The organism is Aureimonas glaciei (genome assembly GCF_014643375.1).
In the GTDB taxonomy this organism is placed as follows: domain Bacteria; phylum Pseudomonadota; class Alphaproteobacteria; order Rhizobiales; family Rhizobiaceae; genus Plantimonas; species Plantimonas glaciei.
In genome coordinates this window covers 111,824-167,513 of record NZ_BMJJ01000008.1, presented here as the reverse complement: position 1 = coordinate 167,513, position 55,690 = coordinate 111,824, and the positions used below count along the sequence as shown (strand labels likewise).

Below are 55,690 nucleotides of genomic sequence, written 5' to 3'. Positions count from 1 at the left end.
TAAAATAGTCGGGATCGCGCAGCGAGATCGAATAGGCCGAGACGAAGAAACCGAGCGAGGCGAGGCACAGCGACAGGGTCAGGACGCGCTCGAAGTTGAAGATGCCGGCGATGCGGCGCAGGCGCCCGGACAAGGCGGCTTCGGACGGGGAGCGGGACAGGACGGGCGACATGACGGATCCAGCGCGTGTGAGACGCCTTCACTCTGGAAGCCCCGACTTAAGAGTTCCTTCCCCTCTGCCCCGCCGCCCGCCTGTTTTGCCCGGCAGGGTAAGGAAGCGGTTAAGCCCTTCGCCTCGAATTAACGATCTGAACGGATTGTGGTCGCCGGCCGCGCCGCCGGAGCGCATGATGGCGCGCACGAGACCGACGTCGCCCGCGGCGATCGGCCAGCAGAGGAGCGTTCCATGACGACGCAGGAGAGACGGGAGGACAGCCGCCGCCGCACCCGCCTGCGTCCGGGCAAGCTTCTCACCGAAACAGGACGCTACCTCACCGACTGCGCGATTCTCGATCGCAGCAGCGCCGGGGCGCGCGTACGCCTGTTCGAAGCGGCGGCGCTTTCCTCCGAGATGACGCTGTTCGACGAGAGCGAGACGCTGCGGTGGTCTGTCCGAATGGTGTGGTCCGGGGATGGCCAGGCGGGGCTCTGCTACACCTCCCCCGCCGACCCGGTCGGTGCCGAGGAGGCCGAGAGGATCGCCGGACGCTACTACGCGGTGTGACGCCCCGGCGGGGCGCGCCAAAAACTGCGCTCTGGCGGCGCTCCGGCGCCGGTTGGTTCCGCGTCAGAGGATGGCGAGGAGCCCGCTCGCCTCGCCGAAGAGGCCGAGATAGGGGGAACTGACCGTCAGATCCGCATTGTTCATGTCGTAGAGCGCGGCGAACCGGGCGATGAACTTGTCGAGCTTCGCCGGGTCCTGCAGATCCTTGACGTCGAGCTTCTTCTCGATGATCGACACCTGCTTGTCGACGTCGAGCGAGGACAGTTCGCTCGGCAGGCCGAGCGTGGTCTTGACCACCTCGAGAATGGCCTTGTCGGCCAGGAGCCGTAGCGGCGTGGTCAACGTCGGTGCCTGGCGCAAGAAGTAGAGCGCGAGGCGCGCACCCTCGCTCGTCTCGCCGGCCTTCTCCTCCATGACCGAGAGAAGATACTTGTTCTCGGTCGACAGGCGCAGCGCCGGCCGCTGGACGCTGTCGGCAGCCGTCGTCACCACGCCCGAAGGGCTGAAGTTGAAGGCCTCGGCGAAATCGACGTAGCGGCTGTCCTGGAAGGAATTGGCGTAGCTCTTGGGATCGCCGAGATCGCTGGTCAAGATCTTGCGCAGCTGGTCGGCGGTCAGGCCTTCCTCGTCGAGGCCGAAGGCCGTCAGGGCGTAATCGGTGATGGTCTTGTTCGCCACGACGTCGTCGAGCTTGCGCGCTTCGCTGACGGCCTCGATGTATTTCTTGGTGTCGGCGGTGATCAGCGATTTCTTCGCGTCGGTGAGGTCCGAGCCGAAGGACGCGAGATAAGCGCTGCCGGTCTTGGTGATGCTGGCGTTGGACTGCACCTGGCGCTGCGCCGCGATCTTGCCGTCGGCGCCGAAATTGAAGGCCGCCGCCAGTTTTTCGTAGCGCGCATCGCCGAGCTTGTTGACGTAGCTCTCCGGGTCGGACGTGTCGCTTTGCAGGACGCGGCGGATCTTGGTCAGGCTCGCCGTGTCCGGATCGATGTCGAAGGCGGTCAGCACGTAGTCGAGGGCATCCCGCCCGAAGACCGCGCTCTTGGCCATGAGGTCGCCGACCGACATGATGTTGGCCGCCAGGAATTCGAAGGTCTCCGTCTTCGAGGCATCCTTGGCGAAGGCCGCGGTCTGGTAGTTGTCGTGATAGGCCACCGAGACCGTGTCCCCGCTCGGCTGCGCCAGGGCGCTCTTGCCATCGGGCACGGTGCCCTGCGGGGTGAAGGTGAAGGCGGCGTTCAGCGCGACGAGCTTCTGCTTGTAGGCGGCCTGCGCGGCCGTCGCCGTCGAGGCCTGGCCGAGTGCGCTGCTGGGATCGGACGGGTCGCTGCTCAGAATGCTGGCGACATAGGCGGCGGACGTCGTCGAATCCAGCTGGAAGGCGGTGACGAGGTAGCTGGCGACGCGCGCATCGCCCGTCAGGTCGCTGACCGAGCGCGCCGTGGCGGCCTTGGCGAGGAAGTACGCGGTTTCCTGGGCGGCCGACTGCGAACTCGCCAGATTGTCGTGGGCGACGTTGAAGTCGTAGACGAGGCGCTCGGCCTTTTCCGCGCTCATCGCGGCACTGCCGGCCGGCACGCTGCCGTCGCTGGCGAAATTCATCTTGTCGGCGAGGACGAAGAACTTGTCGTCGCTGGTGCTGGCAGCGTCGTCGCTGGCCTCGCCGGTCAGGACGCTGCGAACATAGGACTTCGAGATCAGCGCCGGGTCCGCCCCGATCGACTGCATCGCCACTTCGAACAGGGTGGCATTGGCAAGGAATTCGTCGACCGACGTGATGGTCGCCATCTTTTGCTGGAACAGGCTGGTCTTGGCGGACAGCGCCGTACCCTGGCGGACCCGATGCTCCGAATAGGCCTCGACCATCGCCTCCTTCTGCCCCGTGCTCTGGGCGGTGGCGGCGACGGTGGTGGCGTTGTTGAAGCTGAAGGCCTCGGCAAAGCTGCGGTAGCGGGAGTCTGACAGGGCGTTGGCGAAGGAGGCGGAATCGCTGAGGTCGCTCTCGATGACCTTGCGCACGAAGGCCTTCGAACCGGCCTGGTCCTCCAGCCCGTAGGCCTTCAGGGCATAGGTGTAGAGCCGGGTGTCGCTGAGGAACTCGTCGACGGTTTTGATCTTGCCGATGTGCTCGTCATAGTACTGGGTGTCGCTGGCCACCCGGGCGTCGGACTGGATGCGCTGCAGCGATGCGGTGAGATCGCTGGCATAGAGCCGGTAGTTGAGAAGCGTCGAGAGCATCGCTCGGACCTGTTCTTTCTGGCGGGGATGGACCCTGCGCGGCCGTCCCCGCAATGGCTCTCATTTTAGTGAAACAGCGTTACCCGAATCTGAACGGCGGACCCGCGCCCTCAGGCTATTTCGCGGCCATGGGGGCCAGTTTCTGCAGGCCTTCGCCGCCCACATCCTCCTTCGGGAGGAAGTCGAACTGCTGAATCAGCACCTCGTGGATGACCTCCTGCTTGTAGCGGGCGTTGACGGCGTCGCGGATCGAGCCGGTCAAGGCCACCAGATCGAACTGCTCGGCCTTCTGGAAGTCGAAGCCCGAGGCCGAATAGACGGCGCGGAATGCCTCGTCGAGGATGAAGGGATCGGGCGGGACCGCGAGCTTGCCGGCCGTCTCGCCGTCGATCGTGTAGACGAAGGCGGCCAGGACATAGCCGCGGATCGCATTCTCGGCGATGATCGGAACGGTGATCACCTCGGTCGTGCGGTAGTCGAGCCCGGCGAAATAGGTCGGGTCGGGCGGCACTTCCGGCGCGGTGGGCGCGCTCATGGACGCCGCGACATAGCCCGATCCGAGCGTGGCGACGACGATCCAGATTCCGATGGCGATGATCTTGATCATCTGTCGCGCTTGACGCCCGTGACGGCCGAGCCGTAGGTCCCGTCGCTTTCAGCGTCGGACATGGCCTTGGCGATCAGCCGGGTGATCTCGCCGGTGGCTTCCATATGGAGCCAGAGAACGTGCCGGTTGTCTTCCAGCCGCTCGCGCAGACCGTTGAGGCGCACCTTGAGATTGGGCGTGACGGCGGCGGGATCGAGACCCCGCGAAATGCGCGAGAGCTCGAGCAGGCACTGGTTCTTGCGATTGCTGCTCTCGGTGACGCTGACATTGCGGCCCTCGCGCAAGGCGAGCGTCTCGCCGACGAGGACGGATTCGAGACGGTTGATGGCCTGGGTGAGAACCGTTTCCATGATCAATTCCTATGTTGTCCCGGTTGCCCGGATAATGCCTTGCGTTACTTCGGGCCGAGGCCTTTGAGGGCCGCGGCGCCGGTGGCCACGGTATCGGCCCGCGCCAGTTCTTCCCGTCCCGCGTCGATCGCCTTGGCCCCGGAACCGCCCTTGTCGATCATGGCGGCGATGCCGATGCCGCCGCCCTTGGCCATCTCCTCGCCGATCCGTTCGGCCAGCATCGACTTCCAGATCTTGCCGGCCGTACCGGTGCCGAAATAGCTGGTGTCTTCCTGCGGCAGCATGCTCTCCACGAAGGTCCTGAGGACGAAGCTCTCGAACTGCTGCGAGGGCGGCAGCGTCCCGCTGCGCGAGCCGCGATAGACCCGCGAATAGGATTCTCCCGCGGAGGCCACCGGCACGTCCGCCTTGGCGGCCTTTGCAGCCGAGACGACATTGGCGGCGAAGAGGTCGCCCGTGGCGGACGCCGCGGGCGAGGTCGCCGCCGCGCCCGCCGTCGCCGGGCTGGCCGCAGCGGGACTGGCAGGCCTCGTCGTCGGAAGCGGTGTCAGACTCGTCATTCGTCACAATGTCCCTGGGCGCCCTCGCCCCTTGGCGCGCGATGGCTCACCCCTGCTTCTATCGCGCGCGACTTATTCGAAGCTTGCGTTGGCGGCGGTGAGATAGTCCTGCAAAGCCAGATCCAGCTCCGTCCGCTCGTCGATCTGGTCGGCGACGCCGCGCGCCTCCTCGCAGGCCCGCTCCAGCCGCTTTTCGATCCCCTGCGCCTCGCGCAGCCGGAGTTCGGCCTGCACCTGAATGCTTCGGTTGGCGACGATCTTCACCTCGTTGCGGCGCAGCGTCGTCGCTTTCGCCTCAAGAAACAGGCCCTGCAGCAGCGACTGGTCGCCGAGGCTCTGGAGGATTTCGACGCTGAGGGCGGCCAAAGCGATCCCCTCGCGCTTCAGCTCGGCCAGGCGCCACTCCTCCACCTGGCGCTTGCGCAGCTGCACCGACTGCAGCCGCTCCAGCCGCGCAGCGCGTGTCCCCTCGCCGCTCATCCGTTGATCACCCACTGCTGGAAGCCGGCGAGGAAGATGGTGAGATAGTCGCCGATCGAATAGGCGAGGAGGACGAGCCCGCCCGCGATCACGAAGGGCATGGAGATGAAGTAGATCGGGATCTGCGGCGTCATCTTGTTGGCCAGGCCAATGGCGAAGTTGACGATGACGCCGTAGATGACGAACGGGCTGGCGATCCTGAGGCCCAGATGGAAGGTCTGGTCGAGATTGTCGGTCAGCGCGACGAGGCCGGTGCGGGGGGCGAAGCCGAGCGCCACCGGCATCGCCGAATAGGAGGCCACCAGCGCCCTGAGGATCTCGACATGCAGGTTCAGCGAGAAGACCAGCACCGTCGCCGTCATGGTGATCAGCGAGACGACTGCCGGAGCCGGTTCCGACTCGTCGATCGGCGAGCCGATGGCCTGGCCCATGCCGATCGCGTTGGCGAGGAAGTTCGCCGAGAACTGCAGGGCGATCATGAAGACGCGGCCGAGCAGACCGATCAGCATACCGTTCAGGATCTCCGTGACGATCATCTGCAGCCGCACGTCGTCGCCCGCTTCCCGCATCAGCGGCAGCATGTCCGGCAGGATGCCCGGCGAGACGGCGAGCGAGATCGAAAAGGCGACGAAAAGTCGGATCTGCGTCGGGATCCGGACACTCGAATAGCCCGGCAGCAGCATCAGGCAGCTGCCGATGCGGCAAAAGATGAGGAACAGCGAAAGGATCGTCGCCGTCATCTCCTCGGTCATGCGATCGATCCGAGCGCCTTGATGTCGATGCCACGCGCGATCTCCAGATGCGACAGCACCGGCAGATTGACGAAGATGCGCTCGATCATCATGCGCACATAAGGCCGTGCATCCGGGGCCGCGACGAGGACGAAGTTCTCGCCCTGGTCGGTCTTCTCGCGGATGATCTTCGTCGCCTCGGTGGCGAACTGCTCGACGAGGCGCGGATCGATGTCGAACTCGATCACATCGCCCTTGGCATCCCGCTTCAGCGCTTGATGGAAGACGAGATCCCAGCGGTTGCCGAGGCGCAGCACCGCGAGCTGACCCTTGTGCAGGAGATCGCCGCAGATCTGCTGCGCCATGCGGGTGCGCACATGCTCGACGATCTTTTCCGAGCGTCGGACATGCGGGGCGATCTCGGCCACGGCCTCGAGGATGAGGGTGAGGTTGCGGATCGAGACGCGCTCGGCGAGGAGCAGCTTGAGCACCGCCTGTAGGCCGCTGAACGACATATGGGCGGGGACGATCTCGTCGATCAGTCGCTTGTATTCCGGCTCCAGCCGGTCGAGCAGCGTGCGCGTGTCCTTGTAGGAGAGAAGGTGCGCCAGATTGTTGCGGATGACCTCGGAGAGATGCGTGAGGACGATCGACAGCGTGTCCACCGGCTCGAAGCCGGCCCGGCGCGCGGCCGAGGCGAAGGTGTCGGAGATCCAGGCGGCCTTCAGGCCGAAGGCCGGCTCGCGGGTCAGGTCGTGCGGGATGTCGGGCACGGGCGAGTCCCCGAGGACGATCAGGAGGTCGCCGAGACGCAGCGCCTGGGTGGCGACCGTGGTGCCGTGCACCTTGATCTCGTAGGACTTGGCGTCGACCGAGAGATCGTCGCTGAGCTTGATCTCCGGGACCACGAAGCCGAAGCGCGAGGCGAAGCGGCGGCGCATCTTTTGCACGCGGTTGGCCAGTTCGTCGCGCGAGAAGGCCAGATGTGCGGCCATCTGCTTGCCGAGCACCAGCTCGACCTCGACGATGCGCAGCGATTCCTTCACCGACTGGCGCTCGGTCTCGATCGCCTGCTCCTCGGCCTGCTTCTTCTCGACCTCGACGAGGCGCTCGGCGACGGCGCGGTTGCGCGGAACGGTGTAGGCGACGGCTCCGAGGCCGAGGGAAACGACGAAGAAGGGAAGGAACGGCAGACCGGGAAGGAGCGCGAGGACGCCCATCATCGCCGAGGCCACCATCATCGCGCGCGGGTAGAAGCCGAGCTGGGTGATGATCCCCATCTCGACGGCGCCGCGGGTCCCGCCCTTGGAGACCAGAAGACCGGCGGCCAGAGAGACGATCAGCGCCGGGATCTGGGTGACGAGGCCGTCGCCGACCGAGAGCTTGGTGTAGACGTCGGCCGCCTCGCCGGCATCCATGCCGTGGCGGGTGATGCCGATGATGATGCCGCCGAAGATGTTGACCGCGGTGATGATCAGGCCGGCGATCGCGTCGCCGCGCACGAATTTCGAGGCACCGTCCATCGAACCGAAGAAGGAGCTTTCTTCTTCCAGCTCGCGGCGGCGCTGCTGCGCCTGGCGTTCGTCGATCAGGCCGGCGGAGAGATCGGCGTCGATCGCCATCTGCTTGCCGGGGATGGCGTCGAGGGTGAAGCGCGCGCCGACTTCGGCGATACGCGTCGCGCCCTTGGTGATGACGAGGAAGTTGACGGTGAGGAGGATGGCGAAGACGACGAGGCCGATGACGAAGTCGCCGCCCATGACGAACTGCGAGAAGCCGCCGATGACGTAGCCGGCGGCGTTGTGGCCCTGGTCGCCATTCGAAAGGATGACGCGCGTCGTCGCGACGTTCAGCGACAGGCGCAGCATGGTCACGAGCAGGAGAAGCGTCGGGAAGGAGGAGAAATCGAGCGGCTTCTCGATCCACAGCGCGACCATCAGGATCAGGATCGACAGCGCGATCGAGATGACGAGGCCCATGTCGATCAGGAAGGCCGGAATCGGGACGAAGAGCACCGCCATGATGAAGACGATGGCCAACGCGAAACCGATATCGCGACGGCTCTTGGCCTTGATGGGCGGACTGAGCCTCAGGGGTTCGGCGAGCGACATCTAAGCGTTCCTTCGGGGCGTCATGCCCTTGACCTGCCGGTGGCGCGGTCGCGGGCGACCGTTCCGGCTCTCTTTATGTCCGGGCCGGGCGCCGGCCGGAAGCGCGATGGACGCAGAGGCGCCACCGTCACCGACCGTTCTGCGGCCTCGAGCTTGAGCCGGGCTGGAAAGGTTTCGTCAACCTTTGGCCCCGGGGCCGTACGGCGGTGTCAGAGACCGGACCCGTCGCCATAGGTGATGGTCACGGCGACCGTGTCGGAATAGGTTCCGGGCCGGACCGGCTGCGGCGGCACACGGCCGTAGACCGGCACCGTCTGCTGCGTGCCGGTGCCGGTACCCGGCAGCCGGGTTTCCAGCGAACTGCCGAAGGGTTGGCTGCGCGCCGGGTCGAGATACAGGCCGTAAATGGCCAGGTCGCTCCCCGCTCTCAGGATGCGCTGCTCGGGATCCGTTCCACCACCCAGGCCAGGCCCGAGGGTGACGGAATAGCCGGTCTCGGGCGTACAGGTGACGGCGATGCGGGCTTCCGCGTCGACGGCCCTGTCGATGACGCCGTGTTCACCGAAATCGATGTCTCCCGCCTCCACCAGACAATTGGCCGGGATGTCGGCCTGGACGGAGAAGGCGGCCTGGCCGGTGCCGGCACCGCCCGATGCGTTGCAGTCGAGATCGCCTTCGGCAAACTCGAAAACCGTATCGGCGCCGACGAAGGAACTGTCGTACCGGCCCGCCGCGGCTGTCGATTGGCCGCCCGGCACCCGGCCGAAGAGATCGATCGTTGCCGAAGCGACCTCGCCGGAGACCACGGCCACCACCCGGCGCGGGGCGCCGAGAGAAGGCGCGTCGCGGCTCCCCCAGGGACTGCCGTAGCCCCCATCCTGATAGAGCTGGAAGGCGAGCGTCCGCCCGCCCGAGGTCAACTGCCGCACGCCGCCGACGGCGCCGCCGCTGCCCGCCCCCAAATGCAGGCAGACGACCACCTGCGCCGCGCCGGGCGTGACCTGGACGCAGTCGATCCGCACGCTCGCGACGCTGTCGGTCGGGGCGGCAAACAGGCTGTCGACGGAGCCGAAAGCCAGATCACCGATCTCGACGGTACAGGCGGCCGCCTTCGCCCCCGACGCAGCCAGAAGCGTGAAGACGATCAACAGCGCGAACCTCAGCATCGCCCCCCCTGTCCCAAACATACCCCGTGATAGGAGCAGGTGCTGGTGCGGCGCTGTTCCCGTCAGAGCGGGGTGCAGGCGGCGTCGGGAATGGCGACTTGCGCGCCGCCGTCGCTCTGGTAGGAAAACCGGGCGAGACACTGTCCCCCCTCGGGAAGATCGACCAGGACCTCGTTGGCCGCAGAAAGGCCGTCGACATAGGCCTGCCCGTCATAGCCGATGACGAACGCCTCGCCATCGGCGCCGAGGCGCCCGATCGCCCCTAACGGCAGGGCCTCGCCCGCGGCGTCGGTGAAGCTGACGAGCGCCGCGCCGCCCTTGGCCGCGGCGGCGAAGGCCACGACCACGCCCGATCGGTCGACCGGTACGACCACCTGGCGGGTGGCGTTGAGCGCGGTGTCGAGCGGCAGGTCGCCTGGATCGATCGAGATCTGGTTCTTCTCGAAGGCCCGCAGCCGCGGCAGCAGCAGCTTGCCTCTGGCATTGGTGCGGCCGACGGCGCGGTTTTCCTGGCTGACCTCGACATCCGCGGCGCCGACGTCGACGATCGCGAAGGAATCCTCGATCGGCCGGGAGAAGAACAGGTCGCCGCCGGCGGCGACGACGGCGCCGTCCATCTGCGCCGTCGCCCGGAACAGGTCGCCGGACTGCCCCACCGCGGCGACGAAATCGGCGGCCTCGGCGTGATACTGCGCCGTGGCGGAGCGCTGCGACACCTTCCCCTCGGAATCGCGCAGCTGCCAGCTGTAGTCGCCGGTCTCCTGACCGCCGCGCCGGGACAGGGAGGCGCTCGCCACCGGGCCATCGCCGCCATCGTAGAGGGAGGCGGTCGTGGAATAGTCCTCGCCGAGCGGCAGGGTGAGCCCGGCGCTGACCCCGAAAGCCTCGGACGCCAGATCCTTGAAGCCTGAAAGGTAGACCGCGCCCGTCTTGTTGATCTTCCGGCTGTAGGACAGGCCGACGACGCTTTTTTTCTGGTCATCGACGGCCGTAACTTCGGTGAAGCTCAGGCTGACGGAAGAGGGATCGAACACCAGCGGCAGCGAGACCGCGATCTGGTTGATCGCGGCGGCGGGCCTGCCGCCGGCTTGGAGAAGGCTCGGGTCGCGTGCCGCCGCATCGATGATCGAGGCGATGTCGTGGTAGTCGCCATGGGTCCGCTGCACGCGGCCGCTGACGTTGACCTGAGCGACCCGGAATTCTGCGGTGGCGCCGAACTGCACGCCGGACCCGAAGGTCGACGAGCGGCTGGTCGCCGCCGAGGCCGAGACGGTGCCGAGGGTGCCGACCGCCACGACGGCGCCGAGGCCGCCATTGGCGATTTCGGCGCCGCCCTCGATATGCGCCTCCCCCGTCAGCCAGTCGCTGAAGCCGTAGCGCAGGGATCCCGATCCCATCGGCCGGGGATCATAGGCATTGGATCTTGCGCCGAAGAACTGGCGGCCGAAGCCGAGTTCGGCCGAATAGTCGGTCAGGCCCTGCGCCAGAAGCTTCGGGGAAGAAAAGAAGGCGGTCTCGCTGACGCTCTCCTGACCGGCCGCATCGCGCACGACGACGCGCGTGGTTCCCGCGCCGTTGACCACCGGCAGATTGGTCAGCGCGAAGGGCCCGGCCGCGACCTCCTTGGAGAAGCGCTTGGTGCCGTTGAGATAGACGTCGATGGTGGAAGGGACGGCGGCACTGCCCGAAATCTCGGGAATGGGCACGGTCACGAGATCGGAGCGCAGGGAAAAATTGCGCTGGATCTGAACGCCGGCCAGCCGGGTCGGCCGATTCCAGTCCAGGCCGCCGGTGATGAGGTCGCCGGCCCGATAGGTCCGCAATGTCTCGGGGTCGGAATAGGCCCAGCTGGTGTCCAGCCGCTTGGTATCGTAGTCCCCTCCGGCATCCGTGCTGGCCACGAAGGTCTGCGCGACGACGCCATAGGGCGAGAACATCCGGCCTTCGAAGGCTCCGGAAAGCCCGTCGAACCGGACGACGTCGCGCAAGGCGGCACTGGGCGTGGCGGCAAACAGGCTGTAGTTGAGGAGGGCGCCAAAGCCCGACTGCGCCGTCGGCCCCGGATTGCTGGGGGCGTCGAGAATGCTGCGCGCGCCGCTTGCGTCGATCACCGCCGCGACACGCGCCGCGTCGCCCGCGCTGAAATCGATCTGTTGGCTGGCCTCGTCATAGCCGTACCGGACCCCGGGCAGGCGATCGACGAGGATGCGACCATCGGCCAGCCGTGCCTCTTCGGCCGGGAACAGGCCGATGCTGCGCAACTCTTCCGCCTCGGCGACGAGCGTGCCGCCGGTCTCGACGAAGGCGGCGATCAGCCCCGTCGGGGCGCCGTTCACCGAGACGTCGAGAAACAGCGCCCGGCTATCGGCAGCGTCGGGCGCCGCCGCGACGGGCGCGGCCGCCGGAACCTGCGCCGGCGAGGGATTCGGTTGGAAGGGGCACAGGACGACGAGAGCGAAGAGAGCTCGGTGACGTTTACTGCGCGCTCTCGAAGCGAACCGGAATGGAGTGCCGGACCAGGACATTGATCGTTCCAGCCTTGCGGCGCTTGGGATCGGGGAGTTCGTCGACCAGCAAGCGGTAGCGCTCGCCTTCCTCGACCGGCGTCTTGGCGATGCGCACGATGCGCACCAGGTTTTCGCCGCCGGGCGCCAGCTTGGTAATCGGGGGGCTGGCCACCACGTTCGTCGTCGGCTCCAACCACTCCTCGCCGTCGACGATCCTCGAGCGGAACACCCGCACCTGGACGCCGAGCGGCGACTTGTCGTTGTTCCATACCCGGATCGACGAGGTTGCTGCGCCGGGATTGACGGTGAGGCCGACGGGGGAGACGCGCAGGGAAGAGGCATGGGCACCGGAGGCGACCAGCATCAGGCCCAGGGCAGCGACGAGAGAGGATCGCATCAGGGTTCTTTCCGCAGGAGCCATCACGCTCCCGACGATGACTTAATAGGACAGGGTGACGGTGATCGTGTCGGTGTAGTCGCCGACGGGGGCCGCCTGCGCCGGCGCCATGCCGTAGATGTTGATCGCTTGCGCGGAGCCGTCGGCGGTGCCGGTCAGTTCGTCACCCGTGCCGCCGATCAGATCGGTGTGGCTGGCGTCCGAATAGACGCTGTAGTCCAGCGTGTTCGTGCCGCTGGTCATCTTGCGCGTTGCCGCGGTGGCACCGTCTCCGGAGCCGGCATCCATGGTGATCGAATAGGTCGTGCCGTCGGTGCACTGGATGTTCAGCGTAGATGCCGCGTTGGACGCCGTCGTCGAGAGCGTGGTCGCCCCGACGGCATCGAAGACAAGCGGGTTGGCGGTCAGAGTGCATTCGGACGTGACGGTCATCGAGACGGCCATGTTGCTCGTCTTGTCGGTAACGGCGGAGGCGATCGTGCTGGCACCGCAGAGGACGCCAAGCGCTCCGCCGACGACGATCGCATTTCTGAACATTTTCATTATTCACCTTCTTGGTCGGAACCATCAGCAAGGTGCAGCGTCTCACTTACTAAAAAAGCGTGAGTTCAAGGCCACTGCACCCGCCATAGAGGGCGGCAGACCTTATAATTATGTGCAAAATTATACAACTAATCGTGAGTTAAGACGTAAGGCAGACTTTTGGTCTGTTCAGCTTGGTTAACGCGGCGGCCGAGACGAACGCAAGCTGCACGACTGGCCGTACAGTCCGGTCTTTCCGGCCGAGAGCGAGGTGGCTGTCGGGTAAAACAGCCGATTTCCGGTCAAAACAGGGGATATTGACGGTTTTGACCGAGGAGACGGCAGGCGGGCGCATCCGTCTTCCGACGCCACGCGGCGACGGGCCGTCCCCGTTTGCGGACGGCATCGCGCTACCACCTTCGGTAAGTCTTAAGCGCCGCTGTCTGGAGGCTCGCAAATATCAGGGGACGTCCCGCAGGACTTCATTCACCCTGAAAAGAAGAGGCACCCCGCCCGGCCCGATCGTCGAAGATCGCGGCGGGACGGGGTGCCTTTGGAATCGGCCGGGCCGATGCCCAGGCGGCCGCAGAGCGTCAGAAACCCTGCTCGATGCGGGCGTAACTTTCCTGCGTGAAGGAATAGACCTGGGCCCCGGTGAACGAGGCGGTGAAGGCGATGATGACGAAGATGGCGAGGATCTTCGGCACGAAGGTGAGCGTCACCTCCTGGATCTGCGTCAGCGCCTGGAACAAAGCGATGAGGATGCCGACCACCATGGCCCCGCCGACGGCGGGGCCGGAGGCGATGACGACGGTCCAGATCGCCGACTGCACGATATCGATGGCATCCGCTTCGTTCATGGCCGCTACTCGATGGTGATGCCGGCGCCGAGCGCCAGCTTGGTGCCGCTGGCCAGCGTCGCGACGGCGCCGGTGTCGGTGACGTTGACCGACTTGACCACGCCGCTGATCTTGCCGTCGGCGGAGGTGACGGTATGGCCGATCGCCGCGTTCGCCTGGGTCAGGGCCGACAGGGTGATCATCGACTCCAGCTTCTGATTGGTCTTGATGCCCTGCTCGACATTGGAGAAGGAGGCGAGCTGCGCCAGCTGCTCCGTCGCGTCGGTCGGGTTCAACGGGTCCTGGTTCTGCATCTGCGCCACGAGCAGCTGCAGGAAGCTGTCATAGTCGAGGCTGGCCTGGTCGGCATCGGTCTTGGTCGTCGAGGCGGTGGTGGTGGTCGCGGTGGTGCTGCTCACACTGCTGACGTTGCTCATGAGGATGCTCCTGCTGCGACGGGGATACGGGCCTCCCGGAAGGTCGGCTGCGGCCGTCCGGAAATGATGGCGTCCTCAAGCGGGATGATGGAACGCAGGGATTTCAGCGCGTCGAACGGGCGCTCGCGCTCGACCAGTTCCACCGCGTCCATGATCCCGGCCCGGATGTCGGCGTTGGAGAAGGCGGCGAGAAGCAGGGGATAGGTCTTCTGGAAGGCGTCGCGGGCAGCGGCGGCATCGGCGGGCTCGATCAGCATCATCTGGACGAGGAAATACAGCTGGCGCAACGGCGTCGTCGCATCCGCCGCCTGGATCACGTGGCTTTCCAGGAGGAAGGTCACGTCGTTCAGGAGTTCCAGCGAGGTCTTCCGGTCGACGCGCATCACCGCACCGTTGATGAAGATGCGCTCGCCCGCCCTCAGGGATAGTTTCAGCGTCGCCATCGCCTATTCCAATCCGTCGCGGATCATCGTCGTGACGTCGATGATCCCCTGGAAACTCTGCGTCTTGCCGACGCGCACCGAGTCGGTCTCGCGCATGACCCAGAGACCGATGGAGATCAGACCGGCCCGCAGGCTTTCCGGCAGGGCGTTCTCGGGGTTGGCGAGATCTTCCACCAGGATCGACCAGAGCGTGCGCGTCACATAGATCGCCTCGATCGCCTCGGGCGAACGGGGGCCGTGCTTCTCGGCACGGGCGAGGATCTCGAGCGTGTGGTCGAGAGCCTCCTTCTCGCGTTCGCGCGCCGAGGCACCGCTGTCCTGGCTGATCTCCGCGTAGGAAAATTGGTACATTCGCCGTTCCTTTGTATCGAGCGGTTCTCAGGCGAACCGTCCGCCATGCTGCCCGAAAGAGATCAGATGTAGTCGAGAATGCTGAGGCCCTGGATCTTGCCGGTGACGCTGTAGGCGGCCTGAAGCTGCGTCGACAGCGCGTTGACGCGTAGGCTCACTTCGGTGATGTCGACCTCCTCGAGGCCGGACACCGTCGCCGCCATGATGTCCTGCTGGCGTTGCAGTTCGGCATTGGCGCCATCGATGCGCTTCAGCTTGGTGCCGACGTCGGCGCGCAGCGTCGTCGCCTGGTCGCCGCCCCCCTTCAGCAGCAGCGTCGCTTTGTCCGTCACCGCCTTGCGGGCGTCGGCGTTCAGCGTGTCGATGCCGAGTGAGGCGATCATCGTGTAGGCCTCGGCGATATTGCTGAAGGCACTGTTGTTGGCGCTCAGAGACGACGTGACCGTCTCCGTCTTGCTGATCCGCGAGTCGATCGTGCCACTCGAAGCTGCCGTCCAGCTTGCGGCCTGGAATTCGTCGCTGAATTTATAGGTGACACCGCCCTTCACGGAGCCACCGCCGAGATAGTCGGCCATGTCCGTGCCGCTCACCTGGCTGGCATCTGTGCCACCGGTCGCAGCTAGAACGAATGCGTTGAACTCGCTGGCGAGGCGGGTAGCGCGCGCCGCCGATGCGGTCGTTGTGATCGGGGCCGCGTCTGTATTGTCGCCGCCGAAGAGGTACTGTCCGTCACCCGTGGCGTTGAGCGCGCCCGTCATCGTCTGCAGGCCGGATTTCGCCTCGTTGATGAGCGTGTCGAAATTGGTGGCGACACTGACGCCGATCAGGTTGTTGGCGAGCGACTCGGCGCCTTCCGAAATCGTCGCCAGCGAGGCGTCGATGTTCTTCAGCCGCGTGATGACCAGGCCGTTCGAGGCCTGCTGCTCCTTGAAGCTGTTTTCCTGCGCGCGGGCGCTGACGGCACTGCCGGTCAGGCGGCCGAGCGTCTTGCCGATGTCGAGATGGCGGCCGGAGTTCAACTCCTGCGTGGCGTCGTTGACCTGGCTCTGCAGGCGCTGCAGCGAAACCCGCGTGCTGGTGTTGAAGGAAAGCGTGGAGATGCTCATGGCGCCGTGTCCCGTCAGATGCTGTTGAGAAGCGTGTTCAACATTTCGTCGATGGTGGAGATCAGCTTGGAGGCTGCCTGAAAGGAGCGCTCGAGCTCGAGCATCCGCGTCAGCTGCTCGTCCATGTTGATGCCGGTCTCGTTCGACAGGGTCGCCTGGGTCTGGTCGAGCACGGTCTGCTTGTAGTCGGTATCCGACAGCGCCGTCTGACGCGTCGCCTGCAGCCAGCTGATCGACGAGGCGGCATAGTCGGCCAGGCTGGCGGTCGGATCGGCGCCGCTGGTCGCCGAGAAGCTCCGGGCGGCGTTGAGGGCGTCGCTGAGCTGGTTCAGCCGCGTGGTGAAGCCGCCGGCGTTCTGCGTGTTGTAGTCGGCATGGACGCCGTCCCGGATCAGGGTGGGATTGGCGGTGACCCCCGTGGCAAGCTTCAGCTGTGCGGCAAGACCGGTGATCGTGGTCGAGCTGGCGCCCGCGGTAAGGCCGCCGGTGTGCGTCGCCAGGTTGGCGGGGACCGTCTTGACGTCGGACAGGCCGATGACGGTGGCGGGGTTTGTCGCGGTCAGCGTCAGGGCCGGCAGGCCGGCAGTACCGGCCGTGACCTTGCCGGCGCCGAGTGCGGCACCGCCGGTGACCGGAACTGCGGCTGCGATCGCGCTGCTCAGCGCGTTCGCATAGTCGGTATCGGTCGGCACGGCGGTAAAGGTGTGGCTCGCCGAATAGTCGACCCCGCCATAGCTGAAGGTGAAGGCGATCTTGTCGCCGGCAGCGATGGTGCCGGCGGTAAACGAGCCGACGGCGATCGAGCCAGCCGCCGTCGTCGCGGCCGTCAGGCCGCCCGTCTTGCTCGCGACATAGGTCTGGATGTTGGAAACGCTGACGCCGAGCGCGCCGCTTGTCTGGCTCGACAGGCTGAGGGCGCCGTTGGCATTGCCGACGGTGACCACGGCGCCGGCCGGCAGGGCCGCATTGCCGTCGACGGTGGTTGCCGCGTTGACGGCTGCCTGCAGGGTCGCCTGGAAATTGGCTGCGCTCGTGGGCGCGGCGGTGAAGGCCGCCGTGGCGCGATAGCTCTTGTCGCCATAGACGAAATCGAAGGTCAGGCTGTCGCCGGCAGCGATGGTGCCGGGATTGTAGGTCCCGATGTCGGCGCTCGCCGGCGCCGAAATCCCGGTGGCGTCGAACAGGCCGGTGGCGATGTCGCCGCCCGGCACCTCCTTGAACGCGTCGATCAGGCCCCGCGCCATTTCATCGAGCTGCGTCTGGTAGGTCACCATCAGGTCGTCGCGCAGGGAGACGAGGCCGGCGACGATGCCGCTCTTGATCGGCATGAAGGCGTTGGAGCCGGTGACGGCGGTGCCGTCGATGCGGAAGGCATTGCCCTCTGTCACCGTGGCGTTCAGACCGCCCGTCGCCGCGTATTCGACCTTGCGGGCCGTCGACTCGAACATCGTCACGCCGGAGTCGGTGAAAATGACGAGGTCGTTGTTGCCCCGCGTCAGCGTCGTCACGCCGACATAGGCGGAGAGCTGCACCACGGCCTGGTCGCGGGCGTCGTTCAGGTCGGTCGTGTCGGCGCCGCTGCGGGTGCCGGCCACGATGCGGTTGTTCAGATCCTCGATCGTCGCCAGGATCTTCGTCATGTCGGCGGCAGCCTGGACGAGCTCGGCATCGGCATCGCGCCGGACCGACTGGACCGTCGCCGAGGACTCGGTGATCCGCGTGACGAGATCGCTGGCCGCGGTCGCGGCGTTGCGGGCAAGCTCGTAATTGTTCGGGGAGGCCGCCAGCGTGCTGAGCGCATCGTTCATCGCCGACACCATGGCGGCGGGCGAGCGGCTCAGCGCCGTGTCGCCGATGGTCTCGCTGATGCGCGTCAGTCCGTTGCTGATGACATTGCCCTTGCCCACGGCCGAATTGGCTTCCAGCATATTGCTGTAGAGCACGGCGTTCGAGGACTGGGTGATCGAGGTGACCTGCACCTGACCGAGCGCGCCGGTGACAACATTGGCGTATTTCTTGGTGGCGCCGACGGTGTTCACATTGGCGATGTTGCGCGCGATGATCGCGGTCTGCGTCTGGGTCGCGGTCAGCGACGACTTTGCCGTATCGAGCGCGGTGGAAAGCGACATGACGGAATTCTCGCGAAAACGGAGGGAGAGGCATCATCCCGAGCGGCCATCGCCCGGCTCGCCGGAAGGGGCCCGACAGGGCATCGGCGCAGCGACGCCGCCCAGGGGCGGCGCCGGCTATCGACGGCGCGTCAGCGCTTCAGGTTGACCAGAACGTCCATGATTTCGGACCCGGTCTGGAACACCTTGGAATTGGCGGTGTAGCTGCGCTGGGCCGCGATCATGGTGGTCAGTTCGTTCGCCAGATCGACGGTCGACTCCTCGAGCGCGCCCGCCGTCAGGTCGCCGAAGCCGCCCGACCCGCCGAAGCCCATCAGCACCGTGCCGGATTCGATCCCGGCGCTGTAGACGTTGCCGGCCAGAGCCGTCATCGAATCCGGGCTGTTGACCATGGCCAGCGGCACCTTGAACAGGTCGCGCGTCGTGCCGGAGGCGAAGGTTGCCGTGATCGTGCCGTCGGCGCCGATCTTGATCTGGCTGATGACCTCTGCCGGATTGCCGTCGACGGCCGCCGCCAGCGGCTGGGTGTTGCCGGTGAACTGGGTGGTATTGGCCAGATCGAGCGCGAAATTGCTCGAACCACCGATGGCGGTGAGATCGATGTTGAGCACGCCGTCGACGCCGCCGGTCGAGTTGATCCCGCCCGCGGTCGACGACAGGGTGAAGGTGGCGGGGTCGAAATTCAGGGTCGCCGTCGCCAGCGGAGCAGAGCCGGCCGCGCCATAGGGGAACGGGGAGTCCGCCGTGCCGGTCGTCGCCTTGCGGCTGTCGAAGACCGACATTTCCCAGGTCTCGTCGTTCTTCTTGGTATAGTAGACGTCGAGTTTCACCGCCTCGCCCGAGTTGTTGTAGACGGTCAGGGAGATGGCGGTCGAACTGGCGTCGCTGGGGAGCTTGGTGTTTTCCGAAGGAAGGGCGTGGCCGGTGACGACGGCAACGTCGACCAGTCCCGTAGCGGCGGCGGCGGTCACGTCCATCGCGATCTTGCTGCCGGTGCCGGCAGTGGTCGTGTTCGAGGTCAGGACGAGCTTGCCGTCAACGAGCGTCGCGACATCGGGCAAGGGAGGCGTCAGGGCCTGGTCCGCATGGACCGCGGCATTGATTCCATCGACGATTTCTTGTGGCGTCTTCGGACCGTTGATTGTAATCGCCAGCGGAGTGGTATCGCCGTCGATCGCGAGGTCGAGGGTCAGGGTCTGTCCCCCCGCCAGAGAGCCGAGATTGGCCAGCTGGGTGCTGGATGCCACCGACTGCGACTTGCTCTTGTCGAGCGGCACCGTGAGGACGCCCTTGGTCGTCGGATTGGCGCTGAGAAGCGAGGTCTTGAGATTGACCTCCTCGAGCCCGGCAAATCCGTTCAGCACCGCGTCGGTGCCGGTGGCCGTCACCGGATAGCCCATCAGCGTGTAGCCGGCGGCGTTCACCAGGCTGCCGTCGGCCTGCTGGGTGAAGGAGCCGGCGCGCGTCAGGAACGTGCCGCCATTGCCGTCGCCGACGGCCAGGAATCCCTGACCGTCAACCGCCAGATCGATCTTCTTGGCGTTGTTGTCGTTGCCGGTGAAGGTCAGGCCACCCTGCTCGCTGATCAGCTGGCGAACCTGGGCCTCGACGGCGCCGGAATTGTAGCCAGAACCGTTCGACGGCAGGATCAGCGAGGAAAACTCGGTCTGCGACTGCTTGTAGCCGGTGGTGTCGGAATTGGCGATGTTTTCGGCCACCGCGCTCAGGCGTGCCGACTGGGCGTTCATACCTGACACGCTCGTGCGCATAATGCCGCCGATGCTCATCAATTCACCTTCCGCAATTTGTTTCGCTCCCCTTTCTCTAGTCCGTCTGGCTTGCGTGAAACTGCCAGATTCCCGACATCGGCAAGTCAACGAAGTCAAGTGCAAGCACCCAAACGACAAAATCCCGATCTGCAGAGCAGACCGGGATTTTGAGACTTCGCTTTGAGAATTTATACTTCGTTAAGATGTTCGGACGGGCGTCAGACGCCGATGCCGTAGCCGAGGTAGCGCATCGACGAGACCGGGTCGTAGCCGAGGCGCATCTTCAGCTTCTTGCGCAGCTTGGAGATGTGGCTCTCGATGACGTTCTCCTCGACGTTTTCGTCGAAGATGCCGTAGATCGCGCTGAACAGCTGCTGCTTGGAGACGCGCCGGCCGCGGTTGGCCGCCAGGTATTCCAGGATGCGGCGCTCGCGCCGCGGCAGGATCATCGTCGCGCCGGCGACTTCCGGGTCGCGTCCATCGGAGAAGACGCAGATCTCGTCGACCACCGTGCGGGCTTTGTCGGAGCCGACGTCGCGTCGCCGGATGGCGCCGACGCGGGCCAGGATTTCCTTCACATGCACCGGCTTGGCGACGACGTCGTCGATGCCCGCGGCGAACAGGTCCAGCGTCGAGTTCAGCGCCTTGGTTTCGGCCAGCGCGATCAGGGGAGCGTTGGAGCGGCTGCGAACGAGGCGGGTGAAGGCGCCTCTTTCCGGAAAGTCGCCGAGCAGGAAGGCTTCGACCGCGGAGATGTCGGTGTCGGGCGCCGTCTCGACCCACTCGCGAAATTCCGAGACCTGGAAGCCGGCTGCCGAGACGCCTTCCGTGCCGAAGAGCGACTGGTATCCGCTCGTCACCAGCTCTCGGCTGTCCACAACTACGATCATCACATCCACCTGTCTGGCCGGTTTCTCTGGATGTATTGATAGCGAGTTAAGCCTCGCACGAGCTATCCTGAAATCTCATGACAAGGTTAACAAAGCCTTGCTGACGGCAACGCAATTCGCGTGATTAACAGGAGGTTACGGCGGATTGCGAAAGTTTCAGAAAAGTTTCGCGCAGCCCTTGGACCTGGAAATTTGCGGTGTGGAACCGTTTCAAAGGGCCAAAACGAAGCAGTCGGCCGACGCGCATCCCTACGGGGAACACGCGTCGGCCGACTGAGGATGGCGGTGATGGGGATCGGCGCGGGACGCTTTCCGCCGCTTGGCGGAAAGGTCGACGGAGCCGGGATCAGAGATAGGTAGAAGCCGCCTTCAGCGAAGCGCGGGCCCGCTCATCGGCGCTCTGGCGGCGGTTGTCCTGATGGCGCTCGCCGCCACCGCTCTCCCTGCCCTGTCGTCCATCTTGCGCCGCGCCGTCACCCGCGGGCGAATCGCCGCCCGAGGAGGTCCGGGCGCCGGCCTGTCCCGCGGCGTCCGCGGCCGAGGTTCGTGCCGGGGCGCCGGCCTCCCGCGTGACGATGGTGATCGAGGTATCGTCGAGCGAGAAGCCGGCATGCTGCAGCAGCTTGCGCAGCCCCTCGCGGTCTTCTGCCAGGACCTTCGCGGTGCCGGCTTCCGTGGCCGCGATTTCGAGGGTCAACTGTCCCTCGACGAGCCGCATGGAAACGTCGAGGCGTCCCAACTCTTCCGGCTGCAGCTGGATCGTCAGCGTCTTCAGGGCAGCGCCGCCGGCGGTCAGCCTGACATAGGCGTCGCCCGGCGCGGCATCCGGCGCGCGCTGGGCGGTCAGGGTGGAGCCCAGCGCATCGATGACGCGGTTGGCGACCTGGCCAGTCATCGAGGGGAAGGACAGCGTCGGCTGGGTTCCTTCGTCGGATGCGGCGACAGCCACCGGGCCGGCGGCACGCGCCGCGGCACTGGCCTGGCGATCGGCGCGCGCCTCGGCAAAGAGGGCGCTGCGTCCGCGCTTCTCGCCGGCGCCGGCGGAATCCCCGCTAGCGGCCCGCGACGTGTCGATCCGGGCCAGCGCCTCCTCGAAGCTCAGCCGAGGCTGATCGGCTTCGTCCGGCGTTGCGCCATTGTCGGTCGCGGCGGCGGCACGGGCTGTGCCGACATCGGCGAGCCTGCCCTTGATGGCGACAAGCTCCGGCGCGCCGGTCGGCGACACGCCTGCCTTCGTCGAACCGGCCAAAGCCACCGGCGCCAGAATCTCATCTGCCGAAAGGGGCGTGGCGGCCTCGGGGGATCCGGCGTTGCGGGCGGCCATGACGAGGCCCGCGTCCGGTGCGGCGGCCTTGGCACTGGCGGTTCCATCCGCTTCGACGAGAACGAAGGCGTCGGAGCGGGGTTCGAAATGCGTCTCCATGTGGACGACCTCGAGCGACACCTTGCCCCGGGCCATGCCGACTGCCGGCTCGGCCATCTCATCCAGCTCACCGGCGGTGCCGACAGCGAGCGCTGCGACGGCCGCCTTGGGATCGGCGACGGGGGCCGGGGCGTCCGGCTCTGCCGCAACCGCCGCAGCCGATGCGGCCGACTTGGCGCTCGCGAGAGAAACGGCGGAAAATTCGCCATTGAGGAGGCGGTCCAGCGATTCGATCGCCGCCGATCTTTCGCCCTTCGAGTCGGCCACGTCCGCCTCGAGGCTCGCCTCGGCCGTCGCCTCGTCGGCCTCCGTCGCCTTCTCGGTCGCCGCCGTCACCGCGTGCCGCGACGCGCGCGAGCGTGTGGCCTCGCGGCCCGAGGCGCCGTCGGCTTCCTGGCGGTCGGCCGCCTGCCGTGCCAAACGATCGTCGTTCGGCAGGGAACTCTTGCCCGAAGGCTCCTTTGCCACATCGCGAATGGCGTCTTCGAACATGCGGTTGTATTCGCCGTCACCAGAGCCGCCCGCGGCGGGCTTCGGCTCGATAAATGACAGGGAATTGGCAGTAATCTTCACGGCTGCGCCTTTCCGAGGTCCTTGTTGACCGCGTCGAGTAGTTGCTGCGCACGGTCAAAGACCGGCGACGTCTCGGCATACTGACTGGCGCCTTCTCCAGGCTGTTGCGTCGTCGCCAGCAGGGGCCGGGTGTCGATACCGCCGAGTACGGAGGTCGCCGCGTCGAGCAGCTTGACGTCCTCGGGATGCAGCTGCGTGCGATCGATGGCGGCCAGGCCGGCGGCGATCTCGTTCGAGGGAGCGCTGCCGATGGTGGCGGCAACGGAATAGAGGTTGGCGCGCTGCCGCTCGGGCTCGGGAATGTCGGCCGTCTCCAGCACGGCGGCGACAGTGCCCTTGGCAAAATCCAGATTGCCCTCGACCAGGGCCCTTCGGCCGACGGTCAGGAAGATGGCCCGCTTGTTGGCATCGGGCAGTCGGGCGGTCACGTCCTGCATGGCGGCGATCACGGCCGGCGCATCCGTCTTGCCGCGCTGGGCGAACACGGCGGCAAAGCGCGCCTCGAAATTCTGCGAGTAGGAGGACGCCGAATAGCGGTCGAAATACTGCCGCGCCAGCCGGTCGGCGGCGTCATGCTCGCCGAGATCGTCGACGAGCAGCACCTCCATCCGCAAGGCGGACTCCTCGATCAGACCGCCGGGCGCCAGAAGCCGTGCCCGGTCCAGATGCCGGATCGCCTCCTTGGGCTTCTCCAGCTGCTTCAGCTGGCCGAGCACCAGGTTGAGATGGGCCTCGAGTCCCGGTTCCATGCCGGCGAAGTCGAGCGCCGCCAGGATCTTCTCGGCGCCGGCCAGATCGTTTTCGACATAGGCGAGCGCGCCTCTGAACAGGTTTTCCTGCGCCGGGTCGATGACGCCGCGGGCCATCAGCCGCCGCAGGATGTCGGGCGGCCCGCCGCTGAGGACGAAGAGAACGGCCGCACGGACGTTGCGGCCGTCCTTCCAGACCTCGGGGTCGGCTTCGGCCAGGGTCGGCCCGAAGCGTCTCAGCAGCATCGCCTGCACCTGGATCGCCCGGCCGTTGCCGCGGGCGATCTGATCCTGCAGGAACTGGACGGTGCGGATGATGTCGAAGGGCATGGGCGAGCGGGACGTCGCCCATGCCGGCGTGCCCTCGGCCGGCGACGCTTGCTCGCCCGGGACGGCGGCCTCGCCGTGCCCGGCCGCCGTTTCGGCGGCGTCCGGCGACGGGGGCGACGCCGCGTGAAGGTTGATGGGCTCGCCCGGCACGGGCTGCAGCAAAGAGGGTTGCTCGGCAGCGCCGGTTTCGGGGGCGATCTGTCCGGTGACGATCGGATCGATCCCCGCGTTTCCCGCGTCGGCGATCGGCCCGGTCCCCAGGCGATAGGCCGGCGAGATGTCGTAGGGCAGGTCGGATCCGGCGAGGACCTCCGTCAAAAAGCGTTGCTCCGCCGGATTCTCTGCGCGGGCCCCGCCGCCGCCCTGGACCAGAGCCAGCGCGGACACGGTAAGCAGCAGCATTCGGCTCATGGATTGGGCTCTTTGAGGAGGATCTCGATCCGGCGGTTGGCCGCCCCTTCCGGATTGGCCGCATCCTTGGGATCGCGGTCGGCGACGCCCTCGATGCTGGTCACCCGCTGCTCGGACAGGCCACCGCGCACCAGCATGTAGTAGGCGAACTGCGCCCGGGCCGCGGACAGGCGCCAGTTGTCGTATTCGACGCCGGCATAGGGACGCGAATCGGTATGGCCGCGGATCGACACCACGCCCTGACGCTCGGACAGGAGCTTGGCGACCTTTTCGACCAGGCGCACGGCGTCCGGCGTCGGCTTGGCCGAGCCGACCTCGAACATGCCCGAGGTCAGGTTGTCGGCGAGCGAGATGGTGACGCCGTCCTTGCCGACCGTGACCTCGACGCCCGGGCCCTTGGCCGAGCCGAGCGACTTCTCGATCTCCGCCTTCATCTTCTCCGCCTCCGAAGCGGGCTTGGCCGCCTCTTTTGCATCGGGCGCCTCGGGTGCCGGCGCGCTGGGCTTGGCGGCTTCGACCACAGTCTTGGTGGCCGGCTCGACCACCGTGGTGGACGGCGGTAAGGCTGCCGGCGGGGTGAACTCCGTCGGTGCCATGGCGGCGCCCTTGGCGGCCTTCTCGTCGATGTTGGGCGCCAGCTGCCAAGAGGTCGGATCGAAGGGATCGCGATAGGCCTCGCCGCCGTTCAGGCCGGGCAGGCCGGAGCCGTCGGGAACGCCGGCGACGCCGTCCTGGATGCCGGGGCCCCCTTCCGCCGCGATCTCCGCCAGCACCGCGAACGGATCGCGGAAGAGCGCCTGCTCCTGGCCGCCCGTCGCACTGCCGCTCATCGGCTTTTCGTCCGGGCTCCCGCCCTCGTCCACCTCGCCCTTGGGATCGACCGGGGCGGGCTTGGTCGGCGTGTTCTCGCCATTGCTGAGGCCGAGGGTCTCGGGAACGGAACTGTTCAGCTTGATCGGGTTGAAATACTGCGCGATCTGCTTCTTGGTCGCGTCGTCCGAGGCGTTGGTCAGCCACAGCACGAGAAACAGCGCCATCAGCGCCGTCATGAAGTCGGCGAAGGCGATCTTCCACGCGCCGCCATGGTGGGCCTCCTCGTGGTCCCCTCCCCGCTTGACGATGATGATCTGGTTGACGGTCGGCGTCGCCGGGCTGGTCTGGCTCACGAAAGTGCCTCTTCGAGGGCCAGACGCCACGACGAGAGACGCGTCTCGATCACGGTATTGTCGGCGGCGATGCGAATGTCGGCCTGGCTGTCGTCCTCTTCGAAGGACAGGAGCTTGGCGTGGTCGCCGAGCTTGTCTTCCAGCATCGAGAGGAGGTCGGCCGGGCCGCTGGCGGCGATCTTGTAGGCCATGCCGTCGAGGGCGATGGTCCTCACTGCGCCGACGAGGTCGTCGAGCGTCTGCCGCCGGCGCACGTCGAGCGCCAGGGGGCGCAGAACGCTGTTGAGGCTCAGCTTGATCGTCTCTTCGAGGATGGCGACCTGGAGGATCAACAGATCGGCCAGGCGATCGGCCTGTTCCTGCGTCCATTCTGCCCGCGTCTTGATCAGGGCCTGGCCGTGATCGTTGGCGATCTCCTGGCGGATCGCCTCGATTCGCTCCTCCGATTGCGCCGCCATGGCCTTGCGCTCCATTTCCCGGCCGGCTTCGGCGCCGGCCTCGCGGGCCGCGGCGACGGCTTGGCTGTGGGCGAGTTCCTGGGCCTTGCGTTCGGCCTGCCAGCGCGCCCTTTCGGCCTCGAGCTCCCGCAGCGGGATCCGGGGCTCGGTGGGCAGCTGCGGCTGCACGGAGCGCTGCGGCACGGCGCCGCCGGCCGGCTGGGCCACGGTCTTCAGCGGACGCACCGCAGCCTTGGGCGGCAGGACGGTCAGGCCTTCGGGACGGCGCTTGACGGGCGCGGCCGGCGGGGCCGGCTTGCGGGCCGCAACCTTCTGGAACGGGGTGAAGTCTTCGTTGCCGGTTTCGGCGAAGTATTGGGCGAGAGGAATCATGTCTTATGCCGCCTCTTTCTGGTGGATCCAGTGTTTCAGGATCGACGCTGCCTGCGCTTCGTCGAAGTCGATGAGTTTTTCGAGACGCGACTGCGGCGAGTTGGCCTGGCTGCGGGTCAGGTCCTCCAGCAGGCCGGCATCCATGCCGTCACTGCCGTAGAGGTTGTTGGCCATGCCATTGGCGAGCATGCCGTTCATCTCGCCGCCGAACTCGCCGCCCATGCCGGCGTTTTCGAGCTCGATGGAGTCGCCGTTCGCGGCATTGGCGGGCGCGGCCAGGGCCCGGATGGCCGGCTTCAGGCCGAACCAGATGAGCAGCACCGCGACGACGAGGACGGTCAGCGCGTTGATCAGCGTTCCGGACTGACGCATGAACATTTCGCCGAGGCCGGCCGATTCCACCGGCGCCAGCTCTTCCCCGTTGGAGACGAACTCGACGGCGGTGACTTCCAGCTGGTCGCCGCGGGTCTCGCTGTAGCCGGCGGCGGAGGCGACGAGCAGGCGGATCTCGGCCAGGGATGCGGCCACCTGCTCCGGCGTCGCGTCGGCGCCGAGGGTTTCCAGCAGCCGCTTGCGGTTGATGACGACGGCCACGCTCAGCCGCTTGACGTCGTAGCCGTCGCTCACCGTCTGCGTCGTGGTCTCGTTGATCTCGTAGTTGGTGAGTTCCTCGCGGCGCTCCTTGGCCTCGGAGGATTCGTTGCCGGTCGTATCGGCGTTGGCCTCCTCCGGCACGTTCTGCTCGGCCGTGACCGTGGCGTTGGCAGCCTTGTCCGAGCTCTGGCCGGTCTCCTTGACGGTGCGCACCGAGCGCTCGACGCGGCCGTCGGGATCGAAGGTACGGGCGCTGGTGTTCTTGCGGTCGGTGTCGAGCCGCGCGGTGACGCTGGACTGGAAATTGCCGATGCCGAGATAGGGGGCGAGGGTCTGGCGGATCGAGGCCTCGACGCTGCGTGACACGGTGCTTTCGATGCCGATCAGCTTGGAGGGCGCGGCCGATACCGAATCATCTCCCGAGGCGAGCAGGGTGCCGTCGGTATCGAGCACGGTGACCTCGTCGACATTCATGCCGGGAATGGACGAGGCGACGAGGTGACGGATCGCCTGAGCCGAGCTGAAACCTTCCGGGTTTTCGGTGCGGATGACGACGCTGGCCGACGGCTTCTGCGTCTCGCGGCGGAACGTGCCGGGCTCGGGCATGACGATGTGGACGCGCGCCGCGCGCACGTTCTTCAGGGTCTGGATGGTGCGGGCGAGCTCTCCCTCCATGGCGCGCACGCGCGTCACTTCCTGCATGAACGAGGTCAGGCCCATCGAGCCTAGCGCGTCGAAGAGCTCGTAGCCGGCGTTCTCCGAGCGCGGCAGGCCCTTTTCGGCGAGCAGCATGCGCGCCCCGGCGGTTTGCGAGAATGGCGTCAGCACGGTGTCGCCGGCGGCGTTGACGTCGAAGGGAATGCCCGCTTCGGTCAGCGCCGAGCCGATTCGCGTCACGTCCTGCCGGTCGAGATTGGTGTACAGCGTCTCCATGTCGGGACGGCTGAGATAGAAGGCGCCCAGTCCGACCACGGCGACGACCAGAAGGCCGATGATCGCCATCATGCCGAGCTTGCGCGCTCCGAGCGAACTCAGATTGTCGAGGACCTGTTGGGCTTGGACGCCGCCGATCATAGCCATGGAGTCGCCTGTCTTCCTGCACGGTTTTGCACTGCGGCCAAAATGGCGGTTGAAGCTTGTGCGGACGTGATGGGATTTAATGCCGGGTTAACCTTGTCGGGCCCGCGCCCAGGCGGGTCGGCCGACAACGGCCCGGCCAGGCCGCGGCGCCCGAACGGAAACACCCCCGGGCCCGATGAAGGGTCCGGAGGTGCGAAGGGCTCAGCCGTGCGGTGGGTTGATTAGAAAGACGCCACCGTTGCGTTGTTAGGTTCCGTACGGCCTACTGGAAAAGGCGCAGGATGTTCTGCTGCGAGGAGTTCGCGATCGACAGAGCCTGGATGCCGAGCTGCTGCTTGGTCTGCAGGGCCTGCAGCTTCGTCGACTCTTCCGACAGGTCGGCATCGACGAGATTGCTGACGCCCTTGTCGATGGTGTCGATGAGGGTGTCGACGAAGGAGTTCTGCAGATCGATGCGGCTCGACACCGCGCCGAGATTGGCCGCCGCCGTGGTGACGCTGGTGATGGTGTCGTTGACGACCGAGAGGTAGGCGGTCAGGGCCAGCTTCTTCTGGTCCGAGGTCAGGCCCGTGAAGGCCGTGCTGGTCAGGTCGATGTCGTCCACCGAGATGGTGCTGGCACCGGTGGAAGCAGCCACGTTGGAGACCGAGATGTCGCCGAGGCCGACCGTGCTGCTCGTCAGGAGGATTTTCCCGGCGTTGGGCGCGGCGGCGACCGAGAAGGTCGCATCCCCGTCGATGCCGGCATCTTCCAGCGCCTGGTTCAGGACGCTGACGAAGTCCGCGGAGGTGGCGACGACGCCGTCAGTCGTTCCGAGGGCCGCATCGACCGTTTCCTTGTTCACCGTCAGCGACGTCGTGACGCCGTCGATGGTGACGTCGAAGGTCAGGCTGTCCTGATCGTCGTAGGTGGTCGTGCCGGCATAGGCGACGTTGGTCAGGGTCGAGGCCGCCGTGGCGGTGGTCGCGGCCGAGCCGGTGTCGGAGCCGGCGGTCAGACCGGCCACCGAGGCCGTCGCCCCGTCACCGTCTTCGCCGAGGACGTTGTTGATCGCCAGCGCCACCGAGGCACCGGTGGCGACCGTCGTGAACGTGGTCGTGCCGGCATTGTTGGTGACCTGGATCTTACCGGCGCCGAAGGCCGTGTCGATCGCCTGCTGCAGGGAGGTGGCGAAGGTCGCGGCGGTCCAGGCGGCGTTCGTCTGGATCGAGATCGACTGCGTCTCCTGGTCCGCGACGAGCGGGCCGGTCGAGAGCGTGGCATCGAAGGTGATGCGATCGCCCGCGGCCACCGTGCCGAGCGCGAAGGTCGACGTCACCACCGCCGCCGTGTCGGTGCCCGACGCGAAGAAGGCGGCAATGCCGAGATCGGCGGCATAGTCGGTGTTGTTGGCCGTGCCGCGAATGCCGGTCGCCGTCGTCACGTCGTAGCTGTTCAGGTTGGAAATGCCGATTTTCGCGGCGGTTCCCGTACCCAGGCTCTCGATGATGATGTCGGTGCCGGTCGGATTGTCAGGGTCGATGCCGATGGCGTAGCCGACGCCGGTGCCGACGTTGTTGGCATAGGTGGCGCTGAACACGGCGCCGTCGCCGACGCGCGTCGAGGCCTGGATGGCCGTGTTCAACTGGGTGACGAGGGTGGCTTCGTCCGTGATCGCGGCGATGGCGGTCTCGTCCAGCTCGGCTTCGAAGACTTCGTTGCCGTACTGGAAGTTGAACGTGATCAGGCGCTCCAGGCTGGCATCGGCAACCGCCGTGGCCGCCGCAGCGAAGCTGATCGTGCCGGTGCCGGAATTGGCCTTCGTCGAGCTACCGCTGCCGAGCGGCGTGACGCCGGAGAGGCCGCCGGTGCCCGTGGCCTGGACGATGGCGACACCGTCGCCGTCGAGGGCCGCGACGCCGGTGACGACGATCGACGCGCCGGTACCGGTGGCGGCCGAGGTCAGCGTGAAGACGCCGCCGCTGTTCGAGGCGGTGACGCCGGTGAGGCCGGCCGAGGTGAGGCCGGTGTTGATCGCCGCGATCAGGTTGGCGTCCGACGAGGCGGCCGTGGCATCGACCTGGACGGTGACCGGCGTCGTAACGGCGCCGTTCAGGGCCACGTTGAAGACGATGCGGTCGTTGACGTGCAGGTTGGTGCGGTCGATCGTGCCCAGCGAAGCGACGGCGGCGCCGGCGGCGACGGTGGCGATGCCCGTGCTCGCCGTGGTGGCGCCGAGGCTCTGGGTATCGGGCGACGCGCCCGCAGCGGCCGCGCCGCCGTAGGACAGCTCGACGCCGTCGGCGACGAGGGCCTTGGCGCCATCGAGGATGCCGGTGGCCGTGGCGCTCGTGTCGTAGAGCTTCACCGTGGCGATATCGACGTCGACGGTGCCGATGGTCACGGCGTTGCTGCTGTCACGCGAGAAGGACGCGACGATCGACTTGTTGGAGTTGAAGCCCTGGACGGAGGAGTCCACCGAGAGCCAGTTCTCGCCGGAGAAGGTAGAGGACGCGGCGATCGACTTCAGCTGCTCCTGCAGAGCCTCGATCTCGGACTGGATGATGGTGCGGTCGACGCCGTCCTGCGTGGCGGCGGTCAGCTTGGTCTTGATCTCGTCGAGAACGTCCTTGGCCTTGGTGAGGCCCTGATAGGCGGTGTCGACCGTGGCGGCGCCGAGGTTCAGCGCGTCCTTCACGGTCGCCAGCGACTTGTTGTCGGACTTCAGCGTCGTCGAGATCGCCCAGTAGGCGGCGTTGTCCTTGGCTTCGCCGATCTTCAGGCCGGTGGCGACGCGGTTCTGCGTGGTCTCGAGCGCCGAGTTCGTCGACTGCAGCGTGCGCAGCGCGGTCGTGGCCGAGGCATTGAAATTGATGGAGGTCATGGTCTGTGTCCCGAAACTTACAAAGGGGGACAGGCTGGATCTCTGCCAGCATAGCGGCGCGGCGTCATGCCTATGGTCGGTGCTCTCAGGCTGTCGACCAATCCGCTATGATGCCAATCTAGGCGCGAGGCTTTAATGCAGAGTAAAGGTTAAATGAAGGGAATTGCTAATATTCGCGCGATTAACCTGATAAGACACTGTTATGATCAGTACAGTTTGTGTATCGGGATCGCCGATCCAGCATAGAGAATCCGCGACATCGCAACCGCGGGACGCCGAATGTCGAGCGGGGGAGAGGCCATGGCAGGCGTCCGGACCGTCCGGGCACGTCGCTGACACCGATCAGCGCGGCTCAGAACGACCAGCGCGGCACGCCGCTGCAAACGACCAGCGCGGCGCGCGGCTTTTGCGGGCATGAGCTTGATGATTTGGCAGGGCGGGGGATTTCAGCCGGAAACCGCTCTCGGCGCGGCACCGCTGGGCGGCACCGCCTTCCGCCCCGCGGGCGACGGCCTCGGTGGAAAGGCGGCCGGGCGGGTGCAGGCGTCTCGATCGTTGGTCTCGAGGATAGGGGCGGCGCGCCGGGACGCGCCGCCGCTCAGAAGAAGGATCGCACCAGGGATCCCGTCAGCATGTTCCAGCCGTCGATCAGGACGAAGAACAGGATCTTGAACGGCAGCGATATGATCGTCGGCGGCAGCATCATCATGCCCATCGACATGGTCAGCGTCGCCACGATGAGATCGATGACGAGAAACGGCAGGACGATGAGGAAGCCGATCTCGAACCCCCGCCGTAGCTCGGAAATCATGAAGGCCGGCACGAGGATGCGCAGATCGACGATCTCGCCCTCCCCTGTCCCCGGCGCGGCTTCCGGCGGCGCCCCGGGCGTCGCGCCCAGCTCGACGCGGTCGCGGCTCGTCGCGTCGCTGATGCTGTTGAACAACTGCAGGTCCTTCGGCCGCACCTGCGTCAGCATGAAGTCGCGGAACGGGTCGGAAATCCTGACGAAGGCCTCCTGCTCGGTGATCTCGTTGTCGAGCAGCGGCTTCAGCCCCTCGCGCCAGGCCTGGTCGAAGGTCGGCGACATGATGAAGAAGGTCATGAACAGGGACAGCGAGATCAGGATGAGGTTGGCCGGCGTCGACTGCAGGCCGAGGCCGGTCCGCAGGATCGACAGCGCCACGACGATGCGGGTGAAAGAGGTCACCATCACGAGCAGCCCCGGCGCAATCGACAGCACCGTGACGATGCCGAAGAGTTGGACGATGCGCCCGGAAATGGCGGCGTCGCCCGCCGGGATCAGCGAGGAGAGGCCGCTGGCCAGGTCGCCGCCGGCATCCTGGGCCAGTGCCGGGGTGGCCACGGCGACAAAGGCGGCGGCCAGCGCCAGAAGCGTCGCCTTCTTCACTGCGCGACCAGCGTCTGGATGAGATAGTCGGTGACGGCCGGCGAGCGCAGCATCGCCCGCTCGCGCAGATCCTCGCGCAGGTGCAGGAGACCGCGGGCGCCTTCGATCTGGGCGAGGTCCAGCGTCCTGAGAAAGGTCAGCGTGTCGCTCTGCACTTCGGCGGCCAGGAGATCGGGCGTCGTCGTCTTCGAGGGATCGATCAGAATGCTGGCTTCCACGCGCACCAGGACCTTGGCCGGCGAGGACACGTTGGTGACGATCGGCTCCAGCTTGATGACCTGCGTCACGGGGGCCCCCGCGGCCGCGACAGCGACCTCGGCGCCCGTCGCCGCCGGATCCGTGGCCGCCGGCACCTCGGCGACGGCGGGCGGCGCCTCGCTGCTGCCGAGCATGATGCCGAGGCCGGCGCCGCCGGCGATCGCGACCAGGGTCAGCACGCCGACCACGGCGATCAGCGGCAGGAGCTTTTCCTTCTTCGGTGCTGCCTCGCCCTCGCCCTCGGCGAGCATCGAGGCGACGAGCGCGTCTCCGCTGAGATCGGACATGCTGTGTTCCCTCATAGGAAAACTGATGCGGCGGACCGCTTCAGAGGAAGACCGTCATGGCCTTCCCGCAGCCCGACGATTAGCCCGCCAAGCTATCGCCGGCCTTGCGTTCGGGACGCGTCGACGGAACCCTTTCATCGAAAATTAAGGACTGCTTACAGGCACTTCCCGCCCCCGCGCTGGCCGGGGAGGCAAACCAAAAAGGGGCGCGGACCCTGGCCGGCGCCCCTTCTGGTCGATTGAAATGATGGCTGGCCGTCAGTAGGGCAGGACCTGGTCGACGATCTGCTGGCCCCAGGCCGGCTGCTGCACCTCGGTCAGGCGGCCGCGGCCGCCATAGGAGATCCGGGCCTCGGCGATGCGGTCGTAGGGGATGGTGTTGCCGGGCAGGATGTCGCCGGGCCGGATGATGCCGGCGATGGTGAGGACGCGCACCTCGAAATTGACGCGGATCTCCTGCTGGCCGGTGATGTAGAGATTGCCGTTGGGCAGGACCTGGGTCACCACCGCCGCCACCGACAGATCGATCTTCTCCGAGCGCTTGACGTTGCCCTTGCCGGTGGTCTCGGTCTTGTTGTTGAGGCCGAGCGTGGCGCCGAGCGTGCCAAACGACACGCCATCCAGAGCGCCTTCGAAGTCGACGCCGGCATCGGTGCTGGCGTCGCGCGAGCGCTTGGAGTTGTTGTCGATCTCGGCGCCGTCCTTGATCACAATCTTGACCGTGACGATGTCGCCGTTGTTCAGCGCGCGGGCGTCACGGAACAGGTTGGAGTCCTTGTCGACCCAGAGCGAGTTGCGCTGGCCGCGCAGATGCTCGGCCGGAAACTGGGCCGGATTGATCATCGTCGGATAGGCGTTGACGCCGGTGCCCGGGGCCGAGAGATGCGGCTCGACGAGAAAGTCCTGGCGGGCCGTCGAGCAGCCACCGACAACCAGAAGGGCCAGAACGCATGTGATTTTCACGTTGGTCATCCCTGGCCTGCGGCCGTGGCGGCCTGGCCTGCGGCGGTGCTGGCCTCGTCCATCGCCTTGTTGGTTTTCTGGACGATCACGCTGCCGATCTCGGCGGCCACGGGCGCCGCCATCTCGGAGAGGATCGCGCTGGCCGTCCGCGGTTTCATCTTGGCGATCAGCGAGGCGGCGGTCTCGCGGTCGAGACCGGCCAGCTGCGATGCGGCCGCGTCCGGTTTCATGCCGGAATAGATGTCGAGCATCACCGAGGACGTCGATTCGATGAAGTCTTGGCGCTGCTTCAGCCAGTCCTGATATTCCCGGCGCTTGCCTTCGAGCGCGTCGATCTTGGCCGTCACCTGCGCCTCGAGTTCCTGCAGCCGCTGGGTCTGCAAGGCGGCGCGCGCGTCCTTGGCGGGATCGCTGATGTTGGTGCAGTAGCGCTCGACATCGCTCAACGGCTCGGCCGTCGCGGCCGTGCCGGCAGCGGCGCCGTCGGCACCGATGACGCGCACCTTCGGCGGCCCGGCGGGAACGGGGCTTTCGGCCTTGGCGGGCGCCGTGCTTTCGGCGCGGGCCACGCCCGGAGTCGCGATCGCCACGATCAGAGCGGCGACACAGACGCCGGCCATGGAACGGGAACCGGTGAGGAGGTTCGGGATCTGGATCATGTCACTGCACCACCAGGTCGGCCTGGAGAGCTCCAGCCGTTTTGATTGCTCCGAGGATCGCGATGATGCCGGTCGGCTTCAGCCCGAGGCGATTGAGGCCGCGCACCACGGTGGCGAGGTCGGTGCCGCCGACATAGGCGAAGTTTCCGCCTTCCTGCTGCGCCACGACCTGGGTCTGCGAGGTCACGACCGTCTGGCCGTCGCTGAACTCGGCGGGCTGCGAGACCGAAGGCAGTTCGGTGATGCGCACCGTCAGATTGCCCTGCGTCACCGCGACGGTCGAGATCTGCACATCGTTGCCGATGACCACCGTCCCGGTGCGCTCGTCGACGACCACCCGCGCGTTCATCTCGGGCTTGATCGGCAGGTCGCCGATGTCGGCGATGAAGCGGGTCGAGGACAGGCGCGCCGGCCGGGTCAGGAGAATGGTGCGCAGATCGTTCTCGCGCGCCACCGGCCGGCCGTAGCGCTGGATGGCGAAGGCGTTGATCGCGTCGACGACGCGGATCGCGGTGCGGTAGTCCGGATTGCGCAGTTCCATGGTGATCTGGTCGGTCTCGACCGTCGCCCGCACCACTTCGCGCTCGATGATGGCGCCGCCGGCAATGCGGCCGGAGGTCGGCACACCCTGGGTCAGGCTCTCGCTGGCGCCCTGGCTGGTGAAGCCGGTGACCGCGAGCGAGCCCTGCGCCACCGCGTAGATCTCGCCGTCCGCGCCGTAGAGCGGCGTCATGATCAGCGTGCCGCCCATCAGCGAGGACGCGTCGCCGAGCGAGGAGACCGAGACGTCGATGCGCGAGCCGGTGCCGATGAAGGGCGGCAGGTCGGCGGTGACCACGACGGCGGCGACATTCTTGGTGCGCGGGTTGCCGGTGCGCACGTTGACGCCCATGCGGTCGAGCATCGATTGCAGCGACTGCTCGGTGAAGGGCGAGTTGCGCAAGCTATCGCCCGTCGCCTGCAGGCCGATGACGAGGCCGTAGCCGACCAGCTGGTTGTCGCGCACGCCCTTGATCGTCGTCACGTCCTTGATGCGCACACCGGACGTGCTGAGCGCGTCGCGGCCGGGACGAACCGTGTCGAAGGTCTCGCGCGCGCCGATCCCGGCCTCGCCCTGGTAGGAGGCGCCGACCGGGGCGCCGGCGTAGTCGGCGGCCAAGGCGATCTGCGGCCCGAAGGCGAAGCTTGCCGCGACCAGCCAGGTCAAAATGCGTCTCATGGGGCCTGGACCTCGATCGAACCGTCGGCAGCGACGATTCCGGAAATGGTGATCCCGCTGTCGGCATTGCGCACGCGCACCATGTCGCCTTCGGCGGCCGAGGCGAGCGGGGTGCCGAGCGCGGCGATGTAGACGCCCGCCTCGCGATAGATGATCGTGGTCGGAACGCCCGCCCGGACGATGTCCGGCGTCTTCAAATCGGCCAGCATGATCGGCTTGTTGGGCAACAGCGTCCGGCGGGCGACCTTGTCGGTCAGCATCCCGTTTTCGACGACGTAGGCGGCAAGGTTCGCCCCGGGGATCTTGAACCGTGCCGACGACACGCCCCGATCGAGGATGACCTGGCCGGGATAGATCACCACCGACGGGACCGGCAGCTCGATGTCGGCGGCCAGGGCGCGGACGGGAATGGACAGAAGGACGAGGGCGACGACGAGGACACCGATACCATAGATCCAGACGGCGAGCCGTTCGCGCTTCGATACCCATTCCATGGCCGGGATCCTCTTGTCGGGGAGTTGTGACGGGGGCGCAGGTCCCCGGAAGACGGAGAGGCCGCGGGACGTGCCCGCCTGCGGCCGAAGCCGCAGGCGGGCCAGGCAGGCTAGCGCAGGCCGGTCGAGACGACCTTCGACATGTCGTCGGCAGCCTGAATGACCTTGGAATTCATTTCATAGGCGCGCTGCGCCGAGATCAGTTCCGAGATCTCCTTGACGGGATCGACGTTCGATCCCTCGAGATAGCCCTGGTGGATGACACCGAAGCCCGGATCGCCCGGCACGCCGGCGGTCGGTGGGCCGGACGCCAGGGTCTCCTTGAACAGGTTGCCACCCTTGGCCTCCAGGCCCGGCTCGTTGACGAAGGTCGCCAGCGTCAACTGTCCGAGCAGGATCGGATCAGCATTGCCCGCCTTGGAGTAGATTTCGCCGGTGCTCGAGACGGTCAGCGTCACATTGTCGACGGGGACGGTGATCTGCGGATCGATCAGGAAGCCGTCGAGGGTGACGATCTGGCCCTGGTCGTTGGTGTTCAGGGCGCCGTCGCGGGTGTAGAGCGTCTCGCCGCCGGCGCCGGTGATCTGGAAGTAGCCGTTGCCGTTGATCGCCAGATCCAGCGTGTTGCCGGTCTGCGCCAGCGAGCCCTGGATATGGGTCGAGCGGATCGCCGCGGTGCGCACGCCGAGGCCGATCTGGGCGCCTTCGGGAACCACGCCCTCGCCGCCGCGCGCCGGCACGCCCTGCATGCGCTCGACCTGGTAGAGAAGGTCGGTGAATTCAGCACGGGAACGCTTGAAACCGGTAGTGTTGATGTTCGCGATGTTGTTCGCGATCACTTCGACATTGGTCTGCTGTGCGTTCATGCCGGTGGCGGCAATGGCCAAAGCTCTCATAGGTTCATTCCTCTTCCGACAAAGGCGTCAGATGGCCATCCGTGACAGTTCTTGATAGGCGGAGACGACCTTGTCGCGGAGCGCGACCGCCGTCGTCAGCGTGCGCTCGGCATCCATGACCGCGCTGACCACCGCCTGCGTCGAGGCCTCGCCGTTGATGCCCTTGACCGAGACGACTTCGGCATTCCTCATCGTATCGATGGCGTTCGTCGTCACCTGGGCCATGACCGAGGCGAAGTCCGGCTTGCCGACCCCGCTCGCGCCGATGCCGGAGCTGAGGCCGGTGGCCATGCCGCTGTCGATGCGGGACGTCTCGACGCGCGACAGCGCGGAACTAATGGCGGGGATCATGGGGTCAGCTCCTGAGAAGATCGATGGTCACGTTGATCAGTTCGCGCGCCTGCTTGATCACTTGCAGATTGGCCTCGTAGGACCGGTTGGCCTCGCGCATGTCGGCCATCTCGACCAGCATGTTGACGTTGGGCATCTTGACGTAGCCGCCGGCGTCCGCCGCCGGATTGCCGGGATCGTGCTCGACGGTGAAGTCCGAGCTGTCGGTGCCGTAGTCGGCGACCTTGACGAGCTGGGCGCCGCTCACGCGGTCGATCTCGCTCTGGAAGGTCACGGTCTTGCGGCGATAGGGGTCGCTGCCGGGGGTGAGACCCGTCGATTGCGCGTTGGCGACGTTCTCCGAGACGATGCGCAGCCGGTTCGACTGTGCCTCGAGGCCGCTCGCGGCGATCCGCAGGCTGGAAATGATCGGATCTGACATTGGGTTCAGCCCTTGACGCTGGTCATGAAGAAGCGGTGGAAGGCTTTGGCGATCGAGGCGTTCAGCGTGTACTGGGCCGAGACTTCGCCCGACTTCAGCATTTCCTGCTCGAGCGTGACGGAGTTGCCGGAATGGGTGACGTCCCAGGCGTTTTCCGGCCGTTCCTCGATCTCGACGGCGCGCCCGCTGCTCGCGGCCAGGTGCATCGAGCTGCTCCCCGCCATGGCGAGCTGCGTCGATTGCATGGTGTCGGAGAAACCGCCGATATCCTTGGCCTTGTAGCCGGGCGTGTTCACGTTGGAGATGTTCTCAGCGACGATCGTCTGTCGGTTCGCGAGCCATTCCGCCCGCCGCGACGAAAGCCCAAAGAGATAGATGTCGGTCAATGAAATCCCCCATCACCACCAAGATGACGGGCCCAGTTCTACGGCGGTGCACTTGTCCGAAACTTGCCCGCGGACGCGTTCGGCGCCCTGCGCCGCAGCACCCGTCATGGCGGGGACGCCACCCGGCGATCCGGCGACCATGTCCCGGCCCCAGCCGGGCGTTACGCATTCTTAGCAGATGCTGCCGCACAGTGACCGTCGGCTGACCTCACGGGCGCTGCGGTCAGGCGACCCAGCGGTGGGCGAACAGCGCCTTGCGGAGACTCACATGGCACAGCGTCTGGACGGCCCGATCGCGGCAAAGGCCCTCGGCTCGGAACTGCTCTCCGTACGGGTGGGCGTCCAGGAATTCGCGCTCGACATCATGAGTGTCCGCGAAATCCGCGGCTGGATGTCGTCGACGCCGATGCCCCATTCGCCTCCCTCGGTGAAGGGCATGATCAACCTGCGCGGTGTGGTCCTGTCGGTCATCGATCTCGGCGAACATCTGGGTCTGGCACCGGTCGAACCGGGGCCGTCCGCCGTCGTCGTCGTGGTTCAGGTCGAGGAGCGCCTGCTCGGCCTCTTGGTCGACGCGGTCTGCGACATCATCACCATCAACGCCGCGATGATCCAGCCAACCCCCGACGTCGGCCACAGCGAGTCCCAGAACTCGGTGTCGGGTCTTGTCATGATCGACGGCCGCATCGTCAGCATCCTGTCGGTTCCCCACTGCTTCCCCGAGCGCTCGGCCGCGATCGCCGCCTGACCCGGCCGGCGCGAGCCGCCGTCCGCGCGTCCGCCGCGAGGCCATCGCCTGCGGCGGGGCGCGGGCTGCAAACGACAAAGGCCCGCTTGGCTCAAACGAGCCGAACGGGCCTTGGATGACGCCATGCCGGGCGCCGGTTTCGCAAGGGCCGCGCCCCTCCCCGACGCGCACCTGCCGGATCTCAGAGCGGTCCGCGGATGGTCAGGCCTCCTGGCTGCGGCCGATGCGGGAAGCCTGAACGGCGGCGCGCAGCATCTCAGTATGCTCTTCCGGACTGGCGTCCGGCGTCGCGAAGGCGATGAAGGTGATGGTCACCGAGGCGCTGGCGGCCGCCAGGCCCAGGCGGAAATGGGCGCTGACACCCTGGTGGTGGAACTCCATGGCGAGGTCGATCGTCGGCACGCTGCCCCAGGTCAGGTGCAAGTCGCCCTCCGAGCCGAAGCGGAGTGTCCCCGTCTTGAGAAACAGCTGGCTGGACGAATTGACGATGTCGGCGACGTTGCCGAGCCGCTCCATCCGCAGGAAGGCGATATAATCGATCACCTCGACCAGTCGAAGCTCCGCGACCACCTGCTCGATACCCTCGGCCAGGATCTTTTCGCGTTCGATGGTATGCTTGCTGCGAAGATTCAACATGAAGTGAGAACCCATACCACCACCCAGATCCAGCGATGTCGGCGCCTTCGGCGCGCGAGCATTCATTATTCGGGTGCCGCAGGTCTTGCCGCGGCACGTATGGAAGTTCCGCCGGCCTGCCGGGGAACCAAGAGAATGCAACCCCTGACATCATGTCGCGGTCGACCGCGCCGCCCTTGTCGGCGACGTCGTCCTGTCGGCATCAGCCGCCGCCGGCGCCGATCTTCCCAGAGGATCGAGACTGGAGGAAGTAGATCAATTCCGCGACCGCCTTGAAGAACTGCTGCGGAATCATCTGGTCGATTTCAACATGATCGTACATGGACCTTGCCAAGAGCTTGTCTTCGATCACCGGCACGTCATTGGCTTCGGCGATTTCACGAATCTTCAGGGCGATCAGGTCCACGCCCTTGGCGACGACGATCGGGGCGCCGCCCTCCTCGCGCGAATAGCGCAGGGCGATGGCGTAATGGGTCGGATTGGCGATGACGACGGTTGCCTTGGGAACCGCCGCCATCATCCGCTTGCGATTGCGGTCGCGGGCGATCTGGCGCTGGCGCGCCTTGACCATGGGATCGCCTTCGGCCTGCTTCATCTCGTCCTTGATCTCCTGCTTCGACATCTTCAGGTCGCGATGCCAGAGCACGCGGGAGAAGAAGAGATCGGCGGCAACGAGCACGATCGTGGCGATCGACACCGCCGACAAGAGCTGCATGGCCAGCGTCAGCAGCGTTTCCGGAAGCAGGTTCGGGTCTGAAAACATCGTCTTCAGCGTCGACTGCAGGTCGTTGGCAAGCATGGTGCCGACGATGATCGAAATGGCGGCGAACTTGAACAGCGACTTGCCGAACTCAGTGAAGCCGCGCAGGCCGAAAAGTTTGTTCCAGCCGGAGACGATGGAGATGTTCTGCATCTTCGGGCGGATGCGCTCGAGATTGATCTGCGGCGGGTTCTGCAGGAGCGACGCCAGGACGCCGCCGACGACGAAGAAGCCGGCGGCGGGGAGGATGAACTGACCGGCCTGCAGCCCGATGACGTGCATGAATTGAAGGGCATCCGTACCATTCTCGATGTTCCACTGGCTCGGATTTTCGAACGTGCTCTTCAGGCTGGTGAGAAGAACGTTGCTGGCATCCCGGGCCGTGAAGGCAATGAACGCCATGGCGGCCAGCAGCGAAGCCAAGATCGGCGCCTCGCGCGAAGACGGCAGATTGCCCTTCTCCACCGTGTCGCGGATCTTCTTCTCTGTGGCTTCTTCTGTTTTGGAATCCTTGTCCTCGTCAGCCACGATGAACCTGCCCTATCACTGTTAAGAGTTCGCATCATGCGAACGCGGGAACGGAGCTTCGTCCGTCCGCAGGCAGTTTCGGCGTGCCGCCTGTCCGTCCGGGACGGCGGCACGGCGTGGATCAGGCTTCGGGCGCCGCCGTCAGGACGATCTTGCCTTCGGAGGCCAGGCGCAGGGCGGCCGCGGCGATGGAGCGCCGCGCCGCGGTGATGTCCTTGGCGGCGATGTCGGCCGGCTGCTGCAGCTCCGCTTCCACCATGCGGCGGGCACGGGCGGCGAGCGAGGACACGACCACCTCGACCAGTTCGGGCGGGGCGCCGCGCAGGGCCATGGTGACGAGCTCGGTCGGAATCTCGTCGAAGAGGATGAGCCGCGACTTCTTGACGACGTTCGGCAGGTCTTCGAAGGCGAAGAGCAGGTTGCGGATCGCGGTCGCTTCTTCCGGTTGGGTTTCGGCGATCGACATCAGGAAGGCGTCGGTCTGCACCTTTTCCATCCGGTTGGCGATCTCCGCCAGCGTCGTGCGGCGTGCCAGGCGTTCCGGACCGTCGTCGCCGGCGATGAGCGTGGCGCGCAGCGTCGTCTCGATCATCTCCTCCGCTTCGAGCGTCAGGGGTCGGGCGCTGAGCACCCGGCGCATGACGTCGTTGCGGAACGCGTCCTCGAAACCGGCGACCAGCGCGGCGGCGATCTCGGGCTCGAGGCGGGCGACGACGATGGCCACGACCTGTGGGTGTTCGCCGACGAGCAGGCCATGCAGCGTCTTGACGCCGAGATTCTCGATCTCCTCCCACACCGACAGCGAAGGGCCGGTGAACAGCGAGGAGTCGATGAAGTCCTCGGCCCCGAAGACCTGCGACATCTCGTCGGACGACAGAGCGGACTTCAGGAGCTTGTTCATCTCGGAGTCGAGGCCGCTGAGGCCCGAACCCGTCTTGAAAGCCTCCTGGAAATCGCTGACGAGCTGATCGAGCTGGTGGGCCGAGACTTCCTTCTGATCGGCGACGCTGTCGCGCAGCGCGCGGATCTCGTCGTGGCTGAGATGCTTCAGCAGCCGCGAGGCGCCGTTCGAGCCCATCGCCAGGAGAAGAATGGCTGCCCGTGCCGGTCCGACGATCGAATCACGGTCAGCGTCCATGTCGGAATAGCTCGCAAAGCTCATGACGGATCAGGCCGCCGACGCCTTGGCACGCTGGGGGCGCGCACCGGGCGAAACGATCTCGGTCAAGGTGATGCCGAAGCGCGATTCCTCGTTCTCCAGGACCACGACCTCGCCGCGCGCGACGATCCGGCCGTTGACGATGAGGTCGACGGGGTCGCCGATGCTGGTGTCGAGCTTGACCACGGCGCCGCGGCCGAGCTTCACGAGGCTCGCGACCGGCATGACGGCCTTGCCCAGAACCACCTGCATGGTGACGGGAATGTCCATGATGAGGTTGAGGTCGGGCTTGCCCTCGGCCTGCACCGCCTCGCCGTCGTCCATGCCGTCGAAGCCGGCGGAGGATTCCAGTTCGTCGGCGGCGTCGAAGGCGGGGGCCTCGAACTCGCTGCCCTCGATGTCGTCCGTCTCCATGATGCCGGCATCCATCACGTCCGCCTCGTCGTCATCAATCATGATCGGATCTCCCTGTCTGGTATGGCCGGTCTGGTTCGAAACGGCCGCTGCAACTGTCGGCTCGCGCCCCTTGGCCCATCGGGCCGAAGCGGCTGCAGCGCCTTGTGAATCAACGATTAGCGGGCGAGGCTGATGCGAGGCGTGACTCGATCAGCGTCAGCCAGTTTTCCTGCGTCGGTGCGGCCGCGGCCAGGGGCGCGTCGCGGCGACCGTCATTGGCGACGGAAAGGCGCGTCTCGGCCACCCGGACCGAGTCGTCCAGCATGCCCGACAGCTCGCGCGCGTCGTCGATCGCCGCCTGCAGGGCATTGAGCGTCGCAACGCCCTCGCTGCGCAGCATCACCACGGCGTGGGCGGCGCGGTTGATCGCGGCATCGGCATCCTGAAGGCTGCGGTGGAAGCTGGATTCCTCGCTGCGCAGCTTGCGCAGTTCGCGCACCATCATGCCGACCCGCCAGCTGGTGAAGACGAGGGCCGATATCAGGACGAAATCAATCAGATAGGATGTCATCGATGAACTCCTCGGTTGGATCGATCTTCTCTTCGATGCGGACCACGTAGGAATCGTGGGACCGCCCCATGCGCCCGCGGAACAGCCGCTGCTCCTCGCATTCGATGATGAGAAGGCTGTCGGTCGTGGCATCGAGGACGATCGTCTGGCCGAGCGTGAAGCGGGCGACGTCGCCAAGGGTGATCTGCTTTTCGTCGAGCAGCGCGCGGATCTCGAGATCGGCCAGCTGCAGGCCTTCGGTGATGTCGCGCGCCCAGGCCTCGTCGGCCATCAGCGGCGCGCTCTCGGGAACGATCGTCAGCTTGCGCCGATGCACCGACAGCGCGCGCTCGGGCAGGGCGAAGCGCAACGTGCTGGCATGGTTGCCGATGGAGATCTTGAAGGCGAAGTCGACGAAGGCGACGTTCTCCTTCGTCAGGACTTCCTCGAGCTGCGGCAGGATCGCGGTGTGGAGCACCCGGTCGTCGACCATGTCCAGCGGGGCGACCGGCGCGAAGACCTTGTTGGCGGCGTTGATCACGGTGGACAGCGCCAGATCGATGAAGCGCCGGTCGAGCTTGCTGATCGGCCGGGGCGGCCCGATAGCGGAATCGCCATTGCCCCCGAACACGGCCTCGACGATCGTGTCGGCCAGGCGCAGATCGGCGATGGCAAAGCCGATTTCGCGCCATTTCGGCGAGCGGATGAGCGTTACCGAGGCGGCCGCCTGAAGGTCGCCGGCGGCGCTGGCGAAGGCCAGGCTCGAGACGCCGACGAACTCGATTTCGACGGGCGAGGCGTAGATCTCGTTCAGGCTGTCCTGAGCGGCGGCGGCCCAGTCGGCGGCGATCAGCTTCAGGCGCGGCAGGCGGTCCGGCTCGATCTTGGCGGCGGAGCGCAGTTGTGATTCGATGTTCTTTTCGGCTGTCATGGCCATGGTATTCCGGCTCCCTTAGGCGGCCTGGGCCGAGCCGCCGCCGATCGTCTCGGCTTCGACCTGGTCGATCGTCGGCCTGTCATAGGCCGAGATCGTCTTGCGTCCGTATTCCAGCGCGACCTGGGGCATGGCGCCGTTGATGTAGGCGATCAGCGTCTGCTTGACGATGATGTAGCGGCGCAGCTGCTTCTCGCGCACGCCCTTCACCTTGGCGGCGATCGGGCCGAACACGCCGTAGGCGAAGAAGATGCCGGCGAAGGTGCCGACGAGCGCGGCGCCGATCAGATGGCCGAGGATTTCCGGCGACTGGTCGAGGGCGCCCATGGCATGCACGATGCCGAGAACGGCGGCGACGATGCCCAGCGCCGGCAGTCCGTCGGCAACATCTTGAAGCGCGCCCTTGGGCTTCATCGAGTCGCGGGTGACGGTCTGGATCTCTTCGTCCATCAGGGACTCGATTTCGTGCGAGCGCACATTGCCGATGATGATCAGGCGGCAGTAGTCGCACACGAAGTTCATCATCGCCTTGTCCTTCATGATCAAAGGATAGGCCGTGAAGATCGCCGACTCCGTCGGATTGTCGACATGCTCTTCGACCTCGCTGCGAGGCTTGGAGCGCATTTCGCGCATCAGCGAATGCAGGAGGCTGAGAAGGCTGAGATAGTCCTTCTGCTTGGGAACCTGATCCTTGAAGGCTTCCATGATGGCCTTGCCGGTGTCTTTGACGACCTTCATCGGATTGGCGATCAGGAAGGTTCCGAGCGCGGCCCCGAGGATGATGATCAGCTCGTAAGGCTGCCAGAGCACGTCGAGATGGCCGCCACCGGCAATATAGCCGCCGAGAACGCAACCGATCGTAATGATCAAGCCTAGAACGATACCCATGGGACGACCCTTTTTCCGCTGTCCTTCGGTAACTATGGACAGCGACTTGTGCGAGCCTGACGGTGTTTTGGGACAGGCTGGCACAAGCCAGAATGCCGATGTTTCCCCGGCGACGGGCGATGCCCGGGCGACGCTCGAAGGAGCCACGCCGCGGCACCGTCCACCGCCCTTCCGCGGTAGCGGGCCGATCGTCCGAAGACCCCGACTCCAAGGAAGCAAGTCCCATGCAAACGTCCCTGCCGGTTGCCCTTTCCGCCCAGCTCGCGATGGAAAAGCGCCTGAACACGATTGCCGACAACATCGCCAACTCGCGCACGGCCGGATTTCGGGCCACCGAGGTGAAGTTTGCCTCCTATATGTCCAATGCCGCCGCCGAGCCTGTGGCCTTCGCCTCGGAGGGCGAGACCTTCATCTCCACCCGGACCGGCGAGATGACCCAGACCGGCAATCCGATGGACGTGGCCATCAACGGCGATGCCTTCATGGCGGTGCAAGGCGGCAACGGCCCGATCTACACCCGTGACGGCCGCATGACGATGAACGACGCCGGCGAACTGATGTCGCTCACCGGCAAGCCGGTCCTCGATGTCGGCGGGGCGCCGATCCAGCTGAACCCCGGCGGCGGCAACGTGTCCATCGGCCGCGACGGCATGATCTCGCAAGGCGGCGCGCAGATCGCGGCCATCGGCCTGTTCCAGATGCCGGCCGGCGCCAACCTGTCGCGCGCCGGCAATTCCGGCGTCGTCCCCGATCGCCCGGCGCAGCCCGTCGTCGATTTCGCCGACGTCAATGTCATGCAGGGCTTTACCGAAGGCTCGAACGTCAATCCGGTCCTGGAAATGACGCGCATGATCGAAGTGCAGCGCCAGTTCGAGAGCGCCGCGCGGTTCCTCGAAACCTCCGAGCAGTCGCTCGACAAGGCCGTCCAGATGCTCGGATCGCAGTCGTGATCCTTCCGCCGAGGCCGAAGCCCGAGACAGGCGCGCTGGACGCGCCCCGCATCCGCGTTTCCGGTCACATCGTCGACGTGTCGCCGCAGGCCTTTCGCGTCGCCGGAATCTCCCCTTTCGTGCGCCTCGGCGACTGCGTCGTCACCAACGGCCCGGAAGGCGAAGAGCTGGGCGAGGTCGTGCGCATCGAAGAGAAGGCCGCCACCGTCAAGCCCTTCGCTGTGCGCTTCCAGAGCGGCGTGCGCAACCTCGCCTGGCGCACCGGGCCGGTGACGCTCGCGCCCGCGACCAGCTGGAAGGGCCGCACCGTCGACGCCTTCGGCCGCCCCTGCGACGGCCTCGGCCCCCTCGAACAGGGCCCGCGCGAGCTGATCGCGGACACTTTGCCGGACGCCGCGATGAAGCGCGGCCGCATCCGCGAGCCGGTCGCCACTTCCGTGCGCGCCATCGACATTTTCACCCCGATCATCAAGGGCCAGCGCCTCGGCATCTTCGCGGGGTCGGGCGTCGGCAAGTCGACGCTGATGGGCATGCTGGCGCGTGCCAAGGGGTTCGACACCGTCGTCGTCGCGCTCGTCGGCGAGCGCGGCCGCGAGGTGCGCGAATTTCTCGAAGAGACTATGCAGAACGACCTCACAAGGGTCGTCACCGTCGTCGCCACCGGCGACGAGAGCCCGATGATGCGGCGCCTCGCGCCGAAGACGGCGATGTCGATCGCCGAGTATTTTCGTGACCTCGGCGAGAGCGTGCTGTTGATCGTCGATTCGGTGACGCGTCTCGCGCACGCCGCGCGCGACGTCGCGCTCGCCGCCGGCGAGCCGCCGGTCGCCCGCGGCTATCCGCCGAGCGTGTTTTCCGACCTGCCGCGCCTGCTCGAACGCGCCGGCCCCGGCCCCGAAGGCACCGGCACGATCACTGGCATCTTCGCCGTGCTGGTCGACGGCGACGACCATAACGAACCGATCGCCGACGCCATCCGCGGCACGCTCGACGGCCATATCGTGCTCGACCGGACGATCGCCGAGCAAGGCCGCTTTCCCGCCATCGACGTGTTGAAATCGATCTCGCGCCTCGCCGACCTCTCCTGGAATCCGCAGGAGCGCGAACTGGTGCTGCGGCTGCGGGCGATGATCGCGCGCTTCGAGGACACGCGCGACCTGCGCCTGCTCGGCGGCTACCAGCGGGGCAGCGACGCGACGCTCGACCAGGCCGTCGACCTCGTGCCGCATCTTTACGCCAGCCTCGTCCAGAACCCGACGGACGCGGTCACGGCCGAGCCCTTCGACGAGTTGTCGAAGCGCCTGAAGCAGGCCATGGCACCGGCCGGCGCAGCCGCGGCGGCCTGAGCCGCCACGGCCGGACAGGGACGCCGCCGGACCGGCGACGTCCGCGTTCGCCTATTTCACCGCGTCGGTCACGGCGCTCGTCCAGGCGCCTTCCGGCTTCTTCGTGATGACCGGGTCCGAACCGCCGCCGAGCAGCACCGCCACCGTGTTCTCGGCCGCCGCCGTGTCGAGCGTGGCGCTGGTGCCGAGCAGCTTGGCGATCTCGCCCATCATGAAGGTCTGGTGCTCGAGTGTCTGCGCGCCGGTCGTGTCGTTGTCGATGACGATCTCGGCGGCTTCGTCAGGATGCTCGCCGGCATACTGCCAGCCCTTCATCGAGGCGCCGACGAAGCGGGCGAGCCTGTCGACATTGGCGGGGTCCTTCAGCGTCGATTCCAGCGTGTAGAGACCGTCCTCCAGCGTGGCGACGCCTTGCTCCTCGTATTTGAAGACGACGAGGTCCTCCGGCTTCAAGCCGGCATCGAGCACCTGGCCGTATTCATTGTAGGTCATGGTGGAGATGCAGTCGGCCTGCTTCTGGATCAGCGGGTCGACATTGAAGCCCTGCTTGATCACCGTGACGCCCTCCGGACCGCCATCGGTCTTGAGGCCGAGCTTCGACATCCAGGAGAGGAACGGATACTCGTTGCCGGAGAACCAGACGCCGAGCGTCTTGCCCTTGAAGTCGGCCGGCGAGGCGATCCCGGTCTCCTTGCGGCAGGTCAGCATCAGGCCTGACTTGGCGAAGGGCTGGGCGATGTTGACCAGCGGCAGGCCCTTTTCGCGCGCCGCCAGCGCCGACGGCATCCAGTCGATGATGACGTCGGCACCGCCGCCCGCCAGCACCTGCGCCGGCGCCACGTCCGGTCCGCCCGGCTTGATCGTCACGTCGAGCCCGGCCTCGTCGTAAAAACCCTTTTCCTTGGCGACAAAGTAGCCCGCGAACTGCGCCTGCGCGACCCATTTCAGCTGCAGCGTCAGGGGGTCGGCGGCAAACGCCGCGCCCGTCGAGGCTGCCAGTGCGAGGGCCATCCCCGCCAGAACGAATTTCTTCATGCCCGTCGTCTCCTCATCGGTTGCGGTGTCCCATCATGCACGCCGGTAGGACGGATGCCAGAAGGTTACAGTGCGCTCGGCGAGCGCCAGCAGGCCGTAGCTCAAGGACCCCGCCAGGGCCGCGACGGTGATCTCGGCCCAGACCATGTCGGTGTTCATCCGCCCGATCTCGGCCGAGATGCGAAACCCCATGCCGACGATCGGCGTGCCGAAGAACTCCGCCACGATGGCGCCGATGAGGGCGAGCGTCGAATTGATCTTCAGGGCGTTAAAAATGAAGGGCATGGCAGCCGGCAGCCGCAGCTTCAGAAGCGTCGCCCCGTGCCCGGCGGCATAGGTGCGCATCAGGTCGCGCTCCATGGATCCGGCGGCCGAAAGCCCCGCCAGGGTGTTCACCAGCATCGGGAAGAAGGTCATCACCACCACGACCGCCGCCTTCGACGGCCAGTCGAAGCCGAACCACATCACCATGATCGGCGCCACGCCGACGATCGGCAAGGCAGAGGCGAGATTGGCGACCGGCAGAAGGCCGCGCCGGAGGAAGGACGAGCGGTCGATGAGAAGCGCGGCGAGAAAGCCCGCGCCGCAGCCGAGGACATAGCCCGCGAGGACGGCCTTCAGAAACGTCTGGGCGAAATCGGCCCAAAGGATCGGCAGCGAGCCGGCGATTCGCGCCCCGATCGCGGAAGGCGGCGGCAGCAGCACCGACGGCACGCCGAGCCCGCGCACCAGGCACTCCCAGAGCAGGAGCAGCGTCAGCCCGAAGACGATGGGCACGGCGAGATTGGCCAGCATCCGCGCCGTCGGGGTAGCGGGCGAAAGGGCCGACAGACGCGCCGTCAACTGCCAGGCCACCAGCCAGACGACGACCACCAGCAGCCAGAAGCCGGGGCCGACGGCCCCTTCCCGCAGCGAGGCGAGGAGCACGCCGGCACCGACCGTGGCGAGAAGCGCGGGAAGAACGAGGCCCTGCCGCAGCAGGCGGACGGCGGCCGTCATCGCAGCGCCCCCATGCGCCTGAGGATCCATCGCTCGCCGAGCGAGACCAGCCCGACGAGCGCCCCCGCCATCGCCGCGGCCACCACCAGCGCCGACCAGATCTGGATCGTCTGGCCGTAATAGGAGCCGGCCAGGAGCCGCGCCCCGAGGCCGGCGACCGCGCCCGTCGGCAATTCGCCGACGATCGCGCCGACGAGAGCCGCCGCCACCGCGATCTTCATCGAGGCGAAGAGGAAGGGCAGCGAGGCCGGCATCCGCAGCTTCGCCAGCACCTGGCGGCCGCTGGCGCCGTAGGTGCGCATCAGGTCGAGTTGCAGGACATCGGGCGAGCGCAGCCCCTTCACCATGCCGACCGCAACCGGGAAGAAGGACAGGTAGGTCGAGATCACCGCCTTCGGGAACAGGCCCTGGATGCCGACTGAATTCAGGACGACGATCACCATCGGCGCCACGGCGAGGATCGGAATGGTCTGCGAGGTGATGATCCAGGGCATCAGGCTCTTGTCGAGCGTGCGCGAATGGACGATGCCGACGGCGAGCAAGGCGCCGAGTGCCGTGCCGATGACGAAGCCGACGAGCGTCGAGGACAGCGTCACCCAGCCATGGAAGAGGAGCGAGCGCGGCGAGGTCGGCTTGACCATCGCCGTCGTCTTCCAGATCTCCGCCACGATCTGGTGCGGCGCCGGCAGCACCGGCCGCTCCGCCGCCCAGGTCGCGGCGATGGTCTGGGCGGTCGTCGTTTCCGTGCCCGCGCGCTCGAGACGGTCGACGGTCGTCTGCCAGTTCATCGGCACGGCCGCGGCGTACCAGAGAACGAGGATGGCCGCGACGACGACGAGGATCGGCAGGGTCTTGCCGTCGGAGCGGGGGCGGGAGGGGGCGGCAAGGACGCTCACGTCGGTCCCCTCATCCGGCCCTTCGGGCCACCTTCTCCCCGGCGGGGAGAAGAATGGCGCAGCGGCTCCGGGGACGGGTTCTGCTCATCCTCGAGCGGTGCAAAGGGACGTGCCATTCCTCTCCCCACAGGGGAGAGGGTGGCCGGCGCGAAGCGCAGGCCGGGAGAGGGGCCACCGCCGTCGGAAGGTTCGTGCAGACGCCCGTCGAGCACGGCCAGGATCGTCTCCAGGACCGCCTCCCGCTCGCGCATCACTTCGTCGTTCCAGAAGCGCAAAACCGAATAGCCCTGTGCGTTGAGCCATTCCGTCCGACGGGCATCGCGCGCTGACTCGGAATGCTGGCCGCCATCGAGCTCGACGATGAGCCAGTGCGACCGGCAGGCGAAATCGGCGAAGTATGGGCCGATCGGAAGCTGTCGGACAAATTTGAAGCCGTTGAGGCGGTGCGCCTTGAGCTCATACCAGAGGCGATACTCGGGATCGGTCTCGGCGCGACGGAGAGAGCGGGCGCGGGCGACACGGCTTGCAGGAGATAGGCCCACGGCGCTCCCCTCTTCCGGCCCTACGGGCCACCTTCTCCCCGGAGGGGAGAAGAATGGCGCGCGTTCTGAAGGGCTGCAAGACCTAGCGCCATCCCTCGCCCCTTTGGGGAGAGGGGTCCGAAGGACGGGCGAGACCCGCGTCTCGCCCCGGGGGACGTCGCGAAGCGACGGACGGGAGAGGGGCGCGATGCCCGACGAACAGAGCACTCCCCTCACCGCGCCACCGGCCACATCATCAGCACCAGGCCGACCGTGCCGAGCGCCATGCCGGCCATCTGCATCGGCGGCAGGCGTTCGCCGAAGGCGAGGAAGGCGACGAGGTTGATCAGCACGAGCTGCGCGACGCTGGAGGCGGAGATGGCAAGGCCAAGGCCACTCTCGCGCATCAGCCGCACCATCATCAGATTGCCGAGCCCGTAGAGCACCAGCATGACCAGAAGGGTCCACAGCGCCCCGCCGGCCACGTAGAGCCGCGACATCGAGGCTGCCGTGAGGAAGACCGGGATCGTCGCCATCAGCCAGAAAATGCCGGCCGTGGTCATGCGACAGGCCTCTGCGGCAGGCGCGCGCGGCCGCGATCAGACCGTGTCATAGCTGTGCCCTGCCCTGAGGCCCTCGCGCACCCGGTGCGCGATCGCGAGGAATGCCGGCGTCTCGCGGATTTCCAGCGGCCGGTCGGGGCCGAGATCGCAGTCGATGACGTCGTGGATGCGGCCGGGCCGCGGGCTCATGACGACGATGCGCGTCGACAGGAACACCGCCTCGGGAATGGAGTGGGTGACGAAGACGACGGTCTTTCCCGTCTTCGCCCAGAGCTTCAGGAGTTCTTCGTTCAGATGGTCCCGGACGATCTCGTCGAGCGCACCGAAAGGCTCGTCCATGAGAAGAAGGTCCGGATCGAAGGACAGAGCGCGGGCGATCGAGGCGCGCTGCTGCATGCCGCCCGATAGCTGCCAGGGAAACTTCTGGCCGAAGCCGGTGAGCCCGACGAGATCCAGCCCCGCCTCGACCCGCCTGCGGCGCTCGGCCTTGTCGAAACCCATGACCTCCAACGGCAGCGCGACATTGGCGGCGATCGTCCGCCAGGGATAGAGCGCCGCCGCCTGGAAGACATATCCGTAAGCCCGCGCCCGGCGCGCCGCGTCGGGCGACATGCCGTTGACCGAGATCGTGCCCGAGGTGGGCTTCTCCAGATCGGCGATGACGCGCAAGAGCGTGGTCTTGCCGCAGCCGGACGGGCCGATCAGCGAGACGAATTCGCCGCGGGAGACGGTGAGGTCGACATTCCTGAGCGCCTGCACCGGCGCGTCGGCTGCGGGAAAGACGAGATTGAGCCCCTGCGCCTCGACGACGGGGGTACCGGATGCGGAGCGGGAGACGATCGCGGCGGAGGGGGAAGCGGACTTGGACATGTCCCGGTTCATATCAGAAAATCATTCCGTGGGACCGCGGCCACCGCCACGCGGCGATGGTCCCGCCGGAAAATCGGATTATCATAGGCCGCGAGAACTACGGGTGCGGACGCAACATCGAGGGGAGTTGGACAAGTGAGCATCACCGAAACGCAGGACTGCGCCCTGATCCGCCCTGACACCACATATGACGGCAAGCAAGGATTGCGGTATCTCGCCGGCATTTCCGCCGAAAGCGTCGGTTCAACCGGCATCTGCATGCATCTCCTCACCATTCCGCCCGGCGGCCGCGCCAAAGCGCATCTGCATGAGAACCACGAGACCGCGATCTACGTCGTCAGCGGCGTCGCCGAGGTCTTCTATGGCGAGCGGCTGGAAAAGCATGCCGTCACCGCCGAAGGCGACCTCTTCTACATCCCCGCCGGCGTGCCGCATCTGCCGTTCAATTCGAGCGACGCCCCCTGCGTCGCCGTCATCGCCCGCACCGATCCGAACGAGCAGGAGAGCGTGGTGCTCAGGCCGGACCTGGAGGCGCTGCTGCCGCGGTGATCGCGCCGGGAGCCGGCGCCCGTTCGCCCGCCAGGTTCAAGCGACTAAACTCCTGCCGGAATGCCGGAACGCTCGATCCGCCGCGGCGCGGTCAGCTCCTTCCAGGTCGACAGCGCCTTCGCCACCGGCGGGCCGGCCGGCCGCTCGACAAAACGCCCGGTGCCCGTCTCCGACCTGATCTCGCCGTTCTGGTAGGCGATGCGCCCGCGCGACAGGGTGACGACGGGAAGGCCGGTCACTTCCATTCCTTCGAAAACGTTGTAGTCGATGGCCGATTTCTGCGTCGCGGCCGAGATCGTCTTCGTCGCCGCGGGATCGAGGATCACGAGGTCGGCGTCCGCGCCGGGCAGGATCGCGCCCTTGCGGGGATAGATGTTGAGGATTTTCGCGATGTTCGTCGACGTCGCCGCGACGAACTCGTTCATCGTGAGGCGCCCGGTCCGCACGCCCCTCGTCCAGAGCATGGCCAGCCGGTCCTCCAGCCCGCCGGTGCCGTTCGGAATCTTGGTGAAGTCGCCGACGCCGAATCGCTTCTGCTGGGTGGTGAAGGCGCAGTGGTCGGTCGCCACCACCTGCAGCGAGCCCGAGGCGAGGCCCGCCCAGAGTGAATCCTGGTTCGCCTTGTCGCGGAAGGGCGGGCTCATCACCCGGCGGGCGGCATAGTCCCAGTCGGCGTTGAAGTATTCGCGCTCGTCGAGCGTCAGGTGCTGGATCAGCGGCTCCCCGTAGACGCGCATGCCCTTCTGCCGGGCGCGCCGGATCGCCTCGTGGCTCTGCTCGCAGGAGACATGGACGACGTAGAGCGGGACGCCCGCCTGGTCCGCGATCATGATGGCGCGGTTCGTGGCCTCGCCCTCGACCTCGGGCGGCCGGGAATAGGCGTGTGCCTCCGGCCCGTTGTTGCCCTCGGCCAAAAGCTTCTGCTGCAGGAAGGCGACGACGTCGCCGTTCTCGGCATGGACGAGCGGCATGGCGCCGATCTCGGCGCAGCGCGAGAAGGAGGCGAACATCTCGTCGTCGTTCACCATCAAGGCGCCCTTGTAGGCCATGAAGTGCTTGAAGGTGTTGATACCGCGCTCGACGACGAGCGGCATCTCGTCGAACACCTTCTCACCCCACCAGGTGATCGCCATGTGGAAGGAATAGTCGGTGCGGGCTTTGCCGGCCTTCTGGTGCCAGGCCTGCAGCGCGTCGATCAGGCTCTCGTTCGGCGCGGGAAGGCAGAAGTCGACGACCATGGTCGTGCCGCCCGCCAGCGCCGCCGCCGTGCCGGTATCGAAGTCGTCGGAGGAGAAGGTGCCCATGAAGGGCATTTCGAGATGCGTGTGCGGATCGATGCCGCCCGGCATGACATAGGCGCCGGAGGCGTCGATCACCTCGTCGCCGACAAGATCCGGACCGACGGCGGCGATCGTGTCGCCGTCGACGAGGACGTCGGCGCGGAAGGTGAGGTCGGCGGTGACGACGGTGCCGCCCTTGATCACGATGGTCATGGTTGTTGGTCCTGACTCCGAGAATAGACGAATGAGGCGGGTGCGAACGCGTTCGCCAGCTGCAGAAAGACGGCGAGGCAGCGGTCCAGCGCCGCCATCTCCTCTGCGTCCAATGCACCGATGACCTCGAACACCTTCTTGCGCGGGTAGGTCTGGAGCTTGTCAACCATCGCACGCGACGTGTTCCGCAAACCGTCTGAAACAGTCGGCGCGATCTGGATGCGGATGGAGATGTCCGTGCCGAGGTCGCTGGTAAAGGGAACAACCGTAACGCTGCCCAGATGCGCAGCGAAATGATCGGCTTGAACGACGACGGCCGGTCGCGCCTTACCGTAGTCGCCTTGACCCGAAACCAGGACCACGTCGCCGCGTTTCATAGCGGCAGGTCATCCGACAAGCCTGCAACCTCTTCGGATAAATGGTCGAGCTCGCCCGAACGTCGGTCGGCATCGTTGATGGCAGCACAGTCCTGCTTCATCCGCGCGAGGAAGTCCGGATTATTCCAGTCCGGGACCCAAATCTCGGCCTGGAAAGGCCGCCAGCCTTGAGCCAGGAGTTCTCGGCGCTCCGCCTCCGTCAATTCCCTGGGCCGTCCCATCCGAGCCTCCTTCGGTCCGCACCGGCAAAATCCTACCCCACGATCTCCGCCGTCTCCACCACCGCATGAAACAGCACGTCCGCCCCCGCCTTCGCCCATTCCTTGGAAATTTCCTCGGCCTCGTTGTGGCTGAGGCCGTCGACGCAGGGGCAGAAGATCATCGCCGTCGGGGCGACGCGGTTGATCCAGCAGGCGTCGTGGCCGGCGCCCGAGACGATGTCGGTGTGCGAATAGCCGAGCCGCTCGGCGGCATGGCGCACGGCGGCGACGCAGGTGGCGTCGAAGGTCACGGGGTCGAAATGCCCGACCTCGTCGACCGACACGTCGATGTCCAGCGCCTCGGCGATGGTGTCGATCCCGTCCTCGATGCGCTCGCGCATCTCGTCCAAAGTCTCCTTGGAGGGCGAGCGGATGTCGATGGTGAAGGTGGTGCGGCCGGCGATGATGTTGCGCGAATTGGGATAGGCATCCATGTGGCCGACCGTGCCGACGGCGCCCGGCTGGTAGTCCATCGCCACCTCGTTCACGAGCTCGATCACCCTGGCCATGCCGAGCCCCGCATCCCGGCGCTTGTACATCGGTGTCGAGCCGGTGTGGTTCTCCTTGCCGGTGAGCGTCACTTCCAGCCAATAGAGGCCCTGGCCGTGGGTGACGACGCCGATCTGGACGTCCTCGTCCTCGAGAATCGGCCCCTGCTCGATATGGTATTCGAAATAGGCGTGCATCCGGCGCTGCCCGACGGGTTCCTCGCCCTGCCAGCCAATCCGCACGAGCTCGTCGCCGAAGCGCTTGCCCGCGGCGTCCTTGCGGTCCTTGGCCCAGGCCTCGTCGTGCATGCCGGCGAAGACGCCGGAGGCGAGCATGGCGGGGGCAAAGCGGGTGCCCTCCTCGTTCGTCCAGTTCACCGCGACGATCGGGTGCTTCGTCCGGATGCCGAGATCGTCCAGCGTTCGGATGACCTCCAGCCCGGCGAGGACGCCGAGAACGCCGTCATACTTGCCGCCGGTCGGCTGGGTATCGAGATGCGAGCCGACATAGACCGGCAGGGCCTCGGGATCGGTGCCCTCACGCCGGGCGAACATGTTGCCCATCGTGTCGAGCCCCATGGCAAGGCCCGCCGCCTCGCACCAGGACTGGAACAGCGCCCGTCCCCTGGCGTCGTCGTCGGTCAGCGTCTGACGGTTGTTGCCGCCGGCAATGCCGGGGCCGATCTGGGCCATCTCCATCAGCGAGTCCCACAGGCGGTCGCCATTGATCTGGAGATTGGAGGTCAGAGAGGTCACGCCTTCAGTTCCACTTCGATGAAGCACATCGCTTCGCTTCCGGCATTGACGACATTGTGCTCGACGCCCTCGTCGCGGCGATAGGCGATCCCTGCCTCCAACTCGACGCGCCGGGAGCCTCCGCCCGGCTCCTCCAGAAGCATGGAGCAAGGCGTGACGGTGGTGATGACATAGTCCATGCCGTGCCGATGCCAGCCGGTTTCGGCCCCGGGCGCGAATTCGAAGCGGCTGACGCGCACCCGCTCGTCGTCGATCAGCACCGCGTGG

The 55,690-nt window shown here is 66.5% G+C and carries 59 protein-coding genes (2 of these 59 cut by a window edge); 5 read left to right on the top strand and 54 right to left on the bottom strand.

Annotated features, from left to right (window positions below; all coding sequences use genetic code 11):
• Positions 1-172, bottom strand: partial view of a hypothetical protein gene (locus IEX88_RS16735; RefSeq protein WP_188852802.1) — the 5' portion only. 308 nt of this gene lie to the left of the window's left edge; only the first 172 of its 480 coding nucleotides appear in the window; it begins with the start codon at positions 170-172; its stop codon lies off the left edge, out of view.
• 234 nt (positions 173-406) lie between these two features.
• Between IEX88_RS16735 and IEX88_RS16730 the strand changes: the two genes are divergently transcribed.
• Positions 407-724: a hypothetical protein gene (locus IEX88_RS16730; RefSeq protein WP_188852782.1), complete on the top strand. Its 318-nt coding sequence runs from the start codon at positions 407-409 to the stop codon at positions 722-724.
• Between the two features lie 63 nt (positions 725-787).
• On the opposite strand, the gene IEX88_RS16725 is transcribed toward IEX88_RS16730, so the two are convergent.
• The 35 genes from IEX88_RS16725 to flgB all read right to left on the bottom strand — a co-directional run bounded on the left by IEX88_RS16725 (position 788) and on the right by flgB (position 37,721).
• Entirely contained in the window at positions 788-2,962 is a 2,175-nt protein-coding gene (locus IEX88_RS16725; RefSeq protein WP_188852780.1) for a DUF1217 domain-containing protein, read from the bottom strand.
• Between the two features lie 115 nt (positions 2,963-3,077).
• A complete protein-coding gene (locus IEX88_RS16720) occupies positions 3,078-3,569 on the bottom strand; it encodes a hypothetical protein (protein WP_188852778.1) in 492 nt (163 codons plus the stop codon).
• The gene (locus tag IEX88_RS16715) at positions 3,566-3,919 is read right to left on the bottom strand and encodes a hypothetical protein (protein ID WP_188852776.1); all 354 of its coding nucleotides are present in this window, start codon (positions 3,917-3,919) and stop codon (positions 3,566-3,568) included. The genes IEX88_RS16720 and IEX88_RS16715 overlap by 4 nt, the downstream gene beginning before the upstream one ends.
• Positions 3,920-3,963: 44 nt before the next feature.
• A complete protein-coding gene (locus IEX88_RS16710; protein ID WP_188852774.1) occupies positions 3,964-4,479 on the bottom strand; it encodes a rod-binding protein in 516 nt (171 codons plus the stop codon).
• 72 nt (positions 4,480-4,551) lie between these two features.
• Entirely contained in the window at positions 4,552-4,959 is a 408-nt protein-coding gene (locus IEX88_RS16705) for a hypothetical protein (protein ID WP_188852772.1), read from the bottom strand.
• Positions 4,956-5,711: a flagellar biosynthetic protein FliR gene (locus IEX88_RS16700; RefSeq protein ID WP_188852770.1), complete on the bottom strand. Its 756-nt coding sequence runs from the start codon at positions 5,709-5,711 to the stop codon at positions 4,956-4,958. The genes IEX88_RS16705 and IEX88_RS16700 overlap by 4 nt, the downstream gene beginning before the upstream one ends.
• The gene (gene flhA, locus IEX88_RS16695) at positions 5,708-7,801 is read right to left on the bottom strand and encodes a flagellar biosynthesis protein FlhA (protein ID WP_188852768.1); all 2,094 of its coding nucleotides are present in this window, start codon (positions 7,799-7,801) and stop codon (positions 5,708-5,710) included. Before flhA ends, IEX88_RS16700 begins: the two co-directional genes overlap by 4 nt.
• Before the next feature lie 209 nt (positions 7,802-8,010).
• The gene (locus IEX88_RS16690) at positions 8,011-8,967 is read right to left on the bottom strand and encodes a Csu type fimbrial protein (RefSeq protein ID WP_188852766.1); all 957 of its coding nucleotides are present in this window, start codon (positions 8,965-8,967) and stop codon (positions 8,011-8,013) included.
• A 62-nt stretch (positions 8,968-9,029) separates the two neighbouring features.
• Positions 9,030-11,303: a fimbria/pilus outer membrane usher protein gene (locus IEX88_RS16685; protein WP_188852764.1), complete on the bottom strand. Its 2,274-nt coding sequence runs from the start codon at positions 11,301-11,303 to the stop codon at positions 9,030-9,032.
• A 139-nt stretch (positions 11,304-11,442) separates the two neighbouring features.
• Positions 11,443-11,871 (bottom strand): fimbrial biogenesis chaperone, encoded by a 429-nt coding sequence (locus IEX88_RS16680; protein ID WP_188852762.1) that lies wholly within the window; start codon positions 11,869-11,871, stop codon positions 11,443-11,445.
• Between the two features lie 42 nt (positions 11,872-11,913).
• Positions 11,914-12,414: a Csu type fimbrial protein gene (locus IEX88_RS16675; RefSeq protein ID WP_188852760.1), complete on the bottom strand. Its 501-nt coding sequence runs from the start codon at positions 12,412-12,414 to the stop codon at positions 11,914-11,916.
• 572 nt (positions 12,415-12,986) lie between these two features.
• Positions 12,987-13,253: a flagellar biosynthesis protein FliQ gene (gene fliQ, locus IEX88_RS16670; RefSeq protein WP_188852759.1), complete on the bottom strand. Its 267-nt coding sequence runs from the start codon at positions 13,251-13,253 to the stop codon at positions 12,987-12,989.
• Between the two features lie 5 nt (positions 13,254-13,258).
• On the bottom strand, positions 13,259-13,669 hold the full coding sequence (gene flgD, locus IEX88_RS16665; protein WP_188852757.1) for a flagellar hook assembly protein FlgD: 411 nt from the start codon (positions 13,667-13,669) through the stop codon (positions 13,259-13,261).
• Positions 13,666-14,112: a flagellar biosynthesis repressor FlbT gene (flbT, locus tag IEX88_RS16660; protein WP_188852755.1), complete on the bottom strand. Its 447-nt coding sequence runs from the start codon at positions 14,110-14,112 to the stop codon at positions 13,666-13,668. The genes flgD and flbT overlap by 4 nt, the downstream gene beginning before the upstream one ends.
• A 3-nt stretch (positions 14,113-14,115) precedes the next feature.
• Positions 14,116-14,463, bottom strand: coding sequence for a flagellar biosynthesis regulator FlaF (flaF, locus tag IEX88_RS16655; RefSeq protein ID WP_188852753.1), 348 nt, complete (start codon positions 14,461-14,463; stop codon positions 14,116-14,118).
• 62 nt (positions 14,464-14,525) lie between these two features.
• Positions 14,526-15,569: a flagellar hook-associated family protein gene (locus IEX88_RS16650; protein WP_188852751.1), complete on the bottom strand. Its 1,044-nt coding sequence runs from the start codon at positions 15,567-15,569 to the stop codon at positions 14,526-14,528.
• Between the two features lie 14 nt (positions 15,570-15,583).
• A complete protein-coding gene (gene flgK, locus IEX88_RS16645) occupies positions 15,584-17,698 on the bottom strand; it encodes a flagellar hook-associated protein FlgK (protein WP_188852749.1) in 2,115 nt (704 codons plus the stop codon).
• 131 nt (positions 17,699-17,829) lie between these two features.
• Positions 17,830-19,485, bottom strand: a complete 1,656-nt coding sequence (locus IEX88_RS16640; protein WP_188852747.1) for a flagellar hook protein FlgE — start codon at positions 19,483-19,485, stop codon at positions 17,830-17,832.
• A gap of 200 nt (positions 19,486-19,685) precedes the next feature.
• The gene (locus IEX88_RS16635) at positions 19,686-20,357 is read right to left on the bottom strand and encodes a response regulator transcription factor (RefSeq protein WP_188852745.1); all 672 of its coding nucleotides are present in this window, start codon (positions 20,355-20,357) and stop codon (positions 19,686-19,688) included.
• Between the two features lie 346 nt (positions 20,358-20,703).
• A complete protein-coding gene (gene fliK / locus IEX88_RS16630) occupies positions 20,704-22,353 on the bottom strand; it encodes a flagellar hook-length control protein FliK (RefSeq protein WP_188852743.1) in 1,650 nt (549 codons plus the stop codon).
• Positions 22,350-23,843 carry a MotC family chemotaxis protein gene (locus IEX88_RS16625; RefSeq protein WP_188852741.1) on the bottom strand — a complete coding sequence of 498 codons (1,494 nt, stop codon included), beginning with the start codon at positions 23,841-23,843 and terminating at the stop codon, positions 22,350-22,352. The genes fliK and IEX88_RS16625 overlap by 4 nt, the downstream gene beginning before the upstream one ends.
• Complete coding sequence (locus IEX88_RS16620; RefSeq protein ID WP_244640266.1) at positions 23,840-25,009, bottom strand: MotB family protein; 1,170 nt, start codon at positions 25,007-25,009, stop codon at positions 23,840-23,842. Before IEX88_RS16620 ends, IEX88_RS16625 begins: the two co-directional genes overlap by 4 nt.
• Positions 25,006-25,839 (bottom strand): hypothetical protein, encoded by an 834-nt coding sequence (locus IEX88_RS26865; protein ID WP_244640264.1) that lies wholly within the window; start codon positions 25,837-25,839, stop codon positions 25,006-25,008. Before IEX88_RS26865 ends, IEX88_RS16620 begins: the two co-directional genes overlap by 4 nt.
• A gap of 3 nt (positions 25,840-25,842) precedes the next feature.
• On the bottom strand, positions 25,843-27,507 hold the full coding sequence (gene fliF, locus IEX88_RS16615) for a flagellar basal-body MS-ring/collar protein FliF (RefSeq protein WP_373289615.1): 1,665 nt from the start codon (positions 27,505-27,507) through the stop codon (positions 25,843-25,845).
• A gap of 268 nt (positions 27,508-27,775) precedes the next feature.
• The gene (locus IEX88_RS16610; protein WP_188852735.1) at positions 27,776-30,376 is read right to left on the bottom strand and encodes a flagellin N-terminal helical domain-containing protein; all 2,601 of its coding nucleotides are present in this window, start codon (positions 30,374-30,376) and stop codon (positions 27,776-27,778) included.
• A 598-nt stretch (positions 30,377-30,974) separates the two neighbouring features.
• Positions 30,975-31,787, bottom strand: a complete 813-nt coding sequence (locus IEX88_RS16605) for a flagellar type III secretion system pore protein FliP (protein WP_373289607.1) — start codon at positions 31,785-31,787, stop codon at positions 30,975-30,977.
• Positions 31,784-32,332, bottom strand: a complete 549-nt coding sequence (locus IEX88_RS16600; RefSeq protein ID WP_188852733.1) for a flagellar basal body-associated FliL family protein — start codon at positions 32,330-32,332, stop codon at positions 31,784-31,786. Before IEX88_RS16600 ends, IEX88_RS16605 begins: the two co-directional genes overlap by 4 nt.
• Before the next feature lie 258 nt (positions 32,333-32,590).
• Positions 32,591-33,304, bottom strand: a complete 714-nt coding sequence (gene flgH, locus IEX88_RS16595; RefSeq protein ID WP_188852731.1) for a flagellar basal body L-ring protein FlgH — start codon at positions 33,302-33,304, stop codon at positions 32,591-32,593.
• Complete coding sequence (locus IEX88_RS16590) at positions 33,301-33,954, bottom strand: MotE family protein (RefSeq protein ID WP_188852729.1); 654 nt, start codon at positions 33,952-33,954, stop codon at positions 33,301-33,303. The genes flgH and IEX88_RS16590 overlap by 4 nt, the downstream gene beginning before the upstream one ends.
• Before the next feature lies 1 nt (position 33,955).
• Positions 33,956-35,173, bottom strand: a complete 1,218-nt coding sequence (locus tag IEX88_RS16585) for a flagellar basal body P-ring protein FlgI (protein WP_188852727.1) — start codon at positions 35,171-35,173, stop codon at positions 33,956-33,958.
• Positions 35,170-35,667, bottom strand: a complete 498-nt coding sequence (gene flgA, locus IEX88_RS16580) for a flagellar basal body P-ring formation chaperone FlgA (protein WP_188852725.1) — start codon at positions 35,665-35,667, stop codon at positions 35,170-35,172. Before flgA ends, IEX88_RS16585 begins: the two co-directional genes overlap by 4 nt.
• A gap of 110 nt (positions 35,668-35,777) precedes the next feature.
• Positions 35,778-36,563 carry a flagellar basal-body rod protein FlgG gene (flgG, locus tag IEX88_RS16575; protein WP_188852723.1) on the bottom strand — a complete coding sequence of 262 codons (786 nt, stop codon included), beginning with the start codon at positions 36,561-36,563 and terminating at the stop codon, positions 35,778-35,780.
• 27 nt (positions 36,564-36,590) lie between these two features.
• Positions 36,591-36,914 carry a flagellar hook-basal body complex protein FliE gene (gene fliE / locus IEX88_RS16570; RefSeq protein WP_188852720.1) on the bottom strand — a complete coding sequence of 108 codons (324 nt, stop codon included), beginning with the start codon at positions 36,912-36,914 and terminating at the stop codon, positions 36,591-36,593.
• A 4-nt stretch (positions 36,915-36,918) separates the two neighbouring features.
• Entirely contained in the window at positions 36,919-37,335 is a 417-nt protein-coding gene (gene flgC / locus IEX88_RS16565; RefSeq protein WP_188852718.1) for a flagellar basal body rod protein FlgC, read from the bottom strand.
• 5 nt (positions 37,336-37,340) lie between these two features.
• Entirely contained in the window at positions 37,341-37,721 is a 381-nt protein-coding gene (gene flgB / locus IEX88_RS16560; protein WP_188852716.1) for a flagellar basal body rod protein FlgB, read from the bottom strand.
• Between the two features lie 268 nt (positions 37,722-37,989).
• Between flgB and IEX88_RS16555 the strand changes: the two genes are divergently transcribed.
• Entirely contained in the window at positions 37,990-38,469 is a 480-nt protein-coding gene (locus tag IEX88_RS16555; protein WP_188852714.1) for a chemotaxis protein CheW, read from the top strand.
• A 201-nt stretch (positions 38,470-38,670) separates the two neighbouring features.
• On the opposite strand, the gene IEX88_RS16550 is transcribed toward IEX88_RS16555, so the two are convergent.
• The 7 genes from IEX88_RS16550 to motA form a co-directional block, all read right to left on the bottom strand.
• Complete coding sequence (locus IEX88_RS16550; RefSeq protein WP_244640262.1) at positions 38,671-39,105, bottom strand: BspJ family T4SS effector nucleomodulin; 435 nt, start codon at positions 39,103-39,105, stop codon at positions 38,671-38,673.
• A gap of 202 nt (positions 39,106-39,307) precedes the next feature.
• Entirely contained in the window at positions 39,308-40,396 is a 1,089-nt protein-coding gene (flhB, locus tag IEX88_RS16545) for a flagellar biosynthesis protein FlhB (RefSeq protein WP_373289614.1), read from the bottom strand.
• Between the two features lie 118 nt (positions 40,397-40,514).
• Positions 40,515-41,555 carry a FliG C-terminal domain-containing protein gene (locus tag IEX88_RS16540; protein WP_188852708.1) on the bottom strand — a complete coding sequence of 347 codons (1,041 nt, stop codon included), beginning with the start codon at positions 41,553-41,555 and terminating at the stop codon, positions 40,515-40,517.
• Positions 41,556-41,561: 6 nt separating this feature from the next.
• On the bottom strand, positions 41,562-41,876 hold the full coding sequence (gene fliN, locus IEX88_RS16535; RefSeq protein WP_210319292.1) for a flagellar motor switch protein FliN: 315 nt from the start codon (positions 41,874-41,876) through the stop codon (positions 41,562-41,564).
• A 241-nt stretch (positions 41,877-42,117) separates the two neighbouring features.
• Positions 42,118-42,519, bottom strand: a complete 402-nt coding sequence (locus IEX88_RS16530) for a hypothetical protein (RefSeq protein ID WP_188852703.1) — start codon at positions 42,517-42,519, stop codon at positions 42,118-42,120.
• Complete coding sequence (locus IEX88_RS16525) at positions 42,500-43,435, bottom strand: FliM/FliN family flagellar motor switch protein (RefSeq protein WP_188852701.1); 936 nt, start codon at positions 43,433-43,435, stop codon at positions 42,500-42,502. The genes IEX88_RS16530 and IEX88_RS16525 overlap by 20 nt, the downstream gene beginning before the upstream one ends.
• A gap of 15 nt (positions 43,436-43,450) precedes the next feature.
• Positions 43,451-44,320, bottom strand: a complete 870-nt coding sequence (gene motA / locus IEX88_RS16520; RefSeq protein WP_188852699.1) for a flagellar motor stator protein MotA — start codon at positions 44,318-44,320, stop codon at positions 43,451-43,453.
• 224 nt (positions 44,321-44,544) lie between these two features.
• On the opposite strand from motA, the gene flgF reads away from it, so the two are divergent.
• Both flgF and fliI read left to right on the top strand, forming a co-directional pair.
• Positions 44,545-45,270: a flagellar basal-body rod protein FlgF gene (gene flgF, locus IEX88_RS16515; protein WP_188852697.1), complete on the top strand. Its 726-nt coding sequence runs from the start codon at positions 44,545-44,547 to the stop codon at positions 45,268-45,270.
• Entirely contained in the window at positions 45,270-46,616 is a 1,347-nt protein-coding gene (gene fliI / locus IEX88_RS16510) for a flagellar protein export ATPase FliI (RefSeq protein ID WP_188853033.1), read from the top strand. The genes flgF and fliI overlap by 1 nt, the downstream gene beginning before the upstream one ends.
• A gap of 51 nt (positions 46,617-46,667) precedes the next feature.
• Here the strand turns inward: fliI and IEX88_RS16505 are convergent, their stop codons facing one another.
• The 6 genes from IEX88_RS16505 to IEX88_RS16480 form a co-directional block, all read right to left on the bottom strand.
• Positions 46,668-47,651 carry an ABC transporter substrate-binding protein gene (locus IEX88_RS16505; protein ID WP_188852695.1) on the bottom strand — a complete coding sequence of 328 codons (984 nt, stop codon included), beginning with the start codon at positions 47,649-47,651 and terminating at the stop codon, positions 46,668-46,670.
• Between the two features lie 33 nt (positions 47,652-47,684).
• Entirely contained in the window at positions 47,685-48,749 is a 1,065-nt protein-coding gene (locus IEX88_RS16500) for an ABC transporter permease (protein ID WP_373289612.1), read from the bottom strand.
• Complete coding sequence (locus IEX88_RS16495; protein ID WP_244640257.1) at positions 48,647-49,546, bottom strand: ABC transporter permease; 900 nt, start codon at positions 49,544-49,546, stop codon at positions 48,647-48,649. Before IEX88_RS16495 ends, IEX88_RS16500 begins: the two co-directional genes overlap by 103 nt.
• A complete protein-coding gene (locus IEX88_RS16490) occupies positions 49,543-50,088 on the bottom strand; it encodes an endonuclease domain-containing protein (protein ID WP_188852691.1) in 546 nt (181 codons plus the stop codon). The genes IEX88_RS16495 and IEX88_RS16490 overlap by 4 nt, the downstream gene beginning before the upstream one ends.
• Positions 50,089-50,300: 212 nt before the next feature.
• A complete protein-coding gene (locus IEX88_RS16485; protein ID WP_188852689.1) occupies positions 50,301-50,630 on the bottom strand; it encodes a hypothetical protein in 330 nt (109 codons plus the stop codon).
• 36 nt (positions 50,631-50,666) lie between these two features.
• The gene (locus IEX88_RS16480; protein ID WP_188852687.1) at positions 50,667-51,500 is read right to left on the bottom strand and encodes an ABC transporter ATP-binding protein; all 834 of its coding nucleotides are present in this window, start codon (positions 51,498-51,500) and stop codon (positions 50,667-50,669) included.
• 135 nt (positions 51,501-51,635) lie between these two features.
• Between IEX88_RS16480 and IEX88_RS16475 the strand changes: the two genes are divergently transcribed.
• On the top strand, positions 51,636-52,049 hold the full coding sequence (locus IEX88_RS16475) for a cupin domain-containing protein (RefSeq protein WP_188852685.1): 414 nt from the start codon (positions 51,636-51,638) through the stop codon (positions 52,047-52,049).
• A gap of 44 nt (positions 52,050-52,093) precedes the next feature.
• Here the strand turns inward: IEX88_RS16475 and hydA are convergent, their stop codons facing one another.
• The 5 genes in view from hydA to IEX88_RS16450 are tightly spaced (at most 53 nt apart) and all read right to left on the bottom strand, a layout consistent with a single transcriptional unit that may run on beyond the window.
• The gene (gene hydA / locus IEX88_RS16470) at positions 52,094-53,542 is read right to left on the bottom strand and encodes a dihydropyrimidinase (RefSeq protein WP_188852683.1); all 1,449 of its coding nucleotides are present in this window, start codon (positions 53,540-53,542) and stop codon (positions 52,094-52,096) included.
• A complete protein-coding gene (locus tag IEX88_RS16465) occupies positions 53,539-53,919 on the bottom strand; it encodes a type II toxin-antitoxin system PemK/MazF family toxin (protein WP_188852681.1) in 381 nt (126 codons plus the stop codon). The genes hydA and IEX88_RS16465 overlap by 4 nt, the downstream gene beginning before the upstream one ends.
• Entirely contained in the window at positions 53,916-54,140 is a 225-nt protein-coding gene (locus IEX88_RS16460) for an antitoxin MazE-like protein (protein WP_188852679.1), read from the bottom strand. Before IEX88_RS16460 ends, IEX88_RS16465 begins: the two co-directional genes overlap by 4 nt.
• 32 nt (positions 54,141-54,172) lie before the next feature.
• Entirely contained in the window at positions 54,173-55,366 is a 1,194-nt protein-coding gene (locus IEX88_RS16455; RefSeq protein ID WP_244640283.1) for a Zn-dependent hydrolase, read from the bottom strand.
• Between the two features lie 53 nt (positions 55,367-55,419).
• A protein-coding gene (locus IEX88_RS16450; RefSeq protein WP_188852675.1) for a cupin domain-containing protein crosses the window boundary here: on the bottom strand, positions 55,420-55,690 show its 3' portion. The gene runs 35 nt beyond the window's last position; the window shows 271 of its 306 coding nt (coding positions 36-306); the start codon falls outside the window, past its right edge; the stop codon is at positions 55,420-55,422.

Coding starts and splice junctions, on each gene's coding strand:
- IEX88_RS16730 (WP_188852782.1), top strand. CDS start 407: ATGACGACGCAGGAGAGACGGGAGGACAGCCGCCGCCGCACCCGCCTG.
- IEX88_RS16725 (WP_188852780.1), bottom strand. CDS start 2,962: ATGCTCTCGACGCTTCTCAACTACCGGCTCTATGCCAGCGATCTCACC.
- IEX88_RS16720 (WP_188852778.1), bottom strand. CDS start 3,569: ATGATCAAGATCATCGCCATCGGAATCTGGATCGTCGTCGCCACGCTC.
- IEX88_RS16715 (WP_188852776.1), bottom strand. CDS start 3,919: ATGGAAACGGTTCTCACCCAGGCCATCAACCGTCTCGAATCCGTCCTC.
- IEX88_RS16710 (WP_188852774.1), bottom strand. CDS start 4,479: ATGACGAGTCTGACACCGCTTCCGACGACGAGGCCTGCCAGTCCCGCT.
- IEX88_RS16705 (WP_188852772.1), bottom strand. CDS start 4,959: ATGAGCGGCGAGGGGACACGCGCTGCGCGGCTGGAGCGGCTGCAGTCG.
- IEX88_RS16700 (WP_188852770.1), bottom strand. CDS start 5,711: ATGACCGAGGAGATGACGGCGACGATCCTTTCGCTGTTCCTCATCTTT.
- flhA (WP_188852768.1), bottom strand. CDS start 7,801: ATGTCGCTCGCCGAACCCCTGAGGCTCAGTCCGCCCATCAAGGCCAAG.
- IEX88_RS16690 (WP_188852766.1), bottom strand. CDS start 8,967: ATGCTGAGGTTCGCGCTGTTGATCGTCTTCACGCTTCTGGCTGCGTCG.
- IEX88_RS16680 (WP_188852762.1), bottom strand. CDS start 11,871: ATGCGATCCTCTCTCGTCGCTGCCCTGGGCCTGATGCTGGTCGCCTCC.
- IEX88_RS16675 (WP_188852760.1), bottom strand. CDS start 12,414: ATGAAAATGTTCAGAAATGCGATCGTCGTCGGCGGAGCGCTTGGCGTC.
- fliQ (WP_188852759.1), bottom strand. CDS start 13,253: ATGAACGAAGCGGATGCCATCGATATCGTGCAGTCGGCGATCTGGACC.
- flgD (WP_188852757.1), bottom strand. CDS start 13,669: ATGAGCAACGTCAGCAGTGTGAGCAGCACCACCGCGACCACCACCACC.
- flbT (WP_188852755.1), bottom strand. CDS start 14,112: ATGGCGACGCTGAAACTATCCCTGAGGGCGGGCGAGCGCATCTTCATC.
- flaF (WP_188852753.1), bottom strand. CDS start 14,463: ATGTACCAATTTTCCTACGCGGAGATCAGCCAGGACAGCGGTGCCTCG.
- IEX88_RS16650 (WP_188852751.1), bottom strand. CDS start 15,569: ATGAGCATCTCCACGCTTTCCTTCAACACCAGCACGCGGGTTTCGCTG.
- flgK (WP_188852749.1), bottom strand. CDS start 17,698: ATGTCGCTTTCCACCGCGCTCGATACGGCAAAGTCGTCGCTGACCGCG.
- IEX88_RS16640 (WP_188852747.1), bottom strand. CDS start 19,485: ATGAGCATCGGCGGCATTATGCGCACGAGCGTGTCAGGTATGAACGCC.
- IEX88_RS16635 (WP_188852745.1), bottom strand. CDS start 20,357: ATGATCGTAGTTGTGGACAGCCGAGAGCTGGTGACGAGCGGATACCAG.
- IEX88_RS16625 (WP_188852741.1), bottom strand. CDS start 23,843: ATGAGCCGAATGCTGCTGCTTACCGTGTCCGCGCTGGCTCTGGTCCAG.
- IEX88_RS26865 (WP_244640264.1), bottom strand. CDS start 25,839: ATGATTCCTCTCGCCCAATACTTCGCCGAAACCGGCAACGAAGACTTC.
- fliF (WP_373289615.1), bottom strand. CDS start 27,507: ATGATCGGCGGCGTCCAAGCCCAACAGGTCCTCGACAATCTGAGTTCG.
- IEX88_RS16610 (WP_188852735.1), bottom strand. CDS start 30,376: ATGACCTCCATCAATTTCAATGCCTCGGCCACGACCGCGCTGCGCACG.
- IEX88_RS16600 (WP_188852733.1), bottom strand. CDS start 32,332: ATGTCCGATCTCAGCGGAGACGCGCTCGTCGCCTCGATGCTCGCCGAG.
- flgH (WP_188852731.1), bottom strand. CDS start 33,304: ATGACCAACGTGAAAATCACATGCGTTCTGGCCCTTCTGGTTGTCGGT.
- IEX88_RS16590 (WP_188852729.1), bottom strand. CDS start 33,954: ATGATCCAGATCCCGAACCTCCTCACCGGTTCCCGTTCCATGGCCGGC.
- IEX88_RS16585 (WP_188852727.1), bottom strand. CDS start 35,173: ATGAGACGCATTTTGACCTGGCTGGTCGCGGCAAGCTTCGCCTTCGGG.
- flgA (WP_188852725.1), bottom strand. CDS start 35,667: ATGGAATGGGTATCGAAGCGCGAACGGCTCGCCGTCTGGATCTATGGT.
- flgG (WP_188852723.1), bottom strand. CDS start 36,563: ATGAGAGCTTTGGCCATTGCCGCCACCGGCATGAACGCACAGCAGACC.
- fliE (WP_188852720.1), bottom strand. CDS start 36,914: ATGATCCCCGCCATTAGTTCCGCGCTGTCGCGCGTCGAGACGTCCCGC.
- flgC (WP_188852718.1), bottom strand. CDS start 37,335: ATGTCAGATCCGATCATTTCCAGCCTGCGGATCGCCGCGAGCGGCCTC.
- IEX88_RS16555 (WP_188852714.1), top strand. CDS start 37,990: ATGGCACAGCGTCTGGACGGCCCGATCGCGGCAAAGGCCCTCGGCTCG.
- IEX88_RS16550 (WP_244640262.1), bottom strand. CDS start 39,105: ATGTTGAATCTTCGCAGCAAGCATACCATCGAACGCGAAAAGATCCTG.
- IEX88_RS16540 (WP_188852708.1), bottom strand. CDS start 41,555: ATGAGCTTTGCGAGCTATTCCGACATGGACGCTGACCGTGATTCGATC.
- fliN (WP_210319292.1), bottom strand. CDS start 41,876: ATGGACGACGGCGAGGCGGTGCAGGCCGAGGGCAAGCCCGACCTCAAC.
- IEX88_RS16530 (WP_188852703.1), bottom strand. CDS start 42,519: ATGACATCCTATCTGATTGATTTCGTCCTGATATCGGCCCTCGTCTTC.
- IEX88_RS16525 (WP_188852701.1), bottom strand. CDS start 43,435: ATGGCCATGACAGCCGAAAAGAACATCGAATCACAACTGCGCTCCGCC.
- motA (WP_188852699.1), bottom strand. CDS start 44,320: ATGGGTATCGTTCTAGGCTTGATCATTACGATCGGTTGCGTTCTCGGC.
- flgF (WP_188852697.1), top strand. CDS start 44,545: ATGCAAACGTCCCTGCCGGTTGCCCTTTCCGCCCAGCTCGCGATGGAA.
- IEX88_RS16505 (WP_188852695.1), bottom strand. CDS start 47,651: ATGAAGAAATTCGTTCTGGCGGGGATGGCCCTCGCACTGGCAGCCTCG.
- IEX88_RS16485 (WP_188852689.1), bottom strand. CDS start 50,630: ATGACCACGGCCGGCATTTTCTGGCTGATGGCGACGATCCCGGTCTTC.
- IEX88_RS16480 (WP_188852687.1), bottom strand. CDS start 51,500: ATGTCCAAGTCCGCTTCCCCCTCCGCCGCGATCGTCTCCCGCTCCGCA.
- hydA (WP_188852683.1), bottom strand. CDS start 53,542: ATGACCATCGTGATCAAGGGCGGCACCGTCGTCACCGCCGACCTCACC.
- IEX88_RS16465 (WP_188852681.1), bottom strand. CDS start 53,919: ATGAAACGCGGCGACGTGGTCCTGGTTTCGGGTCAAGGCGACTACGGT.
- IEX88_RS16460 (WP_188852679.1), bottom strand. CDS start 54,140: ATGGGACGGCCCAGGGAATTGACGGAGGCGGAGCGCCGAGAACTCCTG.
- IEX88_RS16455 (WP_244640283.1), bottom strand. CDS start 55,366: ATGGAGATGGCCCAGATCGGCCCCGGCATTGCCGGCGGCAACAACCGT.